Annotated in this window: 52 protein-coding genes and 6 pseudogenes (2 of these 58 cut by a window edge); 41 read left to right on the top strand and 17 right to left on the bottom strand. The window is 32.0% G+C overall.

Features of this window, described 5'->3' with window-relative positions; genetic code table 11:
* The 3 genes from MHB70_RS29515 to MHB70_RS29505 all read left to right on the top strand — a co-directional run.
* Window positions 1-466, top strand: partial view of a tyrosine-type recombinase/integrase gene (locus MHB70_RS29515; RefSeq protein WP_061530488.1) — the 3' portion only. 107 nt of this gene lie to the left of the window's left edge; only the last 466 of its 573 coding nucleotides appear in the window; its start codon lies beyond the left edge, outside the window; it ends in the stop codon at window positions 464-466.
* A gap of 141 nt (window positions 467-607) precedes the next feature.
* Window positions 608-3,502, top strand: coding sequence for a pre-toxin TG domain-containing protein (locus tag MHB70_RS29510; protein WP_230306544.1), 2,895 nt, complete (start codon window positions 608-610; stop codon window positions 3,500-3,502).
* The gene (locus MHB70_RS29505) at window positions 3,486-4,043 is read left to right on the top strand and encodes a DUF2247 family protein (RefSeq protein WP_061530489.1); all 558 of its coding nucleotides are present in this window, start codon (window positions 3,486-3,488) and stop codon (window positions 4,041-4,043) included. The genes MHB70_RS29510 and MHB70_RS29505 overlap by 17 nt, the downstream gene beginning before the upstream one ends.
* Window positions 4,044-5,228: 1,185 nt before the next feature.
* Here MHB70_RS29505 and MHB70_RS29500 read toward each other — a convergent pair.
* Together MHB70_RS29500 and MHB70_RS29495 are read right to left on the bottom strand one after the other, a co-directional pair.
* Window positions 5,229-5,789: an ArsR/SmtB family transcription factor gene (locus MHB70_RS29500; protein ID WP_001024482.1), complete on the bottom strand. Its 561-nt coding sequence runs from the start codon at window positions 5,787-5,789 to the stop codon at window positions 5,229-5,231.
* A 94-nt stretch (window positions 5,790-5,883) separates the two neighbouring features.
* A complete protein-coding gene (locus tag MHB70_RS29495) occupies window positions 5,884-7,152 on the bottom strand; it encodes an MFS transporter (protein ID WP_001194978.1) in 1,269 nt (422 codons plus the stop codon).
* 408 nt (window positions 7,153-7,560) lie between these two features.
* Between MHB70_RS29495 and MHB70_RS29490 the strand changes: the two genes are divergently transcribed.
* The 7 genes and pseudogenes from MHB70_RS29490 to cas7c all read left to right on the top strand — a co-directional run bounded on the left by MHB70_RS29490 (window position 7,561) and on the right by cas7c (window position 16,181).
* A complete protein-coding gene (locus tag MHB70_RS29490) occupies window positions 7,561-8,307 on the top strand; it encodes a class I SAM-dependent methyltransferase (RefSeq protein WP_061530490.1) in 747 nt (248 codons plus the stop codon).
* Window positions 8,308-9,639 carry a radical SAM/SPASM domain-containing protein gene (locus MHB70_RS29485; protein WP_000980805.1) on the top strand — a complete coding sequence of 444 codons (1,332 nt, stop codon included), beginning with the start codon at window positions 8,308-8,310 and terminating at the stop codon, window positions 9,637-9,639.
* Between the two features lie 1,617 nt (window positions 9,640-11,256).
* Entirely contained in the window at window positions 11,257-11,505 is a 249-nt protein-coding gene (locus tag MHB70_RS29480) for a hypothetical protein (protein ID WP_061530192.1), read from the top strand.
* Between the two features lie 45 nt (window positions 11,506-11,550).
* Window positions 11,551-11,757, top strand: a pseudogene (locus MHB70_RS29475) (integrase); the annotation flags it as partial.
* Window positions 11,758-12,685: 928 nt separating this feature from the next.
* A complete protein-coding gene (cas5c, locus tag MHB70_RS29470; RefSeq protein WP_061530193.1) occupies window positions 12,686-13,408 on the top strand; it encodes a type I-C CRISPR-associated protein Cas5c in 723 nt (240 codons plus the stop codon).
* A complete protein-coding gene (gene cas8c, locus MHB70_RS29465) occupies window positions 13,405-15,318 on the top strand; it encodes a type I-C CRISPR-associated protein Cas8c/Csd1 (RefSeq protein ID WP_061530194.1) in 1,914 nt (637 codons plus the stop codon). Before cas5c ends, cas8c begins: the two co-directional genes overlap by 4 nt.
* 2 nt (window positions 15,319-15,320) lie before the next feature.
* Entirely contained in the window at window positions 15,321-16,181 is an 861-nt protein-coding gene (gene cas7c, locus MHB70_RS29460; protein WP_061530195.1) for a type I-C CRISPR-associated protein Cas7/Csd2, read from the top strand.
* A 564-nt stretch (window positions 16,182-16,745) separates the two neighbouring features.
* Here the strand turns inward: cas7c and MHB70_RS29455 are convergent.
* A complete protein-coding gene (locus MHB70_RS29455) occupies window positions 16,746-17,099 on the bottom strand; it encodes a nitrous oxide-stimulated promoter family protein (RefSeq protein ID WP_061530196.1) in 354 nt (117 codons plus the stop codon).
* A 430-nt stretch (window positions 17,100-17,529) separates the two neighbouring features.
* On the opposite strand from MHB70_RS29455, the gene MHB70_RS29450 reads away from it, so the two are divergent.
* The 3 genes and pseudogenes from MHB70_RS29450 to hfq all read left to right on the top strand — a co-directional run.
* Window positions 17,530-17,748 (top strand): helix-turn-helix transcriptional regulator, encoded by a 219-nt coding sequence (locus MHB70_RS29450; RefSeq protein WP_061530197.1) that lies wholly within the window; start codon window positions 17,530-17,532, stop codon window positions 17,746-17,748.
* On the top strand, window positions 17,741-18,214 hold the full coding sequence (locus tag MHB70_RS29445; RefSeq protein WP_061530198.1) for a hypothetical protein: 474 nt from the start codon (window positions 17,741-17,743) through the stop codon (window positions 18,212-18,214). The genes MHB70_RS29450 and MHB70_RS29445 overlap by 8 nt, the downstream gene beginning before the upstream one ends.
* A gap of 581 nt (window positions 18,215-18,795) precedes the next feature.
* A pseudogene (gene hfq, locus MHB70_RS29440) lies at window positions 18,796-18,977 on the top strand (RNA chaperone Hfq); the annotation flags it as partial.
* A gap of 323 nt (window positions 18,978-19,300) precedes the next feature.
* Here hfq and MHB70_RS29435 read toward each other — a convergent pair.
* The gene (locus MHB70_RS29435; protein ID WP_080451875.1) at window positions 19,301-19,384 is read right to left on the bottom strand and encodes a DUF1540 domain-containing protein; all 84 of its coding nucleotides are present in this window, start codon (window positions 19,382-19,384) and stop codon (window positions 19,301-19,303) included.
* Window positions 19,385-19,640: 256 nt separating this feature from the next.
* Here MHB70_RS29435 and MHB70_RS29430 point away from each other — a divergent pair, with 256 nt between their 5' ends.
* The gene (locus MHB70_RS29430; RefSeq protein ID WP_061530199.1) at window positions 19,641-20,807 is read left to right on the top strand and encodes an FAD-dependent monooxygenase; all 1,167 of its coding nucleotides are present in this window, start codon (window positions 19,641-19,643) and stop codon (window positions 20,805-20,807) included.
* A 94-nt stretch (window positions 20,808-20,901) separates the two neighbouring features.
* Here MHB70_RS29430 and dhp61 read toward each other — a convergent pair whose 3' ends face one another.
* The 7 genes from dhp61 to MHB70_RS29395 all read right to left on the bottom strand — a co-directional run bounded on the left by dhp61 (window position 20,902) and on the right by MHB70_RS29395 (window position 25,590).
* Window positions 20,902-21,204 (bottom strand): protein Dhp61, encoded by a 303-nt coding sequence (dhp61, locus tag MHB70_RS29425; protein WP_061530200.1) that lies wholly within the window; start codon window positions 21,202-21,204, stop codon window positions 20,902-20,904.
* A gap of 412 nt (window positions 21,205-21,616) precedes the next feature.
* Complete coding sequence (locus MHB70_RS29420) at window positions 21,617-21,958, bottom strand: zinc ribbon domain-containing protein YjdM (protein WP_061530201.1); 342 nt, start codon at window positions 21,956-21,958, stop codon at window positions 21,617-21,619.
* A gap of 83 nt (window positions 21,959-22,041) precedes the next feature.
* On the bottom strand, window positions 22,042-22,281 hold the full coding sequence (dltC, locus tag MHB70_RS29415) for a D-alanine--poly(phosphoribitol) ligase subunit DltC (protein ID WP_061530202.1): 240 nt from the start codon (window positions 22,279-22,281) through the stop codon (window positions 22,042-22,044).
* Between the two features lie 26 nt (window positions 22,282-22,307).
* A complete protein-coding gene (locus MHB70_RS29410) occupies window positions 22,308-22,847 on the bottom strand; it encodes a hypothetical protein (RefSeq protein WP_061530203.1) in 540 nt (179 codons plus the stop codon).
* Window positions 22,848-22,933: 86 nt separating this feature from the next.
* On the bottom strand, window positions 22,934-24,697 hold the full coding sequence (locus MHB70_RS29405) for a SulP family inorganic anion transporter (RefSeq protein WP_061530204.1): 1,764 nt from the start codon (window positions 24,695-24,697) through the stop codon (window positions 22,934-22,936).
* Window positions 24,698-24,797: 100 nt separating this feature from the next.
* A complete protein-coding gene (locus MHB70_RS29400; protein WP_061530205.1) occupies window positions 24,798-25,238 on the bottom strand; it encodes a hypothetical protein in 441 nt (146 codons plus the stop codon).
* 1 nt (window position 25,239) lies between these two features.
* Window positions 25,240-25,590 carry an ArsR/SmtB family transcription factor gene (locus MHB70_RS29395; protein ID WP_061530206.1) on the bottom strand — a complete coding sequence of 117 codons (351 nt, stop codon included), beginning with the start codon at window positions 25,588-25,590 and terminating at the stop codon, window positions 25,240-25,242.
* A gap of 1,034 nt (window positions 25,591-26,624) precedes the next feature.
* On the opposite strand from MHB70_RS29395, the gene MHB70_RS29390 reads away from it, so the two are divergent.
* The 4 genes from MHB70_RS29390 to MHB70_RS29375 all read left to right on the top strand — a co-directional run bounded on the left by MHB70_RS29390 (window position 26,625) and on the right by MHB70_RS29375 (window position 31,499).
* Window positions 26,625-27,026, top strand: coding sequence for a hypothetical protein (locus MHB70_RS29390; protein ID WP_061530207.1), 402 nt, complete (start codon window positions 26,625-26,627; stop codon window positions 27,024-27,026).
* Window positions 27,027-27,357: 331 nt separating this feature from the next.
* A complete protein-coding gene (locus tag MHB70_RS29385; protein WP_061530208.1) occupies window positions 27,358-28,164 on the top strand; it encodes an arylamine N-acetyltransferase family protein in 807 nt (268 codons plus the stop codon).
* Window positions 28,165-28,495: 331 nt separating this feature from the next.
* The gene (locus tag MHB70_RS29380) at window positions 28,496-30,484 is read left to right on the top strand and encodes a DUF3472 domain-containing protein (RefSeq protein ID WP_061530209.1); all 1,989 of its coding nucleotides are present in this window, start codon (window positions 28,496-28,498) and stop codon (window positions 30,482-30,484) included.
* A 775-nt stretch (window positions 30,485-31,259) separates the two neighbouring features.
* Complete coding sequence (locus MHB70_RS29375; RefSeq protein WP_061530210.1) at window positions 31,260-31,499, top strand: hypothetical protein; 240 nt, start codon at window positions 31,260-31,262, stop codon at window positions 31,497-31,499.
* Between the two features lie 573 nt (window positions 31,500-32,072).
* On the opposite strand, the gene MHB70_RS29370 is transcribed toward MHB70_RS29375, so the two are convergent.
* On the bottom strand, window positions 32,073-32,303 hold the full coding sequence (locus MHB70_RS29370; protein ID WP_061530211.1) for a helix-turn-helix domain-containing protein: 231 nt from the start codon (window positions 32,301-32,303) through the stop codon (window positions 32,073-32,075).
* A 243-nt stretch (window positions 32,304-32,546) separates the two neighbouring features.
* Between MHB70_RS29370 and MHB70_RS29365 the strand changes: the two genes are divergently transcribed.
* The 5 genes from MHB70_RS29365 to tdcB all read left to right on the top strand — a co-directional run bounded on the left by MHB70_RS29365 (window position 32,547) and on the right by tdcB (window position 36,766).
* The gene (locus tag MHB70_RS29365; protein WP_061530212.1) at window positions 32,547-32,741 is read left to right on the top strand and encodes a hypothetical protein; all 195 of its coding nucleotides are present in this window, start codon (window positions 32,547-32,549) and stop codon (window positions 32,739-32,741) included.
* Window positions 32,742-32,751: 10 nt separating this feature from the next.
* Complete coding sequence (locus MHB70_RS29360; protein WP_061530213.1) at window positions 32,752-33,918, top strand: FtsK/SpoIIIE domain-containing protein; 1,167 nt, start codon at window positions 32,752-32,754, stop codon at window positions 33,916-33,918.
* Window positions 33,908-34,519: a replication-relaxation family protein gene (locus tag MHB70_RS29355; protein WP_061530214.1), complete on the top strand. Its 612-nt coding sequence runs from the start codon at window positions 33,908-33,910 to the stop codon at window positions 34,517-34,519. The genes MHB70_RS29360 and MHB70_RS29355 overlap by 11 nt, the downstream gene beginning before the upstream one ends.
* A 136-nt stretch (window positions 34,520-34,655) precedes the next feature.
* On the top strand, window positions 34,656-35,768 hold the full coding sequence (ald, locus tag MHB70_RS29350; protein ID WP_061530215.1) for an alanine dehydrogenase: 1,113 nt from the start codon (window positions 34,656-34,658) through the stop codon (window positions 35,766-35,768).
* Complete coding sequence (gene tdcB, locus MHB70_RS29345; RefSeq protein ID WP_097859364.1) at window positions 35,765-36,766, top strand: bifunctional threonine ammonia-lyase/L-serine ammonia-lyase TdcB; 1,002 nt, start codon at window positions 35,765-35,767, stop codon at window positions 36,764-36,766. The genes ald and tdcB overlap by 4 nt, the downstream gene beginning before the upstream one ends.
* Window positions 36,767-37,391: 625 nt before the next feature.
* On the opposite strand, the gene MHB70_RS29340 is transcribed toward tdcB, so the two are convergent.
* Complete coding sequence (locus MHB70_RS29340) at window positions 37,392-37,754, bottom strand: hypothetical protein (protein WP_061530191.1); 363 nt, start codon at window positions 37,752-37,754, stop codon at window positions 37,392-37,394.
* A 593-nt stretch (window positions 37,755-38,347) separates the two neighbouring features.
* On the opposite strand from MHB70_RS29340, the pseudogene MHB70_RS29335 reads away from it, so the two are divergent.
* The 5 genes and pseudogenes from MHB70_RS29335 to manA all read left to right on the top strand — a co-directional run.
* A pseudogene (locus tag MHB70_RS29335) lies at window positions 38,348-38,937 on the top strand (CPBP family intramembrane glutamic endopeptidase); the annotation flags it as partial.
* Window positions 38,938-39,100: 163 nt separating this feature from the next.
* A complete protein-coding gene (locus MHB70_RS29330) occupies window positions 39,101-39,550 on the top strand; it encodes an arginine repressor (protein ID WP_061530190.1) in 450 nt (149 codons plus the stop codon).
* Window positions 39,551-39,928: 378 nt separating this feature from the next.
* Window positions 39,929-41,875: a BglG family transcription antiterminator gene (locus MHB70_RS29325; RefSeq protein ID WP_061530189.1), complete on the top strand. Its 1,947-nt coding sequence runs from the start codon at window positions 39,929-39,931 to the stop codon at window positions 41,873-41,875.
* 150 nt (window positions 41,876-42,025) lie between these two features.
* A complete protein-coding gene (locus MHB70_RS29320; protein ID WP_061530188.1) occupies window positions 42,026-43,981 on the top strand; it encodes a fructose-specific PTS transporter subunit EIIC in 1,956 nt (651 codons plus the stop codon).
* Between the two features lie 17 nt (window positions 43,982-43,998).
* Entirely contained in the window at window positions 43,999-44,943 is a 945-nt protein-coding gene (gene manA / locus MHB70_RS29315) for a mannose-6-phosphate isomerase, class I (RefSeq protein WP_061530187.1), read from the top strand.
* Between the two features lie 438 nt (window positions 44,944-45,381).
* On the opposite strand, the gene MHB70_RS29310 is transcribed toward manA, so the two are convergent.
* Window positions 45,382-45,798: a DUF1259 domain-containing protein gene (locus MHB70_RS29310; protein ID WP_061530186.1), complete on the bottom strand. Its 417-nt coding sequence runs from the start codon at window positions 45,796-45,798 to the stop codon at window positions 45,382-45,384.
* 606 nt (window positions 45,799-46,404) lie between these two features.
* Between MHB70_RS29310 and MHB70_RS29305 the strand changes: the two genes are divergently transcribed.
* Window positions 46,405-47,115 (top strand): DUF421 domain-containing protein, encoded by a 711-nt coding sequence (locus tag MHB70_RS29305; protein ID WP_061530185.1) that lies wholly within the window; start codon window positions 46,405-46,407, stop codon window positions 47,113-47,115.
* 412 nt (window positions 47,116-47,527) lie between these two features.
* On the opposite strand, the gene MHB70_RS29300 is transcribed toward MHB70_RS29305, so the two are convergent.
* A complete protein-coding gene (locus MHB70_RS29300) occupies window positions 47,528-48,547 on the bottom strand; it encodes an alpha/beta hydrolase (RefSeq protein ID WP_061530184.1) in 1,020 nt (339 codons plus the stop codon).
* Window positions 48,548-49,010: 463 nt separating this feature from the next.
* Between MHB70_RS29300 and MHB70_RS29295 the strand changes: the two are divergent.
* The 5 genes and pseudogenes from MHB70_RS29295 (at window position 49,011) to MHB70_RS29275 (ending at window position 52,008) form a co-directional block, all read left to right on the top strand.
* A pseudogene (locus MHB70_RS29295) lies at window positions 49,011-49,650 on the top strand (acyl-ACP desaturase).
* A gap of 216 nt (window positions 49,651-49,866) precedes the next feature.
* Window positions 49,867-50,328, top strand: coding sequence for a CarD family transcriptional regulator (locus MHB70_RS29290; RefSeq protein ID WP_175495705.1), 462 nt, complete (start codon window positions 49,867-49,869; stop codon window positions 50,326-50,328).
* 533 nt (window positions 50,329-50,861) lie between these two features.
* Window positions 50,862-51,008 carry a BC1881 family protein gene (locus tag MHB70_RS29285; RefSeq protein WP_061530182.1) on the top strand — a complete coding sequence of 49 codons (147 nt, stop codon included), beginning with the start codon at window positions 50,862-50,864 and terminating at the stop codon, window positions 51,006-51,008.
* Between the two features lie 297 nt (window positions 51,009-51,305).
* Entirely contained in the window at window positions 51,306-51,539 is a 234-nt protein-coding gene (locus MHB70_RS29280) for a hypothetical protein (protein ID WP_061530181.1), read from the top strand.
* A 235-nt stretch (window positions 51,540-51,774) separates the two neighbouring features.
* Window positions 51,775-52,008, top strand: coding sequence for a YuzF family protein (locus tag MHB70_RS29275; RefSeq protein ID WP_061530180.1), 234 nt, complete (start codon window positions 51,775-51,777; stop codon window positions 52,006-52,008).
* Window positions 52,009-52,075: 67 nt separating this feature from the next.
* Here MHB70_RS29275 and MHB70_RS29270 read toward each other — a convergent pair whose 3' ends face one another.
* A complete protein-coding gene (locus MHB70_RS29270) occupies window positions 52,076-52,351 on the bottom strand; it encodes a hypothetical protein (protein ID WP_061530179.1) in 276 nt (91 codons plus the stop codon).
* A gap of 362 nt (window positions 52,352-52,713) precedes the next feature.
* The gene (locus MHB70_RS29265) at window positions 52,714-53,934 is read right to left on the bottom strand and encodes an MFS transporter (protein WP_061530178.1); all 1,221 of its coding nucleotides are present in this window, start codon (window positions 53,932-53,934) and stop codon (window positions 52,714-52,716) included.
* Window positions 53,935-54,625: 691 nt separating this feature from the next.
* Here MHB70_RS29265 and MHB70_RS31235 point away from each other — a divergent pair.
* From MHB70_RS31235 to MHB70_RS29230, 7 genes and pseudogenes are all read left to right on the top strand, one after another.
* A pseudogene (locus MHB70_RS31235) lies at window positions 54,626-54,772 on the top strand (IS4 family transposase); the annotation flags it as partial.
* Window positions 54,771-54,926 (top strand): annotated as a pseudogene (locus tag MHB70_RS29255) (IS4 family transposase); the annotation flags it as partial. The pseudogenes MHB70_RS31235 and MHB70_RS29255, both read left to right, overlap by 2 nt.
* Before the next feature lie 647 nt (window positions 54,927-55,573).
* Complete coding sequence (locus MHB70_RS29250; RefSeq protein ID WP_061530176.1) at window positions 55,574-55,768, top strand: helix-turn-helix transcriptional regulator; 195 nt, start codon at window positions 55,574-55,576, stop codon at window positions 55,766-55,768.
* Window positions 55,769-55,781: 13 nt separating this feature from the next.
* Entirely contained in the window at window positions 55,782-56,189 is a 408-nt protein-coding gene (locus MHB70_RS29245) for a hypothetical protein (protein WP_098589647.1), read from the top strand.
* Between the two features lie 618 nt (window positions 56,190-56,807).
* A complete protein-coding gene (locus MHB70_RS29240; RefSeq protein WP_061530174.1) occupies window positions 56,808-57,101 on the top strand; it encodes an ArsR/SmtB family transcription factor in 294 nt (97 codons plus the stop codon).
* 229 nt (window positions 57,102-57,330) lie between these two features.
* Window positions 57,331-57,609, top strand: coding sequence for a hypothetical protein (locus MHB70_RS29235; protein ID WP_061530173.1), 279 nt, complete (start codon window positions 57,331-57,333; stop codon window positions 57,607-57,609).
* 41 nt (window positions 57,610-57,650) lie between these two features.
* Window positions 57,651-57,671: the beginning of a hypothetical protein gene (locus MHB70_RS29230; RefSeq protein WP_179862822.1), read on the top strand. It continues 123 nt past the right edge of the window; 21 of the gene's 144 nt are visible here — the first part of the coding sequence; it begins with the start codon at window positions 57,651-57,653; its stop codon lies off the right edge, out of view.

The following is a 57,671-nucleotide window of genomic DNA, read 5'->3' as shown; positions in this document are numbered from 1 at the left end:
TTTATTTCTAATTGGTATTAATACGGGGTTACGTGTAAGCGACTTACTTAAAATGGAAACGACTGAAATTTTAAAACTGAAGCGAAAAAAACGGAAAGAATTTAAAGTGAAGGAAGGAAAGACAAAAAAGGAGCGTATCATAAATATTACATCCATTTTTGAGAAAGTACTTCCATACGCTGAAGATCTAAAAAGTACCTGGTTATTTCCTTCTCGAAAAGGTGATAAACCTATTAGTAAAATACAGGCCTATCGACAGTTACAAAAAGCCGGAGATTTTGCCGGAGTCGAATCTTTAGGTACTCATACCATGCGTAAAACATTTGGATATTGGTTTTACAAGCAAACAAAAGACATTGCTATGTTACAAGAAATATTGAATCATAGTACACCACAAATTACACTAAGATATATCGGGATTAATAAGGAAGAAAAAGATAATGTACTTGATACATTCCGCATCTAATTTAAATTAGATGCTTGTTTATTTTCGGAGAATCGATAAGACGGATATGCAATTATGCATATCCGTCTTTATTATTTTAATAGTAATAAAATCTAATATATAATTAAAAAGTTTTTAATGAATTAATAAGGAGATGCGAGTATGAAGAAAGTCATAGGACTTATAGTATCATTATTTTTATTATTTTCTACCTATGCACCAACATTTACAGAAGCAGCCGAAGTTTTAAATAAGGTAGGCTGGGTGAAAGAAAATGAGAATTGGTACTATTACGAAAAAGATGGTAGTAAAAGAACAGAAACAATCACATTAGATGGCATAGAATATGAATTCTTCAAAGATGGTAGGTTGTTTGAAGGGAAAAAACAAGTCGGAAATGATTGGCTTCATTATAAAGAACCTGGAAAATTACAAACAGGATGGAGTTTTTCAGCAACAGCTTGGAGCTATATACGTGATGGGAAATATGCAACTGGTGTTATTACCCATCAAGGGAAACAATTTGAAATTAATAAATACGGAGAAATGGAAAAAGGTTGGGTTACATTACGTTCTAAAATTAAAAGAATGTATCCTAAACCAGAAACAAAATTTTTATTTGAGTCGAAGCCAGTAAAAGACGGAGATGTACTAGAGGTTATTGGTAAACAAGGTATTTGGTATCAAGTAAAATACCAAGGAGAAATAGGGTATGTAAGAATTTTTGAATCTGTAGTTATAGGAGAAAATCCCACACGTTCTTGGGATGTTGTAAAAGAAGGAACAAGCCTTACGCGATTTATACTAACGGAGTATAAAAAAGATCCTGAAAAATACTTTCCTCCAAATGTAATTAAAAATCAGGAGAAAGAACTCCATGAGCTAACAGAGAACGTAAATAATGTGTATTATGATTTCCAACAATTAAAATCTATGTTGTTATTTGATAATGCAAAAGGATGGGTACAAGAAGAGGGGAAATGGACGTATTATTTAAAAAATGGTAGTCGTGTAACAGGTCTTCAGACCATTGATAATAAACAATACTATTTTGGACCTGATGGTTTTATGCAAACCGGTTGGATTGATAAAGGTGGCGCAAAATATTATGCGAATGAATCCGGTGCGTTACAAAAGGGTATCCAATATATTGATGGGAAAATGCATTACTTTGATCAAAGTGGTATCTTATCCCGAGGTATGCAACAAGTAGATGGAAAACCGTACTACTTTAGTTATGAGAGTGAACCAAAAAGCGGTTGGATGAAGTTAGAATATGACTGGTATCTGTTACATCCAACTGGTGCTTTACAAACAGGAGATTTTACTTATAAAGACAAGGTTTTCTCTTTTAATAAAGATGGAGAAATGATAAAAGGTTGGATTACATTAGAATCTCTTGTAAAAAAAGTATATCCAGAACCAGATTTAAAAAAAGTTTTACGAGCAAAGCGCGTAAATACTGGTGAATTAATAGAAGTAACAGGAAAAGTTGGTTCTTGGTATGAAGTAAAATATAAAGGTGAAAAAGGGTATGTACGCATCCATGATGCTATTATTTTTGACCAAGAAGCGAAGACACCGTTATCTTTATTAGACGGCAAATTGAAAATTTTTGAAGGTGTTTTTAACTATATTAAAAGTGATGAGCCTTTACTCAATAATACATTAAAAACATTACAAGACTTAGAAAATAGTACCACTGATTCGATTGAATTGTGGAATAATGTTGCAAAAGACGCTGAAGATGCGAAACGTGACCTAGAAGAACAAAAAAAACAAGTACTAGAATTTGATCAAAAAATGAAAATTCTGGGACAAAAAATAAAAAATGATTGGGACCGTTTAACAAAAGAAGAGATGCGACAGCTGATAGAAATGTTTCAGGCTGATGCTGAAAGAGCCGGTATATTCGGAGAAGAACAAGCAAATCATTTTTCAGAACAAATTTTAAGAAGATCTCATGAAATGGTTCGATTCATGGAAGAAGTGCAAAAATCTCTTACTCAAATGGTAGAGTTTAACAATCAAATTTATGACGTAATTAGAGAAGATATACAAAACGTAGGAAAGTTTCAAGATCAATTTAATGTGTATTTAAAACAAATCACAGATGCGATGACTGAATTGACAAAGAGTATGACGCATATTCAGCAAGTATTACATAATAATGGTACGTTTGAGGATTTAGGAAACATTGCAACAAGTACGATTCGATTAAAACACTCTATAGATGCGGCGAAACCTGGGATGGAGGAACTTGTACAAGTAACAAGAAAAAATGTTCCAGTCATAGCAAAAGATTTACAAGCATTTCAAGAAAGAGTACCGGGTATTTATAATGACGTAAATACTGGATTAGATTTTGGAAATGCGTTTATGGACACAGCTTCTAAAGTTGTCCGACATAAGTATAATATCCCTACTGCAGCAGCTAACATTGGGAATATTAATTTAAATAATGCATTACGTGATTTAGGTGGAGATCCATCTCGTGTATACAATAGTAAGAATGACGGAGATTTATCGTTCATTTTAGATATCACACCAGGGATTGGAACAGGAAAAGAAATTGGTCAATTAATTAAAGGTAAAGACCTGGTAACAGATAGAAAATATGGACCAGAAGATTACGGATGGGGTACACTAGCAGTTGTATCAGGTGGTACATCTAAAGTAATTGGGAAAGTCGTAGGAAAAATTGGCGACCTTGAGAAGAAAGGGAAGGCACTAGAAGCGGCTGCTAAATATAAGCAAAAAACCATAGAAATAAATAATCCTGTTTTAGATAATATTCGCACAGGGAGTGCATTAAAAAAAGATGAACAACATGCATTTAATAAAATTATTGATAATTATGTTAGTTATGCATCGAAGTTTGATTTAGTTGGAGGTGACGGAATTAAGCGACAACTTTATCAGGTAGAAGGTTCGTTAAATGGTAAAAAAGGTGTATTTGAATGGATTGTTGACCCTGACCCTAAAAAAGGTGTTACACACAGAAGGTTTATTGAGGGAGTTGGAATAACAGGGCAATCGAATGCAAGAAAGAAGTGAAAATATAATGTATAGTTATAAAATTTTCAAAACATATAGACTACAATATAGTTGGGCTACTTTGCTAACCGGATTAAAATTAGGCCTTTTATCCATTGAAGAAATAGATAAATATGCTGCAAATTATTTGATTGACAATCCCCACGTAAGCGATGATGCATTATTAGAACTTACATGGGGAAAATGCAATAAAGAAAAAGCTATCGAATTAATAGAAACCATATTAATGGATTTAGCAATACCTTGGAATAGTGATGTTGAGGAACGAAAATGGAAGTACTGTATTTTAATGTCTATGAGAGAAAAAAATAACGATTACGATGCTTTATTAGAGAATATAGCTAACCTGTATAGTGATTTTAATTATCCAGATGATATGAAAGGATTTATTTATTATTTAGAACCGGATGACGGTTACGATCCAAGTAAGTATACCAGAAGTGAAAATATTGAACGACTGATAAATAGACTAGATTCATTCTTACAAAGTGAAAAGAAAGCTTTACAGGAGAAGAATAAACCTTTAGAGGATATTTTATAGTAAAGCAAGATTCCTTTTACAAAGCCGTAGGTATTATACTCCTACGGCTTTTATTATACATTATTTAAGTGAAAACTACATTTTTCGAAGAAAATGAAAGGTCAAATGGTAGTTCGGATGGTTTTCGAGTTGAATCAATATGATACTTGCCAAATCGATTTACATGTGCTGTTATATAGGGGCTTAAATAAGAAATCAATGACGGTCGCGTCTACACTAGTTGGCATCACGAAGGCTGGATTCTAATAATTTAATGAATCTAAATATAAACAGTACTAATGTAACGCATCAACAGTGTGACCAACCTTTTGATAGTAGTATTATGATTAAGAATTAGATGCAGAAATTGTGTAAATACCATTCTCAAGCATTAGCATATATAAAAAGGAGATAAGAGCAATTTATAAATGTCTTATCTCTCTTTTATGTGTGCTACTTTTTTCTTTGTTACGTGAAATTTAATAAAGTGGACAATTGAATTCTGTAATTATCAATCATCCTTATATTTTAAAAATTGATTCATAACCAAAATGTTTTAACGAACGTTTGTTTAACTTTCCCATAACTAACTTCTGTATCATATAAGAAAAAAAGATAAAGAAAAACCATTTACATATATTCAAGAATTATAGTTAGTTATAACATGAAATTGATTTTCTTATAGTTAATTAATCTTAAATATAAATATATATATTTCTGTAAGAATCCTACATTCTTCTCCATTTACCTATACTAATAATTTCACTAATTTAGTGTAATATAGATATTAATTTAAAGTTATTTATACAATATAACTAAATGGATTTTTTAAGTAGAGAAAATAATATATCAATTTGTTTTTCTAATACAATGGAAGTGAATTTTTACCTAAATAAAGGATGACGATATAAAATAGATGGAATCCTTTTTCTGTAAGGGTTCCATCTATAGAAGTTAATAAGATGTGAAAGTCATTAATACACGTATTACCAATATTTATTCTTCTCTCATTAAACTTATTTTTTATATGACACACTAATTTATTATTCTTTTGTTTACAAGGGGAGAATAGAAATCAATTTTCCATACCAATGGCACTCCCATTTTACCCGTAGAAAAATTCCCTCATAGTAAAGAGATGAATGTGCGTTCTTTTTACTGTCTACTATACGAGGACCATATCACTTCCGGGCAGCATCTTTTTTATTAGTCATTTACGGGATAGCTTATGATGACATATGCATATGTACTTTTTTTACTTGAATCTGGATCTGCAAGAGAATGAGAAAATGAATTTGAAGTTTTTGCATCTGCTGATGGATTTAATTGCTTTGAGATGTTATCACATGTTCTTTTCCATTCTTCCTCAGTTTGATTATCATACATAGTACTTAAATAAGCTAGTTCATCATGATCGTCTTTTTTCATATTTAAGTGAACTCTTTTTAGACCTGTTTCAATAATATGTCTCGTATGATTTATAATTTCATCATTATGTTCTTTTTTTAGTTTATCGGATAGAGTATATACGGTACGATTTGCTTGATAGTATTTTTCAGTCAAATTACCAATAGCTTTCGTTTCTACAACTTCTAATATGCCAGCTTCTTCTAGCTTTTTGACATGATAGTAAAGACGGGATTGTTTTTCATTTAGCTTTTCAGCTAGCTCTTTTACAGTAACAGGTTGTTCAGTCGCATAGTATAAAATATTTTGCCGCTTTGGATCACAAATTAATTTATATAGGGCGAGTTCGTTTATATTCATAAAGACGACTCCTTCAATTTGAATATGTGTTTGATTATTTCAATAATAACACGTTTCCTATTGTTACATAACTCTGAAGGATAAGAGAATACAATTACGAGAGAGCTTTTTCATTAACTGTTGTTTCTATGGATACGTTGCGAATATGAGGGTTTTTCAAGGCAATTCCAGCTCCTAAAAAGAAAAATAAGCTCCCTAATAGAAAAAGTAGCGTAACTCCATACATATCTGCTAGCCACCCACTAAAGAGCATTGTAAATGGCATTGTGGAAGTGATTATAGTACTTGCTAGGCCATCAATCCTACCGCGATAACTTTGATCTACGAGAAGTACTGTGATGGTTTCATCAATAATCGTAAATAAAGTAAGAGAGAATGAAATAGTGAGCATACAAATTAATACTGTCCAAATGGAAAGGGAGAAGGCTAGCCCAACCATTGCAAATGCTGATAAGAAAATGCTTCCACTTAAAACTATTCCTTTTTTAAATCTCTTCCCGATATACCCCGCGATGAATCCACTAATAATACCACCAATCATATAGCTCATATTTATCATCCCTAAACTTTCGGGTCCACCTGTAATTTTATAAGCGAGAGCAGGGAAGATTGGGTTTAGTAAACCAGCTCCAATATTGACGATAAATGCAATGAAAATGAGTCCTTTAATGTACGGATATATTTGAATATAGTGCCAACCATCTTTCATATCTTGAATCCAATTTGCTTTCTCCTTAGAATGAGTTTGCCGTGAGATTGAGTGCGCTGGAATTTTTGCTAATAGGACACAAATTGCTACGAATAAAAATGTACAGGCATTAAGAATAATTGAAAACGTAGCACCGAGCCAAACGACCATAAAACCAGCTAGACCATTGCCTATAAGACGAGAGAGTTGATTAACAGCCATAAATTGTCCGTAATATTTAGCATAGTTTTCTTTTCCGACAATTTCAGGTAAAACAGAGGCTTCAGTTGGTCCTAAAAAAGTTGTTAGAACGTTTAATAAAAAAGTCGATAGTATAGCGATGTGGAGTGAAATATGGTGAGTTGATAAGTAAATCGCTAATATAAGAAGAACAACGGTACAAGAGGCGATGTGAGTAAAAAATAAAATAGCTTTTCTGTTGTATCGATCTGCAAATACACCAGCAGTTGGTGAAACAATTATTTGAGCAGTAATCATAGAAATAATAACAAATGCGGATTCGAGTGAGGATTTATTTGCTGTAAATACAATCCACATAATAGTCATGGAATAAAAGGCACTTCCAATACTAGAAACAGCATTACCAAGCCAGAGTAATAAAAATGATTTGTTTTTGTAAATCGGTACTTCTTTCCTTTCCAAAGAAGTTTGCATATGAAATAGCATCCTTTCATTGAAATTTATTTAATCGTTAAAATATATTTTAATGGCGTTTTTTAATAAATTCAATAAAATTCTGAAAAAAAGATTTTAAATGTGGCTATTCTTTGACTATTCAGTCGATTCGTTGACGAAAAACGGAATAATATGTAAAAATACTTACAGGTTAATATTTTTGACTTTTCAGATTAATAAACAAAGGAAGAGAGGTAATACGATTATTGATATAAAGAACAAATAATTTTAGATTGTTTTGATGCGAAATTATCCATAAAATGATTTCAAACGTGACTTTTTTACTTTTAAGTCCATTTATTGACAAAAACAGTATAATATGTAAGTATATTTACAGATTAATATTTTTGACTTTTCAGATTAATTAACAAAGGGAGAGATAATACCATGATCGATATAAAAAAACAAACAATTTTAGATTACTTCGATGCAAAATCATACATAACTACCTACAATGCTCTTAGTGATAAAAAAACGGAAGATCAACTCAATTTTATCAAAAATATTTTTCTGAATGGTAAAAGCAATCTTAGAATTCTAGACTTTTGTTGCGGGCATGGTAGACATCTAATCCCTTTATTTTTAGAAGGTTATAAAGTCGATGGCCTAGATTTCAACATAGGTTTTCTTGATGAAATTCAGAAGCAAATAGGCAGCGCAAACGTTCATTTTTCAGATGGGAGATTTTTCAAAACTACTGATAAATATGATGCAATAATAAACATGGAAAATTCCATTGGTTACTTTTCCGAAAAAGAAGACAGAGAAATATTAACCTCAATTTACAAGAACCTTAGAAATTCTGGTGTTTTTCTACTTCACTTATTGAATAGAGAACTTCTTATAAAGTATTTTGAGGAGGAGATTGACTTTTTAGATTCAAATGGTGATAAAGTCAGAGAGATACGCTCTATGGATATGCAATCAAGCAGAGTTCATATTCAACAATATAGAAATCACAACCAGAACTCTCCTTTTGAAATTAGTCTTAGAGTTTACACAGCTGCTGAAATAATAAATATTCTACAAGAAATCGGATTTAAAATAAACAATGTATTTGGTGATTTCCATGGAGGAGAATACACCTTAACTAGCCCTGAGTTAATAATTATTTGTTCGAAGGAGACATATTAAATGATGAATGAAAAACTATATAAAAAATCTAGATATACTGTTCGACATGAAACTGCAGATGGAACTTTAATCCTTTACAATACCCTATCAGGAGCAATTGCAACTGTGGATCAGCCATCAGAAACAGAAGAAATAAAACATATCTTAAGAGCTGGATTGGTTAAACCACCTCAAAATGAAAATGAAAGGCTATTAGTTGAAAATGATTTTCTTGTAAATCCCGATTTGGATGAAAGAGTATTAGCAGATGTCTATCGTAATCAGGAGAAATATCGAAGTGATCATTATGAATTGACTCTTTATTCAACAGAAGAGTGTAACTTTAGATGCGTTTATTGTTTTGAAAAATTCCTTAGAGGAGAGATGTCCAAGGACATTCAAAATTCAGTCATAAAACATGTATTAAAAAAAGCTCCCTATATGAATAGTTTTAACATAGCTTGGTTTGGTGGAGAACCACTTGAGGGGATAGGGGCAATTAGACATATCAATTCTGAAATAAAAAAAATATCTGAGGAATTCAAATTTAAATTCACTTCTGGTATTACAACAAATGGTTATAACTTAGATGTAGATTTATTCAAAGAGTTAGTAGATTTAAATATAATTCAATACCAAATTACTTTAGATGGACCAAAAGATACACATGACACCCATCGGATTTTAAAGGATGGTGGGCCAAGCTTTGATAAAATTATTGAAAATTTAAAAGCAATACAAAAAACAAATTTGGAATTTAAAATATTAATTCGTTCAAATTTTGATAAAACAAATCAACACAGAATGCAGGAATTAATTGAAATATTACAAACGTTTTTGGATGGGGATGAGCGCTTCCACCTATACTTTAAGCCTATAATAAACTTTGAAGGTGAATCAGCAAAAGACTTACCATTATATCAGCCTAACGAAAGTTGGCAAGCAATGAGTGATGTACAATCTTTAGCTCATTGTCATTTTCCAACCTCACAGGAATTACTAAACTCTCTGCAACCTATGGGTAGTACTTGCTTTGCAGGTTTACCAAATAATTTTGCAATTGGTGCAGATGGAACAATATATAAATGTACATTAGCTTTACACGAGCCATTTAATCAACTAGGTAAAATAAATGAAGATGGAGATTTAGATATTGATAATAACAAATTTGCATTATGGGTTACATCAGATGCTACACATGATACTCAATGTAATAATTGTTTCCTAAAACCTGCATGTCAGGGAATGCATTGTCCTCTAGTAAGAATTAGAACTCAAAAAAGTCCTTGTCCACCATTAAAGAAAAACATCCGTACTGCTCTAGAATTAGTAACTGTTGATGCTGGTATTTAAAATTATTACTTGAAAGGAGGTGTATACAAATGAAGATGATCAGAACGAAACAAAAAAAATTCTCTACAGAGAGAAATGTTCTTATTGAATTACGTTGTGCGTGCAACTAATAGACAAAATTTTGATTTAATAGCAATTACTTGATAAGGTGTATCATCACCAAAATTTGTTTTTTCTCTAGAATTAGTAGCTGTTGATACTGGTATTTAAAATTATTACTTGAAAGGAGGTGCATACAAATGAAGATGATCAGAACGAAGCTAAAAAAATTCTCTACAGAGAGAAATGTTCTTATTGAATTACGTTGTTCATGCAACTAATAGACAAAATTTTGATTTAATAGCAATTACTTGATAAGGTGTATCATCACCAAAATTTGTTTTTTCTCTAGAATTAGTAGCTGTTGATACTGGTATTTAAAATTATTACTTGAAAGGAGATGAATACAAATGAAGATGATCAGAACGAAACAAAAAAAATTCTCTACAGAGAGAAATGTTCTTATTGAATTACGTTGTGCGTGCAACTAATAGACAAAATTTTGATTTAATAGCAATTACTTGATAAGGTTTATTATTACTAAAATTTGTTTTTTATACTTATTTGTTCATTACAAAAACAGCTAATATTATAATTAGCTGTTTTTTGTTATAGACCGGTGTAGTAAACTGGCTCTGGCGCAAAAACTTCAAGTTAATTGTTGCTTTGAAATAAATTTTGATTAAAAGCATCTTATAAACACTTATTTTATATCAAATTAAAAGGATTCATTTTGAATAAAGTTTAATCAAAATAAATCCTTTTCTTTTTAAATGAATTTTCAGTTTTATAAGGAAACCTCTCTTTACCAAAAAGTACAAGAATAGATCTTGTCTACTTTCTGATGACCAATTCCCATTAAACTTTCATAATAGCTTTCCTCTACTATCTACTATTTAAAATTCTTCACTACATTTTCGTCCCATCCATGAAACATAGATTTAACAATAAATGGTTTCAAAATATGACAATCATATATAATGGTAATCTTTAGTATATCAAAAGGTACAACTTTTGAAGTTTATTAAAATCTAACTGATTTAGTGCTTCGAAAGGTTCTACAATGCATTTTTAAAGTACTAAATAATTAATGGTACCTTTTGAAATATTTTTGGTCTCATTTCTTTAGAAACAATTCCGTCTATATAACTAATAAATGTGTTATAATATCTATTGAACATATGAATAGGATAACAACTACCTGCTGTTGGCAAGTAGCAATTTATCTAATAAAAAGATCACTTGTTTCCAAGACAAGTGATCTTTTTATATACATTACCTATACTATTTTTGAGATTCATTAGATATTTTAGTTCCCTTATTGATATTGCGTACTCATTTCCCCACTCCTTTGATTTAAATGCTATATCCCTTTTTCAGCAGCATCGAGCTATAGTATCTACTCGACATTTAATATATATTGTTTAATCTAAAAGCCCCTGTTCTATCACACAGTTATCACAATATATACACCCTCCATAAATCCTTCTCCACAAGTTCACAAAAAGTACAACAATAAATTTCCATATTATAATATAATTAAATAGACTTCGTTATTTACAAACAGGAGGGATTTCATTGGAAGACTTTGATGATGAGCTACGCCAAATTGATATGAATCAAAAAGAAGCAATACTAGTTGTAAGGGCTTACAAAAGGTATTTAGCAAAAACAGATGAAGATAGAGAATATGGAACAGAAGTGATTGAACGTATTAGCAATAGTGATACTACTCGTGAGGATGTTGATTTTATTATAAGATGCACGGAAGTTATTGATGATATTATCGATAAAGTCGTTGAGGAGAAAGTCGCAAATAAAAGCTAACCTACTACTATATGATAACACTCCTCAAAAAATATCTAGCGTAAAGACTACGGATTACCTCTACATGAGCTTGTTGTTTTACGAATGAAACATTTGCATTTTGAGAGCAATACATTACCTATTCCTGAAGATACAAAAATCAATCATATAATCCAGTTAAAAGAAGAGGTTAAATTATGCTTATATCATTATAATAAAACTACTCTTGAACCAGTGCGTCCAAGATATCACAGCGATAAATCACTGTTTGTTTTGCCCTTGTATTTACATTATTTCAAAGAGGACTTGTAGTAATTACTACAAGTCCTCTTTGTTTTTCTAATAAAACCGAAAATAAACTGTTAGCAATTAGTGTACATTCGAAATAATGATTTCACTAATCATATCCGACTTTATCTATTTTTAGCAAAATCAATAACAAAAGTATACTTTCAAAACTCTATAAATCAAGAAATCTGTAAACAAAAAAATCTCATTAAAATAAAAAAGAATGCCACCGTAAAAGGCGATATTCTTTTTATATTTTTATCTAAGCAACTAAATAATTAAATGCCATATATATGGTTAAAAATACACCTAATACGAATTCAAGAACGATAATTATATGTAGCATTAAAATTAAAATCTCTTATGCTTCAATATATAAACATAATCCCTAATAAGAAGAGCGTAACATATAAAATTGACCATTAATAAAAGTAAGCATCCTTGATTGCTTGAAACAAGTACTTTAAGCACCTTAGTCTAATGTGGCCAAAGATTACTCTTGCTAAAAAAGTATTCTGTCCATTGAATATTGGAAATGCAGATTTAAATAGTGCGCATCGTTATTTAGTCGGCGATCCATCTAGAATATATAAGTATGGCACTGACTATGATTTATCTTTTATCTTAGGGTTACCTTAGGGGTTAGGACAGGAAAATGTTTGGGTAGTTAATCAAAGGTGAAGACTTAGTAGCAGGAAAAAAATATACAATAAAAGAATATTTAGTTAATAATTCTAGTATCAGTAATACAGAATTATTAGAACTAGAATTGGAAGAACATACTATAGAAAGAAGTATAGAGTTGGTTAAAAAGAAATTAGCAAGTATATCTGTATCTTGTAACTTTGCTAAAGGGGAACAAAAACAATATTGCATTTTAAGATATAGATTGTAAGGAAAGGAGGATGAATATTTGAGGAATTCTATTGAATTTGAAGTGTTCGGTAATTATGCTCTATTTACAGATCCCTTGATGAAAATGGGAGGAGAAAAATTATCTTATCAAGTGCCAACTTACCAAGCTATTAAGGGTATCGTCGAATCAATATACTGGAAGCCGACTCTTCTTATGGTCGTTGATAAAATAAGAATTATGAATGCAATCAAAATGGAGTCAAAAGGTATTCGTCCTATTGAATATGGTGGTGGGAATACACTTGCAAATTACACATATTTAAAGGATGTTCGATATCAGGTTAAGGCCTATTTTATTTTTAATCCTCATCGACCAGATTTAGCTTTTGACCGCAACGAATTTAAGCATCATAACATACTAAAACGTGCACTTAAAGCTGGAGGACGTAGAGACATATTTTTAGGAACGAGAGAGTGCCAAGGATATGTGGAGCCTTGTGTTTTTGGTGAAGACAAAGGATTTTATGATGATTATGGTGGAGATATCCATTTAGGAACAATGGTTCATGGGCTCAATTATCCAGATGAAACAGGAAGAAATCAACTAGAAGTTCGTTTATGGAATCCGGTAATTAGAGATGGAATTATTCAATTCATCCTGCCGGAAGAATGTTCACAAATCCGCAAAATATCGAAGGTGGAGCCAAAAGTATTTGACCGATCAAACGTTGAATCAGTTGATGAGCTTATAAATCAATTAGAAGTAGGGGAGAATAAATGAGTTGGCTATTGAATTTATATGAGACATATCAATCAAACTTAGATCGAGTCGGTAAAATGGAAAAAAAATATAATGGCCAAGAATATACATTACTGCCTATCTCCCATACGACTCAAACGGCCCATATCGAAGTTTCAGTCACAGATGATGGTGAATATCACACAGCGGAAATCATTGGTAAAAGTGATGCAAATACATTAATTCCATGTACAGAGAATTCAGCAAACAGGGCTGGGGCAAAAATAGCTCCTTATCCATTACATGATAAATTGAGTTATGTGGCAGGTGATTTTGTTACATATGGCGGGAAAATCAAAAAAGATGAGCCTTTCTCATACTACATTAGGCAATTAGAGGAATGGGCAGTATCTCCATATGCTACAGCTAAGGTAAAAAGCATCTATACTTATTTAAGGAAGAGGCGATTAATAAAGGACCTAGTCGATGAAGGAATTTTGCATATGGATACAAAGGGAGAATTGTTGGAGGCGTGGGATAAAGATGCTGAAGCATTACTTGGTGAAAAACCAGCCATTTTTTCAGTAGTTACAGGTAACCAAGAAAATGCTTTTGTAAGGTTTAATGTGTATTCTCCGAATAAGATGTTGAAAAAAGTCTGGAAAGATCCTGAAATGTACGATTCTTTTATCAAGTTTTATAGTAACTTTCTGGGTAAAGATGATTATTGTTATGTGACAGGAAGAAAAATGCCAAGTACAGTAAAACATGCTAATAAAATTAGAAATGCGGGGGACAAAGCGAAATTGATTTCCGCAAATGATACGAGCGGCTTTACGTTTAGAGGAAGATTTAGCAGGGCTAATGATGTAGCAAATATCAGTTATGATGTATCCCAAAAAGCACATAATGCATTGAAATGGCTTATAAACAAGCAAGGAAAATTTGTTGATCAGCGCGTATTTCTTGTCTGGGGTAATGATTCAGAGGATGTTCCAGATTTCATAGAAGATAGTTACAACATTTATTCTATGAATTTAAGACTAACAGAAAAAAGAGAAATTAATTCGTATACACATGAGCAATTTGCTGATGAAGTTTCTAAGGCAATTGATGGATATAAAAATAATTTATTGTCCAGTGATAATGTAAATATTCTCATGCTTGATTCAGCAACGACAGGTAGATTAGCTGTTCTCTATTACCGTAATATGGATAAAAATCTTTATTTAAACAGGTTAAAGTACTGGCATTCCACTTGTGCATGGGAACATCACTATCTTAAAAATAAAGATAATAAATTTGTGAGGTTTTATGGAGCCCCATCAATGATAGATATCGCGTTTGCAGCTTATGGACCACAAGCAAATGAGAAACTAGTCAAAGGATTGATAGAACGTATACTACCTTGTATTATAGACGAAAAAAAAATTCCATCTGACATCGTCAAAAGTGCTTTTCATCGTGCATCAAATCCTGTATCGATGGAAAGGTGGGAATGGGAAAAAACACTAAGTATTACATGTGCATTAATTAATACAATGGAGGGATATCAATTGGTATTAGATAAGGAAAATAATGACCGTGATTATTTATTCGGAAGACTTCTTGCAATTGCGGATGTTTTGGAAAGAAAATCTTTAGATACAAATAATCAGCGTGCTACTAATGCCAGAAGGTGTATGAATTCTTTTTCTCAACGCCCAGAAAGAACATGGAAGACGATTCAAGGGGCTCTACAACCATATCAGGCACGTTTAGGGGAGAAAGTTTGGTATTATAACAAATTAATTGATGAGGTTGGCTCAAAAATAAATATTGAAGATTTCAATAACAAACCGCTATCTGGTAGATACTTGTTGGGATTTTATAGTCAGCGACATGAGTTGTATCAAAAAAAGGAAGGGAGCGTTTCATTAGATGCAATAGAAAATAAAGGAGAGGAGAATTAAAAATGACAATTTTAAACCATAAAATCGATTTTGCAGTTGTTCTGTCTGTTACAAAGGCCAATCCAAATGGAGACCCTTTGAACGGAAATCGTCCGAGGCAAAATTATGATGGTTATGGTGAAATCTCTGATGTAGCCATAAAAAGAAAGATAAGAAATCGCCTTCAGGATATGGAGGAATCTATTTTTGTTCAATCAAATGACAGGAGAGTAGACCAGTTTAGTAGTTTAAAGGAAAGAGCAGAGAATAATGTAGATTTAATCAAAGTATTAAAATCAGAAGAGAATCCTTATGAGCAATTTGCTGCAATCGCATGTAAGGAGTGGATTGATGTCAGGAGCTTTGGGCAAGTTTTTGCATTTAAAGGAGGAGCTGGAAAAGGTGTCTCTGTTGGAGTAAGAGGACCTGTTTCTATCCATACGGCAACCAGTATAGATGTGATTGACATCACTAGTATGCAAATTACGAAAAGTGTAAATTCTGAGCCCGGAAAGGATAAAAGTTCAGATACGATGGGAATGAAACATCGTGTCGATTTTGGAGTTTATGTTTTTTATGGAAGTATAAATACACAATTAGCTGAAAAGACAGGTTTTACTAAGGAGGATGCAGAAAAAATTAAAAATGCACTTGTTACATTGTTTGAAAATGACGCGTCAGCAGCACGTCCTGAAGGAAGTATAGAAATACAGAGAGTTTGTTGGTGGGAGCATAATTCAAAACTTGGTCAGTACTCTTCTGCAAAAGTACACCGTTTACTGGATATTAATCGGAATATTGACGTACCAAAAACGATTGATGACTATACCATCTTGGTACATGAATTAGACGGTTTAAAAGTTGAAATTATTGATGGACTATAAAGAAAATAGTTATCTAAATTTGTAAACAAAACATATAAATTTCGCATATATCCTAAAAAGAACTAGGAATATTATTTGCGAAAACTATTTGGAGCAGTCGCTTTGTATCCAATTGTTTTTTTCTTTTTGGAATGATACCTATAAAGAAACAGGAAAGGATTAACCTATTCTTCTTGCTTTGCCGAGCTCAATCTATTAAAGAATTAGATGGCACTAACCTTCGATTCTCATTGAAATATCTCTCAGATGTTTTTTTACGTTTTTTTTAACAGAATGATATGAATCGTGCATGCGTACCTGAGTTTTTATAAATTATAATTAAAGTTTATGATTTTCTATACAAATTTCTTTATCAAATAAAAATTTTGCATATTTTTGAACAGAATTAACGCATTTGTGTATTATTTTGAACACAAAGCGCTGTCGCAGCTTTTATAAGTGCGTGGATTGAAATCATTAACAGCATGTGATTTATACGTATATTAAGTGGACGCACCTTTAAAGGTGCGTGGATTGATATTCTAAAATTGTTCGGTTTTGATGCGAAAAGAAAAAACTTGCTTGTTACACAACTCGTTTTTTCTTTCCGTACTTTTTTCTTTTTGGGAAGTCAGGAGACTTTTTCATTGTGTCAACAGCATGCATGATCGCGAAATATGGATGTTTTAAAATCATTTTCGGCCCGACCTTCTTCATAACGTCCTTAACTATATCTTTCATATCTGATTTATAACAATGAATTTTGCAATTTTGACATGCTGGTTTCTGTTCTTGGAATGGACATTTCGATAAACGAAAATAAGCATAATCTTTTAATTTTTGACACTTTTCACATATAGTATTTTGTTTATGTTCGTTTTTACAATATATATCAACCATTATGCTAATTGTTTTCTCTTCACGTTCAATTCGATTCATAGGTTGGTACCTCCTGTTTCATAGTCTTACTGTTTTGATTGTAAAACTTTTTTAGAGAGTGCACTTGAATTTTAATTGACAATTTTTCTAATGTTTATCTCTTTCCTAAGACATAAATATACATCTTTCTTTTCCTTGTGAGCTTCTGGTGTTTAAAGGACTCTAACAGCATGAGTTCACTTGATATTTCCATGTTATCGATTAATTCTATTGGAATATGGGGAGTGTTTGATACTTACTGCTATATCGAGTAATTCAGCCTTAGAGCACGGAAGCTGCGTTTTGTTTTAGGAACACTATAAAAATTTTAAAATTGATGAATGTGTGGTGGTACCGCTTATTATAAAGTTGGATTTTTAGTAGAATGAATGTTAAGTTGATTTTACATTTTGTTAAGTATAGTATATATTGAAGGTAAGAGGTGGTGAACTTGACTATTTTTAACAAAGTAAAGGAAATTAGAGCTCGTTTTAATTTCACACAAAGTGTGTTAGCTGAAAAAGTTGGAGTTACAAGACAAACGATCGCAGCAATTGAAAAAGGGGATTACGTTCCTTCATTATTACTAGCATTGTCAATTTGTGATGTGTTTGATTTGAAGATGGAAGAAGTGTTTGTATTAAATAAGGAGGAAAAAGATTATGAATAGATTGATGATTTCTTATGTGATTAATGTATTTATTATGGCATTAGCATGTTGGGTATTCATTGAACTTTATTACGGAATTATAGAACTTGCCAATATTATTGAAGCTAAGAAAGTATCGTTTGAAGTATCGTTAAATATCACACCAGTCTTATTTTTATTAGTGATAGGCATTGTAATGACAGTTTTTTATAAAATGCAGAAGAAGAAATATAAGGCCCTATCATATTTGATGTATCCACTATTATTTCCCCTAGAAGACGAACGTGAAAAGTTAATTACTGAAAGAGCTTGTCGTACAGCATTTGTCTCACTCTGGTATGTGTTAATTTTCGCAGTTGGATTTTTAGTTCTTTCTCCTATCTTTAATATATTTATTCCAGGATATCCCTTATATATTTTGTTTAGTGTTTTCTTTATTCAAATGACAGTTTTTTATTTATCTTTATACCGAAATAAAATAATGTAAAGTGAGATCCTCTTGCAAAAGCAAGAGGGTTCCTTTTTAATCGATACTAGTATATAGTGATGTTATTTTATAAAGATGATCTTTGTTTCTAAAGATACTTTAAAACCTTAAGTTGATGGGCATGTGGTGAGCCCCATATAAAAAGATGTAGAAAAAAAGAACCTGTAGAATCAAGTCAAAAGGCGAGAGTCCTATAGAAAGCTCTCATGAGTATAAAATCTTTGGGGGTATTTTTATAAAGGTGAAAATTTCACGCACCGAAATGTAAAATAAAAAACAAAGTAATTAATTAGTAGTCAGCATTTAGTTTTTATAATTGATAGATTTCTTGCGAAATATGTGCTTAGAGCCGCATTTTAATTTAAATGTGATACGATAATTGTATATATGCATTTAGAAGGTAAATGGGGATGAGTGTTGATGAAAAACCGTACAAAAGTAAATGGTAAACTCCTTCAGGCAAATAAAAAGTGGTAATATCTCCGGCAAAAACAAAAAGATCATATTTCTAGTTAGTTACGTAGAGAATACACACAGTTTGTAAGAACGAATCATCGAAAAACTAGAAATACGAGCATGATGACTTACAAGAAAATACGTATGAACAATTAAAAGAAAAAAAGGGGAGATTACTATATTTTTAAAGAGTGGCGTTCCCATACGTGGGAAAATCCTTGCAACGGATAAAATTACCGTTCTTATGATGGTTCATGGTAAGCAACAATTAGTTTACAAGCAAGCAATTTCCAAAATTCTTAAGTAATTCTTTTTCCTTTTTTTGAGGAAAGAGGAAAAATACAAAAAAAGAAGATTGAAATCAATCTTCTTTAAAAAAGGAACAGATGACAGATTAAAGAGTACTACTCCAGCTCTTAATTAATTATAGCTAAGTACACATAAATGTTCAATTTAATCTAAAATTTCTCAATATTTTAGTTTTAATATTAAATTATAATATAAATAATGCTTTTTATTATTATATATTTGTTCTTTCCTGTTGCAGAATCCTTTTTATAAGGGTTATCTTTTTTTATTAGGATATTTTTTCCTATTCCTCCACAAAAGTAGTAAGACAGAAAATGCCATTTAATAAATACCATCTGCATTGCACTTTTTTCCAGAATTCCAGTACTTACAGTGATTTACCTCACAAAGAAAGTCTCTAGCCATTACACTACAACTCCTTTGCTAAGTATTAATTACAGCGTCAACTCAATTAATACTTTTTGTGTATGAAAAGCCGCGTATGAACATAAATTGAACCTGAAAGTTGTTGACAACACCAAAAGGTTCTATGGAAGAACCTCCGTTTATAAATAAGTAGATTAGTTATTATGTAGTTCCCTCTTGTGATAAACGATTTTTTCTATTATCATATCTATAAGTGATAATGATTATCAATATCAATGTTAAAAGGAGGGTTTTTATGAAAGTTTTAATTTCTGGTGGTGGGATTGCTGGTTTAACTTTAGCAAATTGTCTTTTATCTAATGGCTATTCTCCAACTATTATTGAAAAGGCTCACTCATTTCGGTCGATTGGATCGGTAATTAGTTTAAGAGGAGATGCGCTATTTGTTCTAGATAAGTTAGGATTATTAGAACAGGTTAAACAACAGGGAGTCACAGTAGAAATGAGAGAATTTGTTGATAAAGAGGGACAAGAACTGCGTAAAATCGATTTTAGAAAATTTCATATACAGCAGGGGGGATCAATAAGTATACACCGTTTTGTATTACATCAGATTCTTTATGAGTCTATACGAAATTCTATTGATATAAAGTTTAATACAACAATTCGTTCATTTCATCAAAATAGTGATAGAGTAGAGGTTACCTTCCATAATGGAAGGAGGGAATTCTATGATTTAGTTATCGGGGCAGATGGGATTCATTCAGTAACACGTAATTTATTAATGAAAGACGAATATATGAAACAACTTGATATAGGTTTTTCTGTATTTACTATACCAAGGCCAGTCCTTATTCCTGAGAAATTAAAGAAAAATCAAACATTAGAGACTCTTTTACCAGGATGCTATATTCATTGTGGGATGGATGATACTTACATTTGGGGAATGTTTATTTATAAAAATAAATATCGAGAAAGGTTTCAGGATAAAAATAATAAAGAATTCTTATTAGAATTGTGCAAAGACATTCAATGGGGGATACGTGATGTAATAGAAAATATAAGTAACGTAGATCTTATTTTTCAAGATAAAATGACCCTTGTCCAGTTACACAAATGGAGTGAGGGACGTATAGCATTACTCGGCGATGCAGCTCATGCTATGACATTTATGTCCGGAACTGGTGGAGGGAAGTCTATGTTGGGGGCATACCGGCTGACTCAAGAATTAATAAATTGTCCTTCTTATGAAGAAGCCTTCTATAACTATGAATCTTATTTAAAATATGAAATTGAAAAAATACAACAAAAGTCTATCAAAGCTGCGAAATTTTTTTCATCTGACCATCATTTAATGAAGTATTTTAAGATTGCAATGTTAAAGCATTTTCCAACTTCAATAATGAATAGCATATTAAAAAAATTATTTATTGTAAAACCACAGAATTATTATGATTCATGATGAACCAGCAACTATCTGAACAAAAGTTTTGTTATGATTAGCCGAGAAGCCCCCCACTTCAAACAGTCCGTTAGGACGTAAAGTGGCAGGTGGTTCACCTTTCAAGATATTTTCTAAGTTCGTAAGCATTATACAAATTATTATCTATACAAGTTTGTGCTGTTATTTTCAACCCTATTAGTAGGTGTTCTATTTCTTCATCAGTATATTTTTTTACACTTCCATTCCCAGCAACTTTTGTTGTACCTTTCTTTAAATCCATAGTTAATCCTAACAGCACATTATTGCTTGTTTCATCTACGACTTGAATATAAAAATTTTTATTTTCCAAATCAATTGTAATAAAATTAAATCGCTCTACTAAATCAATCCGAGCAATACTTGAATAATCTGACATTTTCAATCCCTCCATCTTATTTTTGATTGTGAATTAATCGATCTAAATCAATTAAAAAATTCTTTTTATTATTATATATTCGTTCTTTCTTGTTACAGAATCCTTTTTATAAGGGTGCTCTTGTTTGTATTATAAATCCATAAATAAAACAGACAGTCAAATGGCATTTATTGATGAATTGAAGGCTTGGAAATCAGGTTAAATATTGTAATGTCTGCTATACATCGTTGTTATGAAAAGAGAATAATTTATCTCAAAATTAAATTTAAAGTAAAGAGAAAGACCTTATTCAAAATATTATTTTGAGTAAGATCTTTCTTTTTATTAAGTCACTTGATTACTACCTTGTAAAATTATATATACTGGTCTAAAACAACTAACTCAAATTAGTACTGCTGTATACATCCAGCGTTTAAACTTTTTTCACAAATTCAGATTTTAATTTCATAGCTCCAAAACCATCAATTTTACAATCAATGTCATGGTCCCCATCTACTAAACGGATCTTTTTAACCTTTGTACCAATTTTCACAACTGATGAAGTTCCTTTTACTTTAAGATCTTTAATTACGGTAACAGAATCCCCATCGTTTAAAACATTTCCAATTGCATCTTTAATTATCTTTGTATCTTCACTATGTTCAGGTTCTGATTCTAAAGTCCACTCTTCGGCACATTCTGGGCAAACAAAAAGATTTCCATCTTCGTAAGTGTACTCTGAATTACACTTAGGACAATTAGGTAAGTTAGACATATTTTAAATTCCTCCACTTGTTATTATTCATTGTAATTAGCCTTATCAAATTTTCTTCTTATAAATGTTTTAAGAACCAACTTTTATCGCATATCTTTCAATTTCGCAATAATCATATTTGGTGTTGCCCATTCATCACGATCAAAGTCTGAAATGGATACTTCAATGTTTAAACGTTCTTGAAACTCTACTAATAAAGATACTGTAGCAAAAGAATCTAGAATTCCTTCTTCAAATAATTGTACATCTAGGTTATCTTGTACAATATCATTTTCACATACTTCTTCTAGCACATTTAAAACTTGATTTTTAAATTCAGACATTATTTCTACTCCTCTATATACATGATTTATATTGATTCCCTTAATGGTTTTCTATTTTCTAACATATCATTTAAAAGAATCTGTCCCATCATCATTGCAAAGTTATCTCTGGTCTTTGTATAGTAGTCATTAAGTTTTAACAGATAGTCTTTCTTTGGGACGTAGGTGATTACAAATCCACGGTTTTCTTCTTTAGGAAAAGGAATATATATATTTTTAACATTCTGGTTTGTAGTGTTGGGATTTTTAAATAATAAATCATTTAGATTACTAAAAAATTCTTTTCCATTAGAGATAGGTTGGATTTTTTTAGCTATGTGAACACCATTTTTATTTTTATTTGAAACTATTCCCCATATAATTACACCACCAGAAGCATGAGAAAAAAACGATATACCTTTTTCGTAATTCTTTTTATCATCTATTGAAAGGGCACTATTTGTACAATTTTTTTTGCATTGAAATGTAAGGAATATATTCTCTTCTTGCTGTTTAATGATTGTTTGTTGAATGTATGAAAATCCTTCTTGTTCAAATTTTACAAAAATCTTCTTCGCATTCTCCAAATTAAACATTCTCCTTTTCTACTTTTTAACAAAATATCTAAAAGAGTAAATTAAAACCAGTAAACTTGGTATATGAAATATATTTTTTAAAATTCTAATGCATTTGATTTATTTTTTATTGTATTAATATCCTGGCATTGCTGGGAGAGCTTGGCACATTCATGAAAAGCAAAATGTTTACATCCTACACATTTTGCTGTATTCAAATGTCTTAAAGCACAGTTAATAGCTTCTCCTGTATGAGCAAAAAAGTTCTCTTTTCCAATCTCAGCGTATAATCCATTTTTAATCAGTGTTGTTTTTAACTCTGATTGAGTCCCTGAAATGAGAAGTACGCCACCTTGGTTTTTAAAATGTTGGACAATATTCCTAAAGTAGGCTTCGCCAGTTGTATCAATAAAAGGAACCTTGCCCATACGTAAGATTAGAATTTTGGGTTTATAATGAATCGTCGCTAAAATGTTTTGTTCAAATGTTTGCGCAGCTCCAAAGAATAATGGCCCTTCTATTGTATAAATACTAATTTGCGGGCAATCATGAGCTTTATTTACCACATGCGGTAATAATTTTTCATTCCTTGTTGTATGATCAGGAAGAACTTTTGACATGACAAGCATATTACTCATACGTTTTGTAAATAAAATAATAGCTAAAATAAGACCGATTTCCACAGCTGTTGTCAAACTGGTAAATACAGTGAGAAAAAATGTTACCAATAATACAAGAGAATCCCCTGTCTTCATTTTAAGTATATGAGCAAAATGCTTCTGCTCACTCATGTTCCATGCTACAACCATTAAAATTGGAGCCATACTAGCAAGTGGGATGTGCGAAGCGTATGGAGCTAGCAGTAGAAGTGTAAATAACACAAAAAATCCGTGAATCACACCGGACATAGGTGAAACAGCGCCACTTTTAATATTCGTTGCTGTTCGAGCAATCGCTCCAGTTGCAGGAATTCCTCCAAATAACGGGGTAACAATATTAGCAATTCCTTGCCCAATAAGTTCTTTATTACTGCTGTGTTTACTATTTGTCATACCATCCGCGACGACAGCAGATAAAAGAGACTCAATACCACCCAACATAGCAATAACAAATGCAGGGCCAATTAAATGTTGGATACGCTCTATTGTAATCTCTGGTATATCAAACTGAGGTAGTGTATTTGGAATCGTACCATATGCTGTACCAATAGTAGGCACATGACCTGAGAAAAATATAGTTGCAATTACAGTTGAAATCACAACACCTACTAATGAACCAGGTACTTTTGGCGAAATTTTTGGTGTTACGAGTATAACGAAAAAGCAAATCAAAGCAGTTACTACACTATAAAAATTAGTGGTACTGATATGAGTAAAAATTTCTTTCAGGTTTGCTATAAATTCTTCGTGTTTTTTAATACCAGTTAAACCTAAAAAACTAGCAATTTGTCCAGTGAATATAATAACAGCAATACCAGACGTAAAACCAATTGTTACAGGACGAGGGATGAACTTAATTAGCGAACCTAATTTGAAAATTCCCATAAGACATAAGATAATTCCAGCTATTAAACCAGCAAGTAGTAAATCTTCATACCCATAGGTAATGACAATTCCTAAAAGAATTGGAACAAAAGCACCTGTAGGCCCTCCAATTTGATACCTTGAACCACCAAATAGAGAAATGAGTATCCCAGCAATACATGTTGTATAAATCCCATACTCTGGTTTTACACCAGAAGCTATAGCAAAAGACATAGCAAGAGGAATTGCAACAACTCCAACAATCATTCCTGAAAGAAGATCTTTTTGTAAATGCCCTAATGAATATCCTTCAAATCTTCCCGTAAATAAACCTCTCATTACAAACCCTTCTTTTCTATTTTTAATAAATCCGGATTAAAAATGTGTTTCTCATTCGCTTGTACAGGAGATTTTTATTTTCATAAAATAGAACGACATCCTAATACTTATTATAAGTTTTGCTTAAATGACGTTCTAATTTCCCTATATCTCCACCTTGTTGTACATGGAATTGTAATCTTTCCGCTAGAAGTTCTCCAGCCCGACTATCTAGTTTCTTCGTATCAATAAACGATGTGACTGTTACTTTATCTGGAGTAATATCTCTACGAAACATCTGTCCTGGAATATCAGTCCAAAAACGATTCCATTCTTCTAATAATCCTAATTGATCAAACAAAAAGTTTTGAATGCCACATAACCATGCTGTACAAGCTGTGTTCCTTTTTTGACATCCAATTCCATCTTGTAAATGTTGACATGAAACGCAGCAAGAATACCCACTTTTAATGCAAACATTACAAACACGATGAGCTCCTATAGAGTGAAATATCTCAATTCCATGCTGGATGATATCTTCTCTTTTAGCCTCAATGCTCAATTTATTCCTCCTTTATCATTTCACTTTCTACTTCATCTAGCTCTTCTAACATAGAAATTGTATCAATTAAATGATTGTTAAAAATTTTCCTCGCAACCACCAATAAATTCATAATCATAGGATCTCGAAGGGAGTATAATACTCGTTTTCCATCTTTAGTGCCAACAACAATATTTTTCGCGCGTAATACACTTAATTGTTGAGAAACTGCAGAACCTTCTTTTTTAAGAATACTTTGAATTTCATTTACACTTTTTTCACCTTCTGATAGAACTTCCAAAATCCCTATTCGTAAAGGATGCGATAAAGCTTTAAAGAAATCTGCTTTAAATTGTTGCATTTCAGTCCCCATTAAAACACCTCTAGTATTTATTTGCATTTAACATTTCAGAAGTATCATATACATCTTCAAATGTTTGAATATGTATATGATACTTCTAAAGCTAAGAATTATCAATACAAATTTAGAAACCTAAAATAGCTAAATAAATGGTTTTGGGTTGAGATTACAATACTTTCTTTCGTACACAAAAATCCTATATATCCTAGACTATATTTCTAGAGAAACCTTATACCAACAGATTCAAGGGAGATTGAATACGAGAGAAATAAATAATACATTTACATTAGAAGACTCAGATAACGTAAAAGCATTAAAGAAAAGAGGGTTTATAGACCTATAAGAACAGAATATTTATTCAAGTAAGGATGCGCTGTGAAAAAATGTAACTATAATAAATAGTTAGTTACTTATATATTTTTCAAATTAGTAATGATAGAAATTAAAGAGGATGTGTAAAATTCAAATCCCTTATTCAGATTCACTATATTTGATAGATTACCTGTATTCGTAAAAGAAATATTAAATACAAAAAGGTATTAAGACTATAAAAATATAATATATAAATTTAAGGAGTGTAAATCCATTAAAAAGGTGATAATTTAGTATGTTTACAAAAACTGGTTGAAATTAATATTAATGTTTTGTTTGTTGATGTGTATAAACGGGATTAATATTAAGAATATTCAATATTAATAATATCAATTTACTATAGTTTACAATTATGTAAAACTATAACCAAGGTGGATTGTTCTTTAAACCTTATCACTAATAAAGATCTAAAGAAATTTTTGTTTCATTTGCCATCCAGAAGGAATGGATATTTACATATAAAAAATCTTTACCAATTTGGATGTTACGTAAGTAGTTTGAGTAAACAACTAAATCAATGTGGATTGTAAATAATTAATTAAAAGTTGTGAAAGAAGGATAAGAAATAGAAGTATTAATGGCCTTCTTATAAGAATTATCTGAAAAACTAGTAGGAATTGCAGATAACGCAGTAGGATGCGAGAATTTATCAAACAAAATGAGGTGAATGAAAAATGAAAACGCTTGCGAAAAAAGAACAAATGATACGCTTACAGGGGGAGGAGAATTGTAAACGTCAAGCGGACGCAGAACAGTATAATGCCGAGCAATGTAATATAGAAAGAGAGTGTATCAAGCAAGACAAAAAATCAGTTAAAAATCGAACGACAGAAGAAAAATGGGATGAAAGATGTAAACAAGCAGTTCAATTATTTAATCAAGGGACTGAATATCCAGATATTGCGAAAATAGTAGGATGCAAAGTGAGTAGTTTGTATAGAGAGCTGAAGAAACGTGGAGTATTAGAAATGCCAAAGCAAGCAGCATCCTCTAAAACATTAAGGTCACCCATAATACCAGCAAAAACAAAAAAATCGAAGTTTGAACGATATAAAGAGTATTATATGTATAAGTAGAAGGATTAAAGGCTATATAGATTATTAATCTGAATAATAACTGCGTCTAAAAGTCTTTATTTTTTGATTTGTCACAATGTACACTTTTAGACATTACATTTAAAATTTTTTTCAATTTAGCTTTGGGGATTTGTAAAGATACCAAAATATCAAAAATATACATTTGAAAAAATATTTATGGAATTTTTGAGCACTTTCTCCTTAATGTCCGCTAATGTTTATTGCTACACACTCTTCTGAAATGTATTAATCAAGCTGTACGCCAAATATAATTAATAGTCTTAATATATAGGTATATATATATTATTTCTGTAAATGGAGGAGATATATAATGTTAACTGAATTACAAATAAATTTTTTCTCAAAATTAAAAATTCCACCAAGAGAAAATGTGAAATTTGAAGATTTACATACAATTCTTTTACAGATGGGGCACTTATTACCTTATGAAAACATAGACATTATGGAAGGAAATATGAAAGAATTTTCTAGAGAAAATATTGAAGAAAAGCTGCTTTTAAAGAATCGTGGCGGATTATGTTATGAAATTAATTCTTTATTATATTATTTTTTGTGTGATTGTGGATTTAATGTGTATCGAATAGCTGGGACTCTTTATGATTCGAAAACAAGAAAGTGGAGCCCTGATGATGGCCACGCACTTATCGTTTTACAACACAAAAATGAGAACTATATAATAGATGCGGGTTTCGCATCCTATCTTCCTTTATACCCTGTTCCTTTTAATGGTGCCAGCGTGACTTCTGTAACGGGTGAATATCGTGTTCGTAAACAAAATACGGAGAAAGGAACCCATGTGTTTGAAATGAAAAAAGGAAAAAATGGAGAAACTTCGCATTTTTTTGATTCGGATCTTACAGATACCTGGTCTACCGGCTATGCTTTTTATTTAAATGCAATTAATGAAAAGAAAGTACATGCTATACAAAACATGGTTATAGAGCATCCAGAATCGCCAGTAAATAAGGGGAATATTATTTGTAAATTAATTGAACACGGGCATATTGCACTTACTAAGCAAAGTTTTACAGAAACCCGGCATGGAAAGAAAACTAAAAAAGAAATAACAGAGAAACAATATCATCAAATACTTAAAAATAAATTCAATATTTTGTAGACAAGTAAGATGTAGAAAGTACACTATAAGATTTTTAACTCATTATGCCCTCATTTGTAAAAAATGGGGGTTTTTAATTAATAAGTGCTTGAAAAGTTCTGAAATATCTTTATTTTTATGAATCTTTCTGTTGTTATTAGGATAAATCCAGCGATATATAACTTAAAATTATAATGAAATACTACAATTGCTTATTGAATAACAGTGATAATAACATTAAACATATTCGTTTTATTTAGAGAGTGTTATATTTTCAAGAAATTTGTTTAATTTAATATGCAGAGTTATTATTTTAAAAGGTTATTACTAATGAAGGAGGAGAGGAAAAATTATGTTCAGTCAAAGAACAAGAAAAGGCGTCAAAAAAATCCTAACAATTACAGCTGCTAGCACAATGTTTTCAATGTTTGGATCATCTATTTCTAGCATAGAGGCGGCGTCTCATACGAACGCTCCAGGAGTTTATGTTACACCTAAAAATAGTGTTTCCTCAGATATTATTAGTATAGACTGGTCCCCTGTTCAAACAGCACCTTATACATATTGGGCTGTACATAACTGGAACCAGGGAGGAGAAGCTGGTGGGTATGCTGGATTTCAACAACAAAGCGGTTTTGACGAAAATGGAAAGCGTACTTTACACTTTGCAGTTTGGGATCCAATTTCCTCTAAGGAAGCAATAAAAGCAGAATATGTATCCCCTACATCAGTTGCAAGTAATTTTGGCGGAGAGGGAACGGGTCTTAAAATTCAGACGACATATGATTGGAAGAATTATAATTGGTATCGCATGACAATGCGTTCTTGGCAAGAGAATGGACACACAAAATTTGGACAGTGGTTAAAAGATATTTCAAAAAATCAATGGAAGCTTATTGGGATTATGGACTTTCCAGTTCCAAACGTTACATTCAACTACGGACAAACGTTGTTTCAAGAAGATTGGGCTGGTAATGGACAAGATGTAAGAGAGGCACGCGTAAAAAATGGATATGGAAGAAATATCTCAGATAAAAAATGGGTATCTTGGAATACTCAATCAATAGATGGGCAAGAGCCATTAAATAATAATTGGGATGGGGGAGCTACTTCAGAATATCTTTGGTTTAAGGCTGGTGGGAACTCTCAATCAACTATTGGTACAGGAAAAACATTCACGTTAAATCAACCTAGCCAACCTGAAATAGGAAAACTAGATTATGATATAAAGTCTATGTATTATGAAAATGAAAAATTAAATATATCTTGGCAATTAAAAGAGAGTAGTACACCTCAATTTAATGGAAAAATTGAAATTTATAATAATGAAAATATGACGGGCCAACCTATTAACATAATTGATGATATTAAATCTTATCAAAATGGAATCAGTCAATCTATATCATTACCAGAAAATGCGTATGCAAAAATTGTATTAACGGATATATTTGATCAAATTGTTGAGAAAAAGGTACAAATCAAAAATGAATCTCCAAACATTTTAGAAGGGGATAAGTTTGCATGGTCGATGAAAGGTATAGGAGATTTTGAATTTGCAAAAGTCAATTTAAATAAGTCAACAGAAGAATTGCAAGTTAATTTAATAGCAGGGACACCACACAATTATTTTGATAGTACGTATGCAAGTATTAAAGTACAGGATACATCAGGTAAAGTGGTATATAACAAAGAGATTTATGGGAATAACCGACAAAATGCTGAAACAAAAACAGTCCCAGTAAAAGTGGGCAATTTTATTGAACTTACACACCTAGAAGGTGGAGAGAGAGCAACATTAACAAATCTGGATAATAATAAACGCGAAAGCTTTGATAAAAAAGTAATATATGAAGTTACAAAGGATGGCCTGAAGAAAGTAAATCAAATTGTTAATCCGAAACCGGACACAGAATCTCCAACACAGCCACAAGGATTATATGCAAGCAATGTTGCATCAGACAGTGTAGAGCTAAAATGGAATCCTTCTACAGACAATGTGGGTGTAAAGGGATATCAGGTGTTACGCGATGGACAATTGATTCAAACTGTACAAGGGACAATGTTTACTGATCAAAATCTTACAGCTAATAAAGAATATAAATATACTGTAAAGGCTGTAGATGCGGCTGGAAATATCTCGGCTCAAAGCAACATCCTTACAGTAACAACAAAGAGTCAAAATGTAACTTATGAAAAATGGGATCCGAAAAAGGCATATACAAAAGGGGACAAAGTAGAATATCAAGGGAAATTTTATGAAGCGGTTCAAAGCTATCAAGGAAATGGAGATCCTACTTGGATATTTGCCTTATCTTTATGGCAACCATTTTATATGAAATAAAAGTTAGTTATTGAAACTTTATATATTATTTTAGTGGTCGCAAAAATATGTTTAGATTTTAGAATAAGATTTCAAAATGGTAAGGACAAAACTTGAAAACTTAAAATCAATATATAAAGTAAAAATACGGAATTGAATTTTGTTAAGAAAATGTAATAAAAATATTGATAACATGATGGGGAAAATAGTTTTATCACTGAGATAAAAAGCCCTGCACACAGGACATCTAAAAAGATACCTTAGCAATAGCGACAATTAGGGAGAAGTATTAGCTAAGGTATCTGGATGGATGGTTGCATAATAAATATGCAATTTTGAGCATTGTTGAATGTATTGGGATATCCAACAAGTTCAGAATAACACAAAGTTTCTGCTAATTCAGCTGGTAAATTTGTCCAAAATAGATAGGGGTTATTTAAATTTAAAAGAGAACCATTGAAGATTAGGGTGCTCTAGAATAAAGACTATATTAAGATAGTAAATGTTTCATGAAATAGGAATAAATCAAAGATTGCAATTCGGTTTTTATGAGTAAATTTGTAATGAGGTTCTGTAGTTTTTCTTAATGACATCTCACATATTTATGATAAAGAACAGAAGGGGAATAATGGAAACCATACCATTGATTGTAGACCACAGAATATATACAGCTGAGATACCACATTGATTCATGAAAGTCTACGCTGTTATTACACAAAGGCGTTTGGTAACTCTTTATTAAGTAGTGAAAATATCATGCTTGATGAGAATGATGATTTGATTAGGAGGAATAGAGATGGAACTAACTAAATTGGAAAAGGTAATTGTTATTAGCACATTTGTTCAAGGTTTGGGTGAGGAATTCCTAGAAAATAGCGAGAACAATCATTCTTTAAGGCAACTACTCAGGGAGGTAGAAAAGGTGTTTAGTAATTCAACACCAAACCAAATGCGAGAAGCAGCAGGAAGTGTACTAGACAAATTTATTAATGATTTAATTGAAGAAAACAATTCTCCACTACCAAAAATAAATTAAAGGCTCATACGGAGAAAGAGATAACGAGCTTCATGTAACACACAGGTCATTTTGTGTAACTCAACCTATCCAGAAACAGGTACATAGCAATGAACAAAAGTTATCAAACTATCATAAAGCAATGTATATCTGAAGCGATAAGTCAGAATCATCCTTAATTGGACGCTTTTTTATCCTCACTAACTCTTCAAATGTAAATTTTGCATTTAATCCAGATGATCCCCCCCTAATCAACAGAGTGTTAGTTCGTACCAAGTGCGAATGTCAGTTCTTTTATAAAGAGGTTTTTTCAAAATAGATGTTGTAAAAAAATAAATCTTTTGAACGATATTTTTATAATATCCTTCATGAACACGACACTTTAAAGTTACTCGAAGAAAATTTAGTATACAGGATAGGTAGCTTTTATTATAAATCGGATAAATTTTTAAGTCCGCAAGAAATATCTGCACTGAAAATATGTAGTAAATGCGAAAAAATATTGCATGTGGATCAATTTCATAAACAGGGAAAAGCCTATAGAAGCCAATGTAAAGTTTGCAGGAAAAACAGTATATAGCGAGATTAATATCCCTATATATGCCAAAAGTCAGTTACTCGTTTTCGTGGATCGTGTTTTCTAACTACCTTCATTATTTTCTGCATTGTATTTGGTGATGGCACATAATCCTTGTCATTACACAGTTGTCCTAATGTATTTCTATTTACCTTACTAGCCTTTGAAAAATCTAGAATTGAATAATCGTAGCTAGCCATAAATTTGGCTAGCTTTGTTTTATGTCTCCCAATACCTCTACCCCACACGCGAATCTCCTCCATAATCTTTTTTAACCATCATTGTCCAAAACGCAAAAAACTATACGCAATTGCACAAAAGATTTGGCATATTGTCCAAGCCATCAGCAATATGCTTTATCAAGGTCGCTACCAAAGTAACTATCAAACCTGTTATCAAAGTAGCTATCAAAGTAATGCTACAAAGGTATTTGGCCTATAAACCTGTATTTAATCAGCATTCAAAATTCTGTTTATAAAGGGGAGATTTATATGTTAACTACATTTATCTCTTTAGGAGTTTTAGGAGTAACGACAATCGGAGGGGTGCTGCTAGAAAAGCATCTTGTAAAAAATGATCACGTTGCAGCAGCTAAACTTTTAAGTGATGGAATGTATCATGGAATGAGAATATGTGGAGTTTGTTTCATTGGCTATGTATTTGTCAAGATCTTAATCATGTTCTAGGAGGTGTTACATGGGACTTATCAAAGAATGGATTCATAAACAAAGTTTGAGGAATCAACTTATAGAGGTATTTAGAAAAGCGGGTTTATATGTAGACCATCAAACACGGGGTGGGAAAGTACCCATTTATCCGAAGATACATGACATTGCTTCTTCGAAAGAAAAAGTTCGATATATATTTACCATTCCAAATGGATTGGATCCGAAGATTATCGAAAAGAAATGGTTTTGCTTTCAACAAGTATTAGGACGCAATGTAGCAATTGAAGGTGATATTAAACGGTTTGTACTAAATGTGTTTCATTCGGATGCAGGATTACAAACATATAATTACAGTTATAAAAAATGGCAGCCGTTACTAAAAGAGCATCGTCTTCCTGTTGTGGTAGGCCGAGACCAATTCGGAAACATGATTACGTATGACTTGGTAGATTCGAATACACCGCATCTTCTAATCGCAGGAGAAACAGGGAGCGGGAAAAGTAGTATGGTACGTGTTGTGCTAACTACATTCGTTCAGCATATGTCCTCTGATAAATTGCATTTGTACCTAGGCGACCTGAAGAATTCCGAATTTCATTTCTTGCGAAGAGTGAAACACGTAAAAGAGGTTTGCATGGAAGAAATTGAAATGAAGATCATGCTACAGAAAGTGTGGAAGCAAATACGCGAACGTAGAAAGCTGATGGAAGAATATGAAGTGGATCATATCGATGAATATAACAAATTGAACACTGACAATCAGAAACCATATATCATACTCGCCATAGATGAAGTTGCCATGTTGCAAGATGAAAAAGAATGCATGTCTATAGTCGAAAAAATATCAGCAGTCGGCAGGGCACTCGGAGTCTTTCTGTTGCTCAGTATGCAGAGACCCGACGCAAAGGTATTGGATGGTAAGTTAAAGCTCAATATGACAGTTAGAATGGGATTTAAATGTGATAGCGTAATTAACAGTAACATCATGGGTACATCTGGATCAGAACAGTTAGAACAATCGGGTCAAATGATATTAAAGTTAAATGGATTAAAGAAAGTGCAAGCTCCTTATTTAGAATTAAGTAAAGCTAAGAAGATAGTTGAACCTTATCGTGTTCTAAAAGAGCATATAAAAGTTCAAAATTCAACTAAAGAAGAAAATCAATTATTCGGGGTGTTGAATTATGATGAGTAGAGACAAAGAGATACTTAGCAATCTGAAACGTTTTAGATGTATGTCACGTGATGATATTGTTGATTTGCACTTTCAAGGATTAAAGAACGCAGTGACTTGCTGTAATACGGTGATGAAACGATTAAGAAGAGATGGTCATGTGGATGCCAATATCTCGCAGCAGCCATACATCTACTTCCCTCAACCCAGCACACTTCGCAAAACTAGCCAAAAAATTCTCCACTTCCTCGGTATAGTAGACGTGTATAAACAGCTTATCCATTATGAAAAACCGAAACTGTTTAAAGTGGAGCCAAAGTACGGTAAAGATTTCATGGAACCTGATGCATTTACAATTTGGCGTAGATCTCCATTCTTCATTGAAGTTCAGAATTCAGTTTACAGTAAAAAAGTTATGCAAGATAAAATAAATAGGTATGAGTTGTACTTCCAGAGTCAGAATTGGCATAACGAATCTTGGCAGCCAAAAGAATCTAAATTCTTTCCATCAATACTTATAATTACTGAAAAGCATTATGATATTAGATCTTTTAATCTACGTATTTTTCAAGCTTCTTCAATTGGCAATTTCTTAGATAACCTTACTGTAAAAGCAAAATAAGGCTCCCTAACCAGGGCTTTTTTCTTTAAAGGGAATTTGGCGATAAAAATAATATAAATGGATATAATAAGTTTGTTAAATTATTACTTATTTTCAATTGTAGTTACTATATCTTGTATAAAAGGATGTGTTAGAAATGAAAATTGGAGTAGTAAAAGAGATAAAAAAAGGAGAAGCACGTGTAGGCATGACTCCTGAGAATGCTCGAAAATTGGTTGAAGAAGGACACCAAGTCTTAGTAGAAAAAGATGCCGGTATTGGATCTGGATATACAAATGATGAATATACAAGTGCAGGTGCAAATTTAGTAGCACAAGGAGAAGCCTGGGAAGTCGACATGGTAGTTAAAGTAAAAGAACCATTACCTGAAGAATATCGTTACTTTAAAAAAGATCTTATAATCTGGGGGTTTTTACATTTAGCTGCATCGAAAGAGTGTGTAGAAGCAATGAGAAATGCTGGTACTACTGCAATTGCAGGAGAAACAATTAGCGAAGATGGTGTTTTGTCATTATTAAAGCCAATGAGTGCAATTGCTGGCCGTCGCGCCGTATTTATGGGAGCATATTATTTAGAAAAACAACATCAAGGAGAAGGGATTTTATTATCAGGTATTGAGGGAATCCCTGCCGGAAATGTAGTCATTTTAGGTGGAGGAAATGCTGCGATTAATGCATGTGATATGGCAATTGGAATTGGGTGTAGTGTAACTATCTTAGAACTGAACCAAACACAGATAACATATTTAAAAGAGAGATATATAAATGATCCTGTTGAAGTTATTGAATCTAATACTCAAAACTTAGAAAAACATATACAAATAGCAGACTTATTTATTTCAACAATCTTAATACCAGGATCTAAACCTCCGAAAATTGTAAAAGAATATATGGTACAATCCATGAAGCCTGGAAGTGTTATTGTGGATATTGCAATAGATCAAGGTGGTACGATCGAGACGGTCGATCATTATACAACCCACGATGATCCTGTATTTATTAAACATGATGTAATTCATTATGCAGTACCCAATATGCCTGGTGCTACCCCACGTACTTCTACTATGGCATTGGCTAAGGGGAATATTGAATACTTACTAGCGATAGCTAAAGATGGATTAGAAAATGCAATTCAACATAAACCAGTTTTGGCAACTGGTATAAATATTTATAAGGGTACGATAACTTATGAGAACTTAGGAACAACACTAGAATTAGATTATAAGCCATTGAAAGAAGTGTTATTATGAGTAATGCAATTTTACCACTCAACATTGGGAATATAAAAAAAGCACAAAAAATTTTGGATGGAAATGCTAGAAAAACACCTTTGGTTAAATCTTTCTATTTAACCAGTAAAACCGGTGGAGAAATTTATTTGAAGTTAGAAAATATGCAGTTAACAGGTTCATTCAAGTTTCGTGGTGCATTTAATAAAATTTCCCAACTAACAAATGAAGAAAAAGAACGTGGTGTAATCGCTTGTTCAGCTGGGAATCATGCACAAGGTGTTGCATTATCTTCTCATTTACTTAAAATCAAAAGCAAAATTGTGATGCCAACTTCCGCGCCGCAAGCTAAAGTGGATGCGACTAGAGGATATGGTTCTGAAGTTATTTTATACGGTGATACATTTGATGATGCAAAAGCGAAATGTGAAGAGATTATAAAAGAAACAGGAGAAACATACCTACATCCATATGATGATGTAGAAGTAATGGCTGGCCAAGGGACAATTGGTTTAGATATTCTGGATGACATGTGGGATGTTGATACTGTCATTGTACCTATTGGTGGGGGAGGTATTATTTCAGGGATCGCTGTTGCACTGAAATCATTTAATCCTTCCATTAATATTATTGGAGTTCAAGCTGAAAACGTACACGGTATGAAAGCTTCTTACGATGCTGGAGAAATTGTATCACATTATAAAGCCCCAACAATTGCAGATGGTTGTGCAGTTAAAATACCAGGAAATTTAACCTTTGAAATTGTAAAAAAACTAGTAGATGACATTGTAACTGTATCGGAAGAAGAATTAGAAGTAGCGATGAAAGATTTACTGCAACGCGGAAAAGCTGTTGTAGAAGGTGCGGGAGCATTAGCCACAGCCGCTCTTCTAGCAGGGAAAGTTGATAAATACGTAAAGGGGAAAAAAGTAGTAGCGGTTATTTCAGGTGGCAATGTGGATTTAAAACGTATTTCAAGCGTATGTGAGCATTTCTTTGTAGCCAATGAAGTACAATAATGATTGGGGAATATATACAATAAGTTGATATTGCTAAATAAGAGCTAGGATGAAATATCTCCGTTCTTTTCTTGTAATATCAGGATGAAATTGAGGCATAGTTATTATTCAATTAGAGGGAGCTGTAGAAGAAATTCAATTTTAATAATGTATATAAAGAAAAGACACTCTAAAATGAGTGTCTTTTCTCCGAATTGAACCACGTTCATTTAGTATAAACTTATCCGTATTATCCCTTTGTTATACGTGTAAACACATCCTATAAAACAGAATCGTCTATATATACCAGATTGTTAGTTCACAAAATACAAGAGATTTGAGATCAATATTAGAGTGACGCGACATCTTTTATAATTGCTAAAATGTTACGTCTTTCAAAAGAATCTGCTTTATAGAATGTATCCACAACTTATATTTTACTACATGTAATATTTTTATAGTGTAATTTTTTTTGAATATGTATAATTGCATAAAGTTAACAAGAAAAGAGAGATATTTTGGTATTGTAAAATAAAGATATAGCCCATCTACGGGAGTAGGTGGGCTATTTTATATTGGTGAGCTTGTTTAAGTTAAGTAATCTAGAATAGATACGGTGTATATGAGGAGGCTGGAAGTGTATTAATTATAGCGCCAAACTTTGTTCATATTTCTCTACATCTTCCATAGTCTTAAATATTAACACATCAAAAACTCCTTTTTCATTGCTGCATACAATAACAAACCCATCTGTTGCTTCCAGGACTTTACCAACGCCACCATCTGTAAGCGTAATACTGGTGAGATGTTTTACGTTCAGTTTTTCTTCTTTTCGAATATAAGTAGTTAGGGGTGTCCCTACAGGAAATACGCTTATGATATCTTCTGTTGTATATGTGCCATCTATTGATTGAGTTTGAGCTGTGATGGAATCAGTTTGAGTGGAACAACCTGTTGAGCATATTAAAAGAATTCCAGTAATAATACTTACACAAGTCTTTTTTACCATTCACAAAATCCTCCTATAGCTGTTCGTATTGTCAACCCATTTAGGATAACAAATTATATATACGAAGTTTGTTAGTTTATGTGAGTCGTAAACCAACAAAGATACAAATATTTTGGCAGAATGTGTTTCAAATAAAGAAAAGACACCCAAGAGTACCTTTCTTCGAATTGAACCATTTTAATTTGATTGTAGAAGCAATAATGGGATTTTATATATCAAATTGAAAATATATAGATTTTATTATATGATTAATTGTCTGTTATTTTTTAAAATTCATTTACTTATATTATTTTTTGAGAGCTCCAGAAATGGAGCCTTTTTTTATACAAAAAAGACACCCTAAGGTGCCTTCCTGCGATTTGAACCATCGTAATATGGTATTGGATGCCAATCCAAATATTATTTTATCACATTAAGTAATGTCGGTTATTGAGAAAAAAATTAATCTTTTGAGTGCTTTTTTACTATTCCACTTTTAATTGTATTTCTTTACCTGTCATACTGTAACTTTAGGAGATAATTTGCATAGTTTTTTAATGATAAATTGCAAGTAAGAAAGAGAAGTCTATACAATTATGGACTTCTCTTTCTGCTTGTCTACTCTAATGGTTATCCTTGTTGTAATGTTTCTGGGTATGGTGATATTAAATGGAGGGATACCTACTTTCCATGGCCTTACTTCTGAATTTTTTGTAACCTATCTCATCTCTTTTGTAGCCATTTTCTTTCTTGATGGATCTTTGCCTGAGGAAATCGGATGGCATGGTTTCTCTCTGCCTCGATGACAATTAAAGTTTGGATTGTTAAAATCTACATTACTACTTAGTGTTTTGTGGGATTTTTTGCATCTGTCACATTTTTTAACAGCTGCACAAAGTGGTGAACAGGGTTCTGACCTTTCTATCCTATATATTCATTTGCCAATTTTATTTTGCTGTGTTTGCCGATCTCAATGATTCTCACTGGGTTCTATAATAGTCATCAAGGTAACGTATTTATTATCTTGCTAGTTCTAGCCTGGTACAAACTCATTTCAACAATCCTATTTTAAAGAATTCGGATTTATTTGTAGTGTTAGGATTGGGTTTGGTTATTTATTCTTATTTTCACACAAGGCAAACTTGGATATAGACAAAATAAAAATGAAGTAGAGTTCAGTAACAATGAAAATATAAGTAAATAGAAACGAAAATCATAAAATGGGTTGATAGCAATGAGGTTAGACCCCTAAAGAGGCGTAAAGTACTCAAAACTATGAACGTTTCCGCAACATTCTCCTTTGTCTCTTTCGAATAAAATTTATAGCAAGATATAATAAAAGTATAACGATATAAGGGGCGTCTTTTATGAGAAAAGAGAAAAGACAAAGGCTAATTAAACAAGTGGTCAGAGAGCATGAAATAGATACACAAGAAAAGTTAGTAGAGCTGTTAGCAGAAAAAGGAGAAATAGTAACACAAGCTACTATTTCCCGAGATATTCGCGAATTAAATTTAATAAAGACAGTTTCTTCAAACGGTTTAACTATATACAAAAATCTTACAGGAGATAACATACAAGCTGATACGATGTTAAAGAAAAAGCTGGGAGAAGTTGTTGTAAAGATTGATTATATAAATCAATTAACCATTATTAAAACTTTACCGGGGAATGCACATGTTATAGGTGTGTTATTAGACTCTTTAGACTGGAAAGAAAAAGTAGGATGTATTTGTGGAAATGATACATGTCTTGTAATTTCAAAATCACAATCGGATAGAGAGATTCTAGAAGAGAGATTAAAATTAATTATGTAGATAAACAACTGTAAATACAGGGTTCTATTTTTGATTATCGCTCCCACTGCTAGTTTTAAGTAATAAAGCCGCTTTTCCGGAGCCTTGGTAATATATTAAACTTTTAATTAGGCTACTTTACTGTATATTGAAAGTAATTGTCTTCTTAGATACTTAAAATAGAAGCTTTATGAATACATAAAGCTTGCTCGTTTAAATCAGAAGCAATGCTGGAGTATAGAGAAAAATAATTTAATCTAAATAAGAATTTTTAACGTAAGGTAGCAAAAATTTGAAAGTGAGTACAAATAATCGAAAGTGCTAGTTATAAGAGAGGGTAAAAGTATCTTGTAAAGTAATGCATATAACATAGAAGTATATAAGAGATAGGTGAAATTTATGAATACAAGACAAAAAGAAATTTTATTTCTGCTATTATCTGAATCTAACGACTATTTATTAGTACAAGACCTTGCGGATCAGGTGAATTGCTCTGAAAAAACAATTCGTAATGACTTTAAAATAATCGAGGAGCACCTTGCGAATTATACAAGTGCGATTCTTGTTAGGAAACCGGGATTAGGTGTGTACTTAGAGATTGAGGAATATGAAAAGGTGGACTTGTTTAATAAACTTTATTGTATTAATAATCGTACAAAATATGAATCAGATGAAGAAAGAATTCTACAAATTGCTTACAACTTATTAATGAATGTAAAGGCAGTTACTGCACAGGATATGGCATCTCAACATTTTGTAAGTCGGACTACTATTAAAAAAGATCTAGATAGAATTGAAAAATGGTTGCATTATTTTGATTTAACTATTATTTCAAAACAGCGAGTTGGACTTATTATTGATGGAGATGAAAAGAAAAAAAGAAGAGCATTGGCTAGACTATCAGATTTGATTCGTAATTCAGATCTTACGAATCAATTTATTAAAGAACAATTTCAATATCATGAGGTTGAATTTGTTACGAACGAATTGAAAGCGTTGCAAAAACGAAATGCATTATTTTTTACAGATGATACATTTGAAAGTTTATTAGTGCATACGTTGCTTATGGTACGAAGAATGAAACTTAAGCAACCTATTTTAAATGCTGAAAAGGAAATTAAAATACTGAAAGAAACAAAAGAATATATATGGACATTGGAATTTTTAAAACAGTTGGAATGTGTTTTTTCTGTGCATTTTACTGAGGAAGAAGTTACGTATTTAACAGCTCATATATTAGGTGGGAAAATTCGTTATCAAGATAAACCAATGCAGGGCAGCACACTTACTGAAAGTAATCCAATTCTTTCTATGGTTATACAGCAATTAGTTAAACGTATGTCGCAGTTGTATGAAATTGATTTCAGTAAAGACGATATTTTAATAGAAGGGTTAACTATTCATTTATATACCGCATTGAATCGTTTAAACTATGATCTTCCTGTTTCAAATCCAATGTTACACGATATAAAAAGAATGTATCCCTATGTGTTTAATGTATTGATACAAGTATTAGAAGAAATTAACAAATCTCTAACTATATATATTCCAGAAGAAGAAGCGGCTTATCTTACTCTACACTTTGAAGCATCTGTTGAACGTTTAGATTACCAGGGAAAATCTAAAAATGTAATTATTGTTTGTCATATGGGAATTGGCATGTCGCAGTTGTTACGTACAAAAATTGAGCGTAAATTTCGCCATATTCATGTGATGGACTGTATATCAAAAGCTGATTTACAAAGTTATATGATGAAGCATCGTGATGTGGATCTCGTTATTTCAACTACTACTCTTTCAAGTTTAAACATTCCTCATATAGTAGTATCCCCATTATTAGAGGGGCCGGAAGAAAAGAAGCTAGGGGAATTTATACAAAATTGTGATGAGCCAAGTTATAAAGAACCAAAAGACTTTGTTATGCTCAATTATACATCTCCATTTTTAGTGTTTTTACAACAGGATATACAGCACCCATATGAGCTAATTGAAAAGTTAGCGTATGCTTTGCATAGTAAGGGTTATGTAGATAAACAGTATGCAGAAAATGCAATCATAAGAGAAAAAATGTCAGCGACAACGATTGGGGCAGGGATCGCAATTCCTCATGGAAATCCAAAATTTATTCAAGAGTCAGTAATAGCAATTGCTACATTAAAGGAGCCAATTAATTGGGGAGCAGAGAAGGTATCACTTGTATTTATGCTAGCAGTTAAAAGTGATGGACAAGAGGTAACGAAACAGTTGTTTCAAGAACTATCCTTTATAAGTGAGCAACCATCCTTTATTCAAAAGCTTATGAAAGAAACAAACGTAATGAAATTTTTGTCCCTTTTACATAATTAACCGAAAAGTGGAGGATCAAATAACCCGTTGTTTGCTTGGATAAAAGTTTTATTTTTCCGGAAGTTACGGTAAAAAATGAAACTTTTGACGTCGTAATATTGATTTATAGTAAGTGTAGGCGCTTAGTAAAAAGTGTGAGGAGGATTAAGAATGAAATTGTTAGCGGTTACATCGTGTCCGAATGGGATTGCCCATACTTATATGGCAGCTGAAAATTTGCAAAAAACAGCGGATAAATTAGGAGTCCAAATGAAAATTGAAACCCAAGGTGGAATAGGGGTAGAAAATGAGTTGACTGAACAAGATATTCGCGAAGCAGACGGCATTATTATAGCCGCAGATAGAGTCGTAAATAAAGATAGATTTGTAGGAAAAAAATTGTTGGTTGTTGGAGTACAAGATGGTATTCGTAAACCAGGAGAATTAATTCAGAAAGTAATCAGTGGGAATGTACCTATTTATCATTCACAGTCAAAAATAGTACAAAGTAACCAACAGGAAAGAAAGCAAAATCCGATATATCGTCATTTAATGAATGGTGTATCTTTTATGGTCCCATTTATCGTAGTCGGGGGATTATTAATAGCAATTGCGTTAACACTTGGGGGAGAAAAAACACCTGGGGGTTTAGTGATTCCGGAGGGTTCTTTCTGGAAAACCATTGAACAAATTGGTGGTGCATCATTTACGTTCATGGTTCCAATACTGGCTGGATATATTGCATATAGTATAGCGGATAAACCTGGACTTGTTCCTGGTATGATTGGTGGATATATTGCAGCAACAGGAAGCTTTTATGGAAGTGAAAGTGGTGCTGGTTTTCTTGGTGGAATTATCGCTGGTTTCTTAGCTGGTTACATAGCGTTAGGAATCAAAAAATTAAAAGTTCCAAAAGCAATTCAACCAATTATGCCGATTATTATTATTCCGGTATTTACTTCTCTTATTGTAGGTTTAGCATTTGTATTTATTATTGGTTCCCCTGTCGCACAAGTTTTCGTATCATTAACAGCTTGGTTAGCGGGTATGCAAGGGTCAAGTTCAATCCTCTTAGCATTAATTTTAGGGGCAATGATTTCATTTGATATGGGTGGTCCGGTTAATAAAGTAGCATTCTTATTTGGTTCAGCAATGATTGGAGAAGGAAACTATGAAATTATGGGTCCAATTGCTGCGGCAATATGTATCCCACCAATTGGAATGGGACTGGCTACTTTCATAGGTAAGGGGAAATTTCAAGATTCAGAGAGAGAAATGGGTAAAGCATCATTTACAATGGGGTTATTCGGTATTACGGAAGGTGCAATTCCCTTTGCAGCACAAGATCCACTTCGTGTTATTCCAAGTATAATGGCGGGTTCAATGGCAGGTGCGGCAATTGCTATGATCGGTCATGTAGGAGACAGAGTGGCACATGGTGGCCCGATTGTGGCTGTATTAGGGGCAGTAGATAATGTATTTATGTTTTTTGTGGCTGTAATAGTAGGTTCTACTGTGACAGCTGTTTTAGTGAATATATTGAAAAAAGACGTTTCAAAGATAGAAAAACAAGAAATTGAACAAAAAAAAGAAGTATCAACAACAAAAGAAGTGCAACAAATGGAGCAAGAAGCACAAAGCAAAAGCGCAATAGTAGAGAAGATGAAAATTAAAAAGCTAACAGATATTACAAATTTAGAATTAATTGAAACGGATTTAAAAGGAGAAACACGAGATGACATCATTGATGAGATGATTCAAAAATTAAAGCATGTAGATGCATTGCACTCAGTGACAGAATTTAAACAAGCTATTATGAACCGTGAGCAAGAAAGTACTACAGGAATTGGTATAAACATTGCGATTCCGCATGGAAAATCAGATGCTGTTAGGAAACCGAGCGTGGTATTTGGAATTAAACGATCAGGAGTAGATTGGAAGAGCCTTGATGGAACTGAAGCGAAATTAATATTTATGATTGCCGTACCAAAAGAAAATGAGGGAAATCAACATTTAAAAATCCTTCAAATGCTTTCTCGAAGACTAATGGATAACAGTTATAGAGAGCGGTTATTATCCGTCCAAACAAAAGAAGAAGCATACAAGCTATTAGGTGAAATTATATAGAACGGAGGATTATAATCATGACGGAACCATTATTTTTTGCACCTGTTTTTAAAGAAAGAATTTGGGGTGGAACACATTTAACTTCTTTTGGATATGAGATTCCATCAAATCAAACTGGAGAGTGTTGGGCTTTTGCTGCACATCAACATGGAGAAAGTATTGTTAAGAACGGAAAGTATAAAGGACTATCCTTGGGTGAATTGTGGGAAAATCATCGAGATTTATTTGGAAATATGGAGGGGAAACATTTCCCTCTTCTTACAAAAATTTTGGATGCCAATCAAGACCTATCTGTTCAAGTTCATCCCAACGATGAGTATGCTAGCGTGCATGAGAATGGAGAACTAGGAAAAACAGAGTGTTGGTATGTAATCGATTCCACAAAAGACGCAGAGATTATTTATGGGCATCATGCGAAAACAAAAGAAGAATTTATGTCTATGATTGAACAAAAAGAGTGGAACCAACTGTTACATCGTGTGAAGGTGAAACCTGGAGATTTCTTCTATGTGCCGAGTGGAACTGTTCATGCAATTGGTAAAGGGATTTTAGTATTAGAAACACAACAAAACTCTGATACAACCTATAGATTGTATGATTATGATAGAAGAGATTCAAAAGGAAATTTACGTGATCTTCATCTTGAAAAGAGCATTGATGTAATAGAAACTCCATTTATATCAAATCAGTTAATGGTTAAACATGAAAAAGTAGATGATTTGAATATAACTAATTTTATCAAATGTCCATATTTTTCAGTGGCAAAATGGGAGTTAGATGGATTATCTAGTTTGGAACAACAAAAAGCATTCCTACTTGTTAGTGTAATACAGGGTGAAGGTGAGTTAATTAAAGAAGGTGAGCACTATTTCTTTAAAAAAGGTGATCACTTTATATTACCTAATTACTTCGGAAGATACGATTTGGTAGGTAATTCTATATGTATTGTTTCAAGCACATAATACATTTTATAATTTATATATATTATAAAAATTATCGTGTGAACAGAAATTAACCAGTTCCGGATTTTAAGGAGCTGGTTAATTTCTGTGAAGAGTATTGGTTTTATAATCTTTTTTATTACCTGTAAGAGATGACCATACATGTCCATCAACTTAATATTTTGAAATACCCCCAAAACGAAAAAATAAGCGATTTTGTTACAAGCTAGCACAAAAATACGTTTTTGGGTTACTAAAAAATTTTAGCTTAATAACTATGTGGCGAGTGGCTACCTCCAGTATTTCGGAACCTCTCACGCTAAGTAAAAAATACAATAAGCCGCAATTCAATGTATCTAGAAATTTATATAAACGCTTTCAAGATTGCTTAACTGGAGGGCTTTTTTTTATTCTCGTGATTCTCGATATAGAAAATCAATATAGAGGATCTACTTAACATTAGCTCCCGTTATCAGTAATTGGAGAACTACTTAAAACCGAAAAGGAATTAGCCAATTTTTTTGCAAAACTCAATGGTGGTTCAACAGATTGGATATGAATATACATAATCAATGGTTTCATATATAACCAATGATTATGTAAGGCGCTAACAATAATCCCTTGTTGAACAATTGATTGCATAAATAAAGGGATTTCTTCTTGTAAAATAGCGATTTCTCCAAAGTTCAACGCATTGCCATTTTGATCTAACGATTCAAAAGATATTCCAACCGGTATCACTGAGGTGCTTGGTCGTCCTTGAACAAACACTTTAATATTACGACGCAAGGAGACAGAACAAACCCCCTGATTTATGTTGCTTTTTCCATTAAGAATTTTAGCAAATTGTTCACAAAGGAAATTAAGGTTGTTCATAAATCTGATGCCCCTTTCTTATCAGATAAAAGTTACTTCATAAGTATTAATACTCGTCCATTAGCTTTTATATAAGTAATTTAAGAAACTCTTATTTAGATAATAAGAAAACAATGCACATCATATTCTCTTCTCATTTAATTTAAAAACACCAAAATATATTTTAGGGAGCTCTTAATATATTAATACCTGTCTGTACATGATTGTTTTTCCTCAAAGAAATCACCAGTTTAAAAAGTTATGATTTTCTGGATAGGTGAGGGTGATACAGGATTTTGTAGGTAGAAAACATATTCCGGTAATTCAAATTAGTTCATATTTATCTAGTTAATACTCTTTAAGGGAATCCAATCTCTTTTTGATAATTCATATTTTATTCGATTTCAAAAATGTACTCTGTATCAAAACATTCAAAAATATTATATTTCTTCTTACATTCATGTCTCTTTTTATGTCTTGAGAAACTTGGTAACAGAACCTAGATTAATTCATCTACATGAACTATTTAATGCTATTGAACATAATAAATTCTTTTACAATGATACATAATATCCGTATATAAATTATTATAATACGAACATGCAATCCCAAAAGGAGGCGCTACTTGTGTCTGAACATATAGAGATTATTTTGAGAACACTGTTATCTTTCTCGATTTTATTTATCGGAGCTAAAATATTAGGAAAGCAAATTATCGCGGAAATGAATACCTTTGATTTTATTGGTGCTATCTCTATCGGAAGTATTATTGCAAATTTAGCATTTAATTTAAATGTAAAAACTCATCATGCAGTTATAGCTTTTCTTATTTTAGTATTTGTCATTTTAATGGTTAGCTATATATCCATGAAAAGTCGGATAGGTAGAAAGGTATTTGCTGGAAATCCAACAGTCATTATGGAAAACGGAAAAATTTTAGAAAATAATATGCGGAAAATGCGCTATTCTCTAGATTATTTAAACCAACAATTAAGAGAGAATGGTATTTTTAACATTGAAGAAGTTCTTTATGTCGTAGTTGAAACAAATGGTAAAATATCTGTTTTGAAAAAACCTGAATATCGTACTGTTACAAAACAAGATTTAAATATACCAACAAAAAAAGAGTGTAAACTCCCCATCGAGCTAATTATGGATGGAGAAATTATGACAGAAAACCTAAGGCAAAACAATCAGACGGAGTTAGAATTAAAATGTGAGCTAAAAAAACGTAACCTTAGCTACAAAGATGTTACGTATGCTGTACTTGCAGCAAATGGGAACATTTATATTGACACATATAAAGATAATATTACTTCTCCAATGGACCAAGAATAGGCTATTTCTTAAAAACACAGGTGAACATATATTAGCCTATCTCAAAGTAATAAAATCTCTCCATAACAAAAATTCTATTCAGTATTGACTACTGATAATGAAGTTTATGTAAATATATAAAGGTAACAGAAATAATGATTAAACAAATATATAAGGCACCGATACATCGTTATAAAACTAAGGTTTTTCACTAACCATAAAGTCAAATAGATGTCATCCTTTTTAGTCTAGCTTGTTTAGGAAGAATAACGTTTTTTTGGTACTTAGGCGTATTAAGATCACTTATGTTGATGGATGTGAGGTAGCGCCACATGCTCAGCAACTTAAGCTTACATAATTCTAATTTCAAGGTAAGCTTTTTCTTAGGATCCCCCAAAAAGCACATTTTGTTTTAATAGAAATTTTAAACGTATTATTTAGTTTTTCTTAAAAATTCCAGAACTTTGTTGAAGGTTTTTAAACCTGCTTGGGTATTCATTTTGAATTGAAATTCATGTGCTAACTCACCCGAAACATCTTTATCAAAGAAAAGACTATCTACAGACACTCCTTTACTTTGTAAAGCAGAAGCCAATGCTTTACCTTGATCTTCAAATGATCCAGTGTTCCCATCTGTGATAAATGCTGGTGGATATTTTTTTGTAACATGATTTAAAATTGAAGCTATTTTTACTTCTAATGCCCCTTCCCAATTTTTTCTACCCAAATAAGCCCAACCAACGGTACGCATGAAATCTTGTATTTCTTTAGTTGATTCTATCTTAGCTAATTTAGGCATATTATATGGACCGCAAAATAGCAGTACACCTTTTATTGTAGAAGGGTCAACAATAGCGTCAATTTTTAATAATTTTGCATACTCTTTAGATGTCTGAATATTAACGAATTGACCAGATATTTGTGCTCCAGCAGAATCTCCTGCAAAATAAACACGATTCAGATTTAAGTCATATTTCTTTGCATTTTCATTTATGTATTTATAGGCCTCACCTAGTTGGAGTACTGGTGTAGGATATTTTCTTTTAGGAGCAAGAGCATAGTTTATATTCACCACTATATAACCACGAGCAGCTAAGCTTACCGCATACCCAGTAATATCTGATTTATCTCCCCCCACAAATCCACCGCCATGCACCCAAAAAATAATAGGAGTTTTTTCTGTATGATTTTTCGGATAGATGAGATCTAATTTACCATCCGAGAATTTAGAATTATAATTGATATCCTTATCAATTATTGTTTCGTTTAGAGCATGGTCATAATCAGCTGGCGGAACAAACGTCCCACCTTCAAATGCTTTCTTAATCAAAAATGCTTTTGGATATGGTGAAAGGTTCCAATAACTAATTCCTGCAAGAGCCAATACAAAAACTATCATGAGAGTTATAAGCATTCTTTTTTTCCATATTCCTTTAGGTTTTGTTATTTTCATTATAAATTTATCTCCGTTACTTATTTGGTTAATATTTTGAATTACCTCTTAATTAAAAAAGTATAACAAATTTTTCAAAAGCTAAAATAGAACACTATTTAATATATATATTATGGATTAAAACGTGATATAAAATTCTTTTTGAAGGATTAATGAGTTTAAATGAGGAGAATACATAGAGTGAAATAAATAATTTAGAAGAGTCCATCACATCACTATTATGGTACCTCCACATCGCCATCAACCTAAGAAAACAGGTCACCCCCAAAAACTGGATCTTGATGGGAATGGGGCGGTACCCATTTTAATAAAAATATCCTATAAAAATATAGCGCTCTTAAACAATTTTGTTACAAATTTGTTTTGTTTGACTTGAAAAAAGTAAAGTAATATTTATTTGTAGAAAATTTTTAAGCATAAAAATTGGATGAATATCCATGGCAAGAAAAAGGGGGGCACTTATTTGCTAACCAATGATTTAGATTTCCGATTAGAGTCACGTTTAAAAGAACTGTATGAACAACATAAAATAAGAGCGCAGAAGATAGACTGGGGTTATATAAAAGAATACATGAATTAAGAAAGTCAGCCGTTGAGGGTGGATTAGAGCCTGATTTTCATACACCAATCGAAGCCATGAAGTATACGACGCTACAAGAACTTGCAACGATGGTGTTTTACAATAATGTAGCTAGGTTTCAAGTAAGCATGATCCAGATCTTGCTATATTATTACGCCGCCTTGTAAAAGATGAGACTCTTCATTATGCGTTTTATCGAGATATCATTCCAACACATTTGGAATTGGATCCTAATTATTGCTATCATATTGCCAATGTGATTAAGAATTTTAAAATAATAGGTGCCGTCATGCATGATTTTGAAAATAGAATGGCTGTAATTGCAAAAGAAGCGAATTATGGACCACTAAAATATTTTGATCAAGTACTTGATGTAGTGGTTGATGATTGGTGGATAAAAGTTTTACGACTAATTGCGCCTTTAGCTGAAAAAGCAAGAATTGAGATTTTGGAATACCACACAAGATTGAAAATAGTACGGGATCGAGTTGGTCGTTTTCAAGGGAAAACTGATCTACGTTAATGAGTATAAATTTCAGAATATAAGCGGAGAAATTCCCCTGCCCTATATGGGAATTTTGACACAATCGCTATTGTTTTGGGGGTGTTTTTTACTTAATTTAATTTTTGTTAAAAAATTGTTGACGATAAAAAAGATTTTATGATATTATGAAATATTTGATAAAAAATTACATGTATGTTATGGTTAAGAAGGTTACCATATATGGAGGTGGATTGTATGTTTCAAATTGGCGATAACATTGTTTATCCAATGCACGGAGCAGGTATAATTGAAGCCATAGAAGAAAAAGAATTCTCAGGAAAAAAACAACAGTATTATGTTATAAAAATGTCAATCAGTAATATGCAAGTCATGATTCCTATGGGTAAAATACTAAGTTCGAGTATACGCCCAGTTACTGATATACTTGCATTAAAACACATTATACACATTTTTCAGCATGGAGAATCAGATAAATCATTGCCTTGGAAACAAAGGTATAAAGTGAACACGGACAAAATAAAAACGGGTGAAATACAAGAAGGTGCTGAAGTTGTACGTGATTTAATGCGTATGAAGAAAGAAAAGGCACTGAATACAAGCGAAAAAAAAATGTTGGATGACGCACATGAATTTTTAATTAGTGAACTAGGATTAATTAAAGGGATCACTGAAAATCAAATAAAAAGTTTCTGTTAAGATTCATTATAGATAATGTATTTAATCCCTCGAAAATATCCTGAATTTTTCGAGAATATGATGATTATTATAAGTAAATCATTTCAAAGACATTCAACTTCTTCAACTCACTTTTAGAGTAGGAACCTCTTTTGTTATTACTTCAATCTTATCCATTTTTATTTTTAAATTTCTTTTACGAACGTTCAAAGTTTCATCAAATAAATCGATTAAATAGTCACTTGATTTTTGCAATCCTGATTTGCACTGGCACGGACAAGGATCCGTAAGGATGAAAGAGAGGTAGGACTTTCATTGTTTTAGGTAATATATTATCTAAGTCATTATTTCTCAATCTCACCGCTATCTCTTTAAGAGTTTCTTACATCTACTGAGACAGTGAATATTAATTGTTTATCTTCTTTACGTAAAATTGATAAACGAACTGGTAACATCATATGGTCAACTACAAAAAATGGTTTCCAAACCAGGAAACCATTTTTAATCTTATTTACATAACAATAGTAAATAAAGCAGTAAGAAGGAGTGCACACATGAAAAAAATGTTAACAAAAGAATTAAGTAATGAATTAAAGAAGCGAGAAAGGATTGTTTCTATTACAATTGAGCCTTATGAAAAAATCGAAGTTGGTGGAATTCGTGTAGATGGACCAGCTGTGATTCTAATTAATCAAGAATAGCTAATAATAGTTAAATGGACGAAGAAAAGGATTAGCCTTTACCGGAAAGGAAGATCCTTTTTGTTTGCTATGGCTAATAACAGGATATACACATATTCCATCTGATGTGATGGGGTTCAAAGGAAGGAGAGGGTCGAGATTATCATAGTGGAAAGCTTAATATTGGTAGGATTTCTTTTTATTTTATATACATTAGTTGATCAAAAACAAACTAAGTATTTGAAACGATAGATTGTTTTCTTTTTAAGAGCGGGATTTATCTTATGGTGAAACAGATAATTTAAAGGAGGAATTTAGATGGATGCAAGGAAAGTACGCATAAAATACGAGAAGATGTCAAAGAATTATAATTGTATTTATTTAGTTTCGTTTATGCTATTAATTGTACTAGTTTGTAGTAGTGTGATTATCATAGGGGCTACAGGAGGAAAATATGGAGTGTTTTTATTGTTAGCAATTTTACTTAACGCACGTATTACGAAAGAATCTCAAAAAAAGTATGAGCAGTATGCTAACAAAGGGCGTATTTAAAATGACACATATCTTGAAAAGAACAACCTAAATATACATTCAAAATATCTCTATATCATTACCTATTAACTAACAAAAGTAACCGTATATAAAAAAATTAGTAATCTAGGAATAGAAAGCGTACCTTATTAAAATATTATTTTTGTTCCTATAATGAATTATCCTTTTAGCATATTTATAAGATTTACATCATAAATTAAGAGAAAGAATGTAAGTTAGAAAGGAGTTTTATAGATTGAGTTATTTGGAGGGAAATGACTTGAGTGAACAAAATATGGTAAGTGTACCTAATCCCTACGTATATCGGACATTACAATCGGTAATTGGTAAACATGTGGTTATTGAAACTGTAAGAGGTAATATAAGAGGAAAGTTAAAGGATGTGAAACCAGATCATTTGCTAATTGAAGATACGGTACCGTATATTGTACGAATTCAACAAATTGTATGGATTATGCCAAAACAATGATTAAATTACATCTAATTTGATTTATAACAAATTGGTTTCATAGACGTTCAAATAAAAACACAGGGTTTTATTTCTGTGTTTCTTCAAATTTTCTTTTTTGGATATATGCTTGAGCATGGATAATTTCTTTCTGAAGTTCTTTTAATTCTCCTGTAGATCCTGATTCAATCCTCATGTACGTAGTAACTAGACTTATCATCATATCCATCTTCTCTACTATATTTTGAATGACCTGTTCAGATTGCTCTTTTTTAGGATGTTGTATTGCTATCAAAGCATTTTCTATATAATTGTTCTTTCTTTGCTGGATATCATAAATAAACTGTTTTGTGTTTGGGCTCATTTGTTATTCCTCCGTTGTTGGATATACTTCTATTCTATCATATTTGAATGGAAAATATTAGATTCCCCTAAATTTACACCTGTCTCGTACATCCCCTCAAATATACAACCTAATCTCTTAACGTACAGGGAACTAACCGGAATGTGTCAATTTTGTGTCTAAACGTATAATTTTCTTTTTTAATATGGTGACCCCATGCCCATCAACTTAAGATTTTTAGGTACCCCCAAAACGAAAATTCCACATGAACATCCATAATTGCATCTCTTTTTTCATCTAATTTGAAAATAACCTTTATATTTTTAAAAACCATCAACACCAGTTCAAATTATATGAATGAAATTCGTACATCCTACTTTATATCACACTTTTTCAATCAAATTAAATTTCCCTTTAATTACTTGGGAAAGCCATATCAATCCGCAGAGCATGGATATTACGCCACCAATTGCTCCCACAACAGGGATACTGTATTTTTCGAAGGCATATCCACTTCCAAAATAGGAGACTTGCATGACACCCATATAGGTTGAGTTGTACAATGCAAAAACTCTCCCACGAATCTCATCAGCCGTACCTAATTGCACAAAATAATTACTTAAAGGAATAATGATTCCACCACAAACTCTCATTAAAAATAAGAATAAACCTCCAAAATAAAACACTGTGGATTGCGTTAACAATACAAATAACAATGATTGAACAACATAACTTATTCCGAACATAATTAATGAACACCTGAAATTGTTTTTTATAAATGCTTTTACAAAGTAAGTCCCTAACAAGATACCCAATCCATCTATGGCATATAATGCCCCAATGCCTACAGCACCTAAATGGTAAACATTATTACCTAAAAAAGGAATTAAAATATAATATCCGCCACCAACTAACCCCCATGTCAATCCGATTAAGATAACATAGCGAATTAGGGTGTTCTGATTTGTTTCTACTAGCCCTTCTTTCAGTAACTGAATATAAGATTGTTTTTGTGTATCAAGCTTTTTATTTTCCTTATACTTTATCTTATACACGTAAAAGGCTGACCAAAGAAATGATAAGGAGTTTACAAGAAAACAAGTTATCGGACTAAACACTGTGGATACAATTCCACCTAAAACCGCTCCAATAATATTGACTATCGCATCTGTACTGGACATAAAAGCGTTTGCCTCAGGTAAATCCTTACGATTAACAATTAGAGGCAACAATGCTTGTTTTGTCGGATTAAATAAAACACTTATCACACCAAATATAAAAGAGTTAACATACAAAATATGTACATCATTATAAATAATAGCTAATATAAAACTTAAAACAAGTAAGGCTCTAATGATATCAGTAGCTATCAAAATTACCTTTTTGGGCCACTTATCAACAAGGGGACTTAAGATTGGTCCTAAAAATACATAGGGTAACGAGCGACAAAGTAACAAGGTACCTACTGCTGTAGGAGAATTGGTCAACATTAATACTGTTTGTGTTATAGCTACCTGATTGAACCAATCCCCTAAAGTACTTCCCGATTGAGCAAACCAAATATAACGGAAATTTAGATTTTTTTTCAATAATCCCTGATTCATAATTTTTTACCCACACCCTTACTTTCTCTTAGATATATAACTTGTAACTTTCCCACTGGATTTAGAGTTCCCTCTTCAATATAATCATGTGATATGATTTCAAGTATATTCCCATCACCATCTTTAAAATATAACGATCTACTTTGTTTAGTATTATGAATGATATAATCTCCATTTCTATTTTTTAAAATTTGTATAACGATTGAAGTAACCAAGGAACAATATTTTGAAAAAGAGACATTGGAACTTGTAAAACAAAATGGCTGGTGTGATTGGTTCTAACACCTCTCGAAAACTAATTGTTGTATAAGGGGTTATTGGGAATTGAACAAATGATTTAGTCTCACTTTTTATTGGAAAACATAGTATACCTCGATAGACCTGCTTTACCCCCTCTAAAGAAAGTGTCTATAATTCTAAATCTAAAATATGTGTAATTATTGTAATGTACCTCCATGTTCTGTATATCTATTTACCATTATATAGAATTTAAAATATAACAAATCAAACTGAGGTAGCAAATTCAAATGAAAATTCTACTACTTTTGTAGGGGGTTCTCGATGGTTCTGGTGTAAAAATGTTAGTTAGGGGTATCGTCTCCTCACCATCAAGTTAAGATAAATTTGTATCCATATAGCGAAAAAATCGCTATTCTTTTTGTAGAAATATGCAGAAAGGATGGCAGTTTTTATGAATCTTTCGATTCAAGATGAACTCCAATTATTTGTTGAGGAATTATATCAATATTTTACTCCTTCATTTTTAGAAAATCTTGCTAGAGAGTTAGATCTTGTTCAACGAAAGCGCAAATTTTCAGGACATGACTTAGCCACTATCCACCCGAGAAATAACAAAGATTTTAATCCGCCTGTTCCATCTTCTACAGAAGAATGGACGAAAATCTCACAGATATGAGAAGAAGACTGTCTTTGATATTATGGGTGTTGTCTATGAATATAATGGATTGAGAAAACAAAAGAAAATTGCATAATTAAAAAAGTGAAACCCGTTAGGGTTTATTTGGTATGCGCATTTTTAAGAATATACTGCTATTTTAAGAATGTTTTAACCTGGTTGAACAAAAGTTCAGTCTGGTTACACTCTTAAGTTGATGGTCATGTATGGTGCCCCCTAATTAGGGAGGCTCAAACCGAGAACGGGACAATGTTTTATCTTGTGAATGAAATGTACCATTGACCAAAGAATATCTCGATATGATACAAGCCAGAGCTAAACATCAGGCTTCCCCTAATACCATCCGAACATACTGTAATTATTAATAATACTTTATAGTGTATTAAAAAATTAAGAAATTGATCATCTTAGACTTAGATGGAAGGCCTTATATTCTAACTAACTGCAAATTATAGCTCAAGAACCCATATAGATTTTATGAAATCGTAGAGATGTTTGATTATGAATATGTTGAGGAGGGCCTTAAAGTTACTACTGTAAACACAATCCTAGACAGAGTTAGTTCTTCAAGTAAAGAGCGGTATTCATAAAAAAGTTAATTCAGAGTAGCTACTTTGTATGAACCTTTTTTATCCCATAAACATGTAAAGTAAGCTTTACATGTTTATGGGATAGTTGTATTATATGTGTAAAGTTAACTTTACATATCGAAAGGAGGTTATTATGAAAAATCAAATTCCAGAGTTACGAAAAAAGTTTGGTTATACTCAGCAAGCAATGGCTGAGCAGTTAAATGTTTCACGTCAGACAATTATTTCACTTGAAAGCGGAAGATATAATCCATCCATCATGCTGGCGTATCAAATAGCAAAATTATTTGGAAAAACAATCGAAGAAGTATTTATTTTTGAAGAATAAGGGAGAGATAAAAATGCAAAATGTAAAAAGTAGAATGATATGGTATGTGACACTCTTATTTATAGGAATTAGTTTGTATATATCAGCTGAGTCTTTTGAAGTGATAGATAGCTTTTGGAGTGGGATGGGGATTGTTTTTGTCATTATTTCGATTATACGTTTAGTTCAGATTGGGCGTTTTAAGAACGATGCCGAGTATGCAAAAAAATTGACGGTAAAACATAATGATGAGCGTAATCACTATGTTGCGAATAGAGCTCGCTCTCATACCTTTTATTATTCTATTCTTGTGGAGGGAGTCACAATTATTTTATTCAATGTTATGGATATGTCTGAGATTGCACAAATAATAGGAATGGTTTTATGTGGTCAAATAATTATTTACTGGATTACATATTTCCTCCTTGAATCTAAATATTGATTTAAAAGAACATTTAGATTATAAACAACTACAAAGAACAATACTACATACGAATTTTAGTATTGTTCTTAGTTTTTTACCTCAAAATTAAACAAAGTTATTATCTTTATACATCTGAAATGAAACACCTTTATTCTCTCTGTATACTACAACCATTTTTCAATGTCTATTTATAGGTATATATATTTAACGTTCCGGGTAAAGTTATGGTTTAAATTGTGGCAGATGTATGCTGCAACTCACATTTATAGCAAGACGTGAAATTAATAATTAATTTTACGGTGTAAGAATGCAATTATATGTAATAGAATTGTAGAATATTCCTTCTATTGTGCTCGAGCCCCACCCATTAGTAAATATGAGAACCTTATATTATTATTCATAATTATGAAACATTAGATGTCAGATTTACATTTATATAGTTACACATTAGAATATACAAAAATCACGTAAACTCCAAATGAACTTCACACTCGAATAGAAAATTCGTTATATAATAACTATAGAATTTATTAATGCTACATTAATTTTTATCTATTAAAATATAAAATATAAAATTTTGATACGGGATACTAGGAGAAATAACTTCTCATAAGAAAATAATAAAGGAGAATAACTATGACAAGCACTGTACTGGAATCAAAAAAAGCTAATATTACGGAAGAAGATGTTGAAATTTTAAAAATAATGGCGCATCCAATTCGTTTACGTATTGTAAACGAGCTAAGCAAACATAATACTTTTAATGTTTCGCAGCTAACAAAAATTTTAGAGATACCCCAATCATCCGTTTCACAACATTTATCGAAAATGAAGGGTAAAGTACTAAAAGCTGAACGTAAAGGCTTAGAAATTTATTATTCCATTCGTAACAACAAAGCAACTCAAATTGTCGGCATACTTGGATATTAAGCCATATATACAATTGCGTAAAGATAGAGTAGTACCTGAAAAAGGGTGCTACTCTTTTTGGACTCTATAAACACAACATGACAAATGTTACTTTTCCATAAAAGAACAAGAACAAACTAGGGCTTATGTTTTCCTACATCGAATTTAAACGTAGATGTCATTCAAAATAGATGCCAGACACCTGGATGTACATAGCTAAAAGCAACTCATCAAACGCTGGAGGGATACAATGTCTTATAAAACCATTCATACCGATTTTCGAAATGACTATACAAATGCTCGAGATGCCTTGTTAAATGAAGGAATCGTTGAAATTGGCCATGTCCAATATGAAAGACAAAAAGGACTAATCATACGTCCTGCCTTCGAAATAGAAGGAGAAATTTATTTTTTCTCGGGAATGAAAGCAGCGGGAGATACGATATACAGTGTAAAATTATGCCCTTTTAATGATCTAAAAGAGGCGGATTACATTCCACTAGAAGAAAAATCTTGTATAAATGTGTAAATGAGAGAGATATAGCTATCAGCTAGGAAGAGGAGGGAGAGATGGATCAAGATGAGCGGTAT

This window comes from Bacillus sp. FSL M7-1020 (assembly GCF_038050415.1).
GTDB lineage: Bacteria > Bacillota > Bacilli > Bacillales > Bacillaceae_G > Bacillus_A > Bacillus_A toyonensis.
The sequence above is the reverse complement of the archived record's forward strand: the minus strand, read 5'-3'. Positions and strand labels throughout refer to the sequence as shown.

Bases quoted from the DNA above. Each gene is read 5' to 3' on its own strand.
- MHB70_RS29250 (WP_061530176.1), top strand. From the start codon at position 55,574: ATGAAAAATCAAATTCCAGAGTTACGAAAAAAGTTTGGTTATACTCAG.
- MHB70_RS29300 (WP_061530184.1), bottom strand. From the start codon at position 48,547: ATGAAAATAACAAAACCTAAAGGAATATGGAAAAAAAGAATGCTTATA.
- MHB70_RS29435 (WP_080451875.1), bottom strand. From the start codon at position 19,384: ATGGCTAGAGACTTTCTTTGTGAGGTAAATCACTGTAAGTACTGGAAT.
- MHB70_RS29395 (WP_061530206.1), bottom strand. From the start codon at position 25,590: ATGGGGACTGAAATGCAACAATTTAAAGCAGATTTCTTTAAAGCTTTA.
- cas7c (WP_061530195.1), top strand. From the start codon at position 15,321: ATGACAATTTTAAACCATAAAATCGATTTTGCAGTTGTTCTGTCTGTT.
- MHB70_RS29285 (WP_061530182.1), top strand. From the start codon at position 50,862: ATGAAAAAAATGTTAACAAAAGAATTAAGTAATGAATTAAAGAAGCGA.
- MHB70_RS29365 (WP_061530212.1), top strand. From the start codon at position 32,547: ATGTTAACTACATTTATCTCTTTAGGAGTTTTAGGAGTAACGACAATC.
- MHB70_RS29270 (WP_061530179.1), bottom strand. From the start codon at position 52,351: ATGAGCCCAAACACAAAACAGTTTATTTATGATATCCAGCAAAGAAAG.
- MHB70_RS29330 (WP_061530190.1), top strand. From the start codon at position 39,101: ATGAGAAAAGAGAAAAGACAAAGGCTAATTAAACAAGTGGTCAGAGAG.
- dhp61 (WP_061530200.1), bottom strand. From the start codon at position 21,204: ATGTCAGATTATTCAAGTATTGCTCGGATTGATTTAGTAGAGCGATTT.
- ald (WP_061530215.1), top strand. From the start codon at position 34,656: ATGAAAATTGGAGTAGTAAAAGAGATAAAAAAAGGAGAAGCACGTGTA.
- MHB70_RS29495 (WP_001194978.1), bottom strand. From the start codon at position 7,152: ATGCAAACTTCTTTGGAAAGGAAAGAAGTACCGATTTACAAAAACAAA.
- MHB70_RS29265 (WP_061530178.1), bottom strand. From the start codon at position 53,934: ATGAATCAGGGATTATTGAAAAAAAATCTAAATTTCCGTTATATTTGG.
- MHB70_RS29455 (WP_061530196.1), bottom strand. From the start codon at position 17,099: ATGAATCGAATTGAACGTGAAGAGAAAACAATTAGCATAATGGTTGAT.
- MHB70_RS29245 (WP_098589647.1), top strand. From the start codon at position 55,782: ATGCAAAATGTAAAAAGTAGAATGATATGGTATGTGACACTCTTATTT.
- tdcB (WP_097859364.1), top strand. From the start codon at position 35,765: ATGAGTAATGCAATTTTACCACTCAACATTGGGAATATAAAAAAAGCA.
- MHB70_RS29280 (WP_061530181.1), top strand. From the start codon at position 51,306: ATGGATGCAAGGAAAGTACGCATAAAATACGAGAAGATGTCAAAGAAT.
- MHB70_RS29375 (WP_061530210.1), top strand. From the start codon at position 31,260: ATGGAACTAACTAAATTGGAAAAGGTAATTGTTATTAGCACATTTGTT.
- MHB70_RS29290 (WP_175495705.1), top strand. From the start codon at position 49,867: ATGTTTCAAATTGGCGATAACATTGTTTATCCAATGCACGGAGCAGGT.
- MHB70_RS29500 (WP_001024482.1), bottom strand. From the start codon at position 5,789: ATGAATATAAACGAACTCGCCCTATATAAATTAATTTGTGATCCAAAG.
- MHB70_RS29320 (WP_061530188.1), top strand. From the start codon at position 42,026: ATGAAATTGTTAGCGGTTACATCGTGTCCGAATGGGATTGCCCATACT.
- MHB70_RS29325 (WP_061530189.1), top strand. From the start codon at position 39,929: ATGAATACAAGACAAAAAGAAATTTTATTTCTGCTATTATCTGAATCT.
- manA (WP_061530187.1), top strand. From the start codon at position 43,999: ATGACGGAACCATTATTTTTTGCACCTGTTTTTAAAGAAAGAATTTGG.
- MHB70_RS29430 (WP_061530199.1), top strand. From the start codon at position 19,641: ATGAAAGTTTTAATTTCTGGTGGTGGGATTGCTGGTTTAACTTTAGCA.
- MHB70_RS29390 (WP_061530207.1), top strand. From the start codon at position 26,625: ATGAAAACGCTTGCGAAAAAAGAACAAATGATACGCTTACAGGGGGAG.
- MHB70_RS29490 (WP_061530490.1), top strand. From the start codon at position 7,561: ATGATCGATATAAAAAAACAAACAATTTTAGATTACTTCGATGCAAAA.
- MHB70_RS29485 (WP_000980805.1), top strand. From the start codon at position 8,308: ATGATGAATGAAAAACTATATAAAAAATCTAGATATACTGTTCGACAT.
- MHB70_RS29505 (WP_061530489.1), top strand. From the start codon at position 3,486: ATGCAAGAAAGAAGTGAAAATATAATGTATAGTTATAAAATTTTCAAA.
- MHB70_RS29420 (WP_061530201.1), bottom strand. From the start codon at position 21,958: ATGTCTAACTTACCTAATTGTCCTAAGTGTAATTCAGAGTACACTTAC.
- cas8c (WP_061530194.1), top strand. From the start codon at position 13,405: ATGAGTTGGCTATTGAATTTATATGAGACATATCAATCAAACTTAGAT.
- MHB70_RS29405 (WP_061530204.1), bottom strand. From the start codon at position 24,697: ATGAGAGGTTTATTTACGGGAAGATTTGAAGGATATTCATTAGGGCAT.
- MHB70_RS29355 (WP_061530214.1), top strand. From the start codon at position 33,908: ATGATGAGTAGAGACAAAGAGATACTTAGCAATCTGAAACGTTTTAGA.
- MHB70_RS29510 (WP_230306544.1), top strand. From the start codon at position 608: ATGAAGAAAGTCATAGGACTTATAGTATCATTATTTTTATTATTTTCT.
- MHB70_RS29240 (WP_061530174.1), top strand. From the start codon at position 56,808: ATGACAAGCACTGTACTGGAATCAAAAAAAGCTAATATTACGGAAGAA.
- MHB70_RS29235 (WP_061530173.1), top strand. From the start codon at position 57,331: ATGTCTTATAAAACCATTCATACCGATTTTCGAAATGACTATACAAAT.
- MHB70_RS29340 (WP_061530191.1), bottom strand. From the start codon at position 37,754: ATGGTAAAAAAGACTTGTGTAAGTATTATTACTGGAATTCTTTTAATA.
- dltC (WP_061530202.1), bottom strand. From the start codon at position 22,281: ATGTCTGAATTTAAAAATCAAGTTTTAAATGTGCTAGAAGAAGTATGT.
- MHB70_RS29360 (WP_061530213.1), top strand. From the start codon at position 32,752: ATGGGACTTATCAAAGAATGGATTCATAAACAAAGTTTGAGGAATCAA.
- MHB70_RS29310 (WP_061530186.1), bottom strand. From the start codon at position 45,798: ATGAACAACCTTAATTTCCTTTGTGAACAATTTGCTAAAATTCTTAAT.
- MHB70_RS29445 (WP_061530198.1), top strand. From the start codon at position 17,741: ATGAATAGATTGATGATTTCTTATGTGATTAATGTATTTATTATGGCA.
- MHB70_RS29385 (WP_061530208.1), top strand. From the start codon at position 27,358: ATGTTAACTGAATTACAAATAAATTTTTTCTCAAAATTAAAAATTCCA.
- MHB70_RS29380 (WP_061530209.1), top strand. From the start codon at position 28,496: ATGTTCAGTCAAAGAACAAGAAAAGGCGTCAAAAAAATCCTAACAATT.